We start from the raw sequence: 57,671 nt of genomic DNA on the forward strand, positions 1-57,671 counted from the left end.
TTATTTTCGTAAAAACCTCTTAATGCTCTAATAATAACTGCATTTTTAGAGATACTTTCCTCTTTTGCATTCTCATTTACAAGATCATATAAATCTAACGGTAAAGAGATAGAGAAAGTTTTTGTTTCTACTTTACGTTTTTTGTTGATCATTGAAGTGATTCCACTAAGAAGTTCAATGATTTTTTTAGTATCAATTGGTTTTTGAATAAAACTATTTACACCAACTTCGATAGACTCAGATATTTTTTCAATATCGTTACTTGCAGATATTACGATAATGATTTGTCCTGGGTTTTGTTCACGAATTTTTCTTGCAAGCTCAATTCCATCCATACCAGGCATAACAATATCAACGAAAATTATGTCCGGATTAACTTTACCAAATGCATCTAGAGCTTCTTCAGCATTAAAGCATGAAGTAACATTTGAAAAAAAGTTTTTAAAAGTTGAACTTAATAGTTCATTTGTAACTTTCTCATCCTCTACAACCATAGCTGTAAGTTTTTTTGTCTGTTGTGTTAATTGTACTAAATCAATATTTGCCATAACGATTCCTAATTAAAATTTTCAAAGTATTATACACAAAAAATGTTAATAAACAAATATTATATTAACTGTTAATAACAGAAAATTAACAATCTTTATATTTTTTGAATTTTTCTAGCCATTCTATATCTAGTTCTTTAGCATCTTCTTTTTGTGTTAATAAGGTATCTATAATACTTATAAGTGTTTTTTCATCCATAAACTCAAGAAGAGCAGGGTTAATTGATGTTGAATTAATGTCATCGTAATTGTTTAATAGGTTTTGAATATCTAATATCAGTTCCTCTTTTCTACTACTCATTATTCTTCTCCTTCACTCATTGTACGTTTTTTAAAGCCGGTATTTAATCTAAATTTTAAGCCGATATAATAGCTTTTTGTGATTAATTTCTTTAAATAATATGCTAAATACCCTTTAACTTTAATATATGAAAATAGTTCACCTACTGCATATTTTCCTCCAAGTGCCACGAAAATACCGTCTACATTTGCTGAGAAAGGTTGAATCTCTTTGTTTTGTATAAGCTTTTCTATTGAACTAGCTGCATACTCTGCACTTTTTTCAGCGATTTGTGCAGTAGGGGGAAGTATATTTTGCTTTTTGTCTTTAATCTCACAACAGTCGCCAATTACAAATATGTTTTTTTCAATGCGTAGGGTAGTATCGCATATATATTGGTTTGTTCTGTTTAATGAAGGATTTATATCACATTCTATTGTATTTGCTAATATTCCGCCCGTAAATATCATAAAGGTATAATCAAGTTTCCTACCGTCTTTAAAATATACTGTATCAAGATCTACACGTTCAATAAATGACTTTGTCATTATGTTTATACCTAGATCATTAAGTCTATTTTTCGTATTTTCTATAATATATGGACTCATACCAGGCAGTATTGTTTCACTTGCATCAATAAGGTAAACCTTAATCTCTTTTGCAGACTCACCAATACTTTTAGTGTGTCTTTTTATAACATCACTCATCTCTGCAGCTATCTCTACACCGCTTAGTCCTGCACCACCAATTGCAAGGTTGATGGTTTGACCCTGTATAGATGGATTTTCAAGCTTTTCATAAAGTAGGTGTTCAAAAGATGTACGAAAACTATGACTTCTAAAAAGCTTTTTAACTCCGTAACCGTATTTATCCATGCCATCTATAAAACTAAAAAAGTTCGTACGTGCACCAGTAGCAATTATTAGATAATCATAATCGTAAGTGGAAGAGGCTGTTTGAATAGAACGCTTTGAAGAGTTAATATATTCAACTTTTTCTTTTATAAACGTAATAGGGTACTTGAATCCATGGCACCAGTTGTTTAAATCAAGTGCTACATCGTGCAGATCAAATCTACCTGCAATATAACCGTAAGCTTCTGTTTGTAGATAGTGATATGAATTTTCATCAAATAGATATAATGAAACTTGTTCGTTACCAACCAAATGTTCTATTGCTCTTAAACCACCGTAACCGGCACCAACTACTGCTACTTTAATCATCGTTATTTAATTACCTTGTATAAATGTTTTGGAATTATAGTATATTTTCAAATGTAGCAGAGTATGTATGTATTGAGTTACAGGCTTTGTCATATATATGTCTTGGTTAACATAATTTATCTAAACTCATTTTTTGTCAATTAAATATTTTTAGCTGTAAAATATAACTTAATTACACATAATAGAAATAAATAAACATAAATCAACTATTTTGCACTATGTGATTGTGATAATTGATACACTTACGCATTAAATAATATAATTTCTTAAAAAATATTTTTTGCAAGGCGCACAATGAATAATGATAAACTTTTGAAAATTTTGAAATATTGGTACTCACAAGAACTTCTTCTCCCACAAACTATAGAAAATCCTTCCAAAATTAATAACTTTAACCAAAAGGCATTCAGAGGTACACTTAGTGAAGCTTCAAATTTTATTCAAAATACAAAACATCATGTTAAACCAGGATATGGATGGGAATATATTCTTTATGGTGGCATATATAAGATTGAAAAAATTAAACAAACTCTGATCAATGTATTAAATGTGTCAGATGATTTTGAAGAACGAACACAATATGGAAATGCAGCCTTATATGCAATTAATATTGATCAAAACTTATTACCAAAAAAAGATGGTCTTCAAATTTCCACTGCTCCTTGGGCATTAAATTCAATATGTGTAAATAAAAACACATCGAAATTAGATTATAGTGATTTTGAAAATATATCTAACTATTTAACCGATTGGTTAAATAATGAGGAGTTTGAAACAAATTTTACAAACGTATTTAATATTATAGATGAAAAAATAGTTAATGATATTGGTGCTAATTTTTTATTTGAAAAAGACCTTTATCAGGTTTTAGCAACACAAAAAAAGCTTGAAAACATTAAAGAAGACACAATTGAAACAGATATATTAAACAGCTTTTATACCCAAGATTTAAAAAAAACAATTGATAGTGTAAGTTTAAATAAAAACATAGATTTAATACGCACATACTTAGAAATGGATGAATCATCTGTCGTAAAAAAAAGAATAGATATTGTGAAAAATATTGATTATGTATATGATGTTTTGTCTCCTGAAAATATACCAATTGCTTGCTGGCCATCAGAGAATGGTTATCCACTTGCATATAGTCAGCAATTTGCTATAAATTCAATATTAAATAGACTATCAAGAAACACAGGGCTTTATTCAGTAAATGGACCTCCCGGTACAGGTAAAACAACAATGTTACGTGATCTTATTGCTATGATAATAACTGAACGTGCGCAAAAAATAGCAACACTTGATAAGCCTAGCGATTTATTTAAATCCGCTAAACAAAGTGAAGCATGGAAAACTGATGATTATCAGAGATGGTTTTCACCACTAAAAGAGATTTTTTTAGGTGATGAAATTGTAGTTGCCTCAAGCAATAATGGTGCAGTTGAGAATGTAACATTAGAAATCCCGGCTTCAGAATCTATTGATAAAAAATGGTTAGATAAAATAGATTTTTTTAAAACTACTGGAGACAGGCTAATATCAGGAGAATCATGGGGGAGTGGGGCAGCATGCTTAGGAAACTCAAAAAATAAGAGTAGGTTTATATCCAACTTTTGGTATGACGATCAACAAAAACATTTAGAAGGTTTTCAAAGTTATTTAAAAAAGGCTAAAGATATCCCAGAGGAAACTAGTATTAAGAAATGGGAAAAGGCTAAAAAAGAATTTTTGTCATCTGTTGAAAAAGTTAAAACAATGAAAGAGTTTAGGCTTAAAATTAAAAAACTACCTGAACAAATACAAGTGGCTATCAATTCTAAACAAATTGAATTGGATAACGAATCAAGCAAATTACAGACACTAATACAAACTTTACAGCATTACCAAGAAAAAGTTAAAGAACTTACTAATCAGCAAGAACCAATACAGCTTATTATAAATAATCTAGATAAGGTTATCAGCCAAGATATTACTAAATCCCAATCCTGTAATAAAGAGATCTTAGATATACAAAAACAAATTGAATTACATTTTGATAAGAAGCTGTCTTTTTTTGAAGTTATTATAGACTGGTTGGCATTTAAAGGTAAAAGAAATAAATCATGGAATGAAAAGGCAATTTTTCTTGAAGAGAAAGAAGTAGAACTTCAAAAGAGTCAAAAATCTTTAAAAGAAAATATAAAAAGTAAACAAAAAAAACTAAAAAAAGAACAGCTTGCTTTAGCAGAGATAACTATAAGTTTGGTCGAAACAAGATCTCTAGTATCTACTACAGAAGAAAATATTCATAGTAAAGAAAATGATATAAATAATTTAAGAAACTCTATGAAAAACTTAAAATCAAAGCTAGATTCAGCATTTCAAAACAGAAATAAATATGAAAAAAGAGAAAACGATGTTAATTCTAGAGAGTTGTCAAGTCCTTGGATGGATAATGAATTTCATCTGGCTAGAGCAGATGTGTTTTGTAAAGCACTTAATTTGCATAAAGCTCTCATTGATTCAAATGCTAATCGATTAAGAAACAATCTTTTTTGTCTTATAGATATTTTGGAAAATAAAGTAAAAGCTAATACCAAGTTTTCAAATACTGTTGAACATGCATGGGCTACACTATTTTTCTTTGTTCCAGTTGTATCAACAACTTTTGCATCTTTTGGTAGGTTGTTTGAACATTTATGGGGCAAGAAGATTGGATGGGTATTAATAGATGAAGCTGGTCAAGCATCAGCTCAGGCTGCTGTAGGGGCTATTATGAGAGCAAAACGTGTTGTAACTGTTGGGGATCCATTACAGCTAGAACCAATAATAGGACTTCCTTCTTCTATACAAGATATGCTTAGAAAGGAGGCAGGAGCTCATGAAAACTCTCTTTCTGAATACACATCTGTACAAAAAAGAGCTGATTTCTCTGAAATCCATGGTACATACTTATCATCTGATGAAGAAAATAATACTTGGGTAGGATCACCATTAAGGGTTCATAGAAGATGCTGCTCACCTATGTTTGAAATTTCTAATGTTACTACTTATAATGGACTAATGGTTCATGGGAAGAAAAAGGTAAATGAAAGACTTGATAAAAGTCAATGGATTGATGTTAATTCTTCTATAAACAGTGGTCATTGGATTGAAGAAGAAGGTGTTGTAACAGGAAAGATTATTAAATATCTTAGTGGAAACGATGTTGAATCAAAAGACATATATATAATTAGTCCATTCAAAGACGTAGTTAAAGGTTTAAAAGACCATTTTAGAAGTTTAGACACAATAAAAAGAGAGAATATTGGCACTATTCATACTGTTCAAGGAAAAGAGGCTAGAGTAGTAATACTTGTTCTTGGCAGTGATCCACAAAATGAAGGGGCTAGAATGTGGGCATCTAAAAAGCCAAACTTGGTAAATGTGGCTGCCACTCGTGCAAAAAATAGATTTTATGTAGTAGGTAATAAACAAAAATGGGAAAACAAACGTTATTTTAAAGATATAGTTGCTTTATTAAATTGAAATTGTTTCATTAGAATTTTCAAAAGGATTTTTTATATGAGAGGTACAGGCTTTGTCATATATAGTTTGGTTAACATAATGTATATTCTATTGAAAATATTTTATTGCTTCAGTTTGAGGTACACTACACTTAATGCAGGTAAAGTAACTTCTAGCTTGTGGTTTCTACCATGATGTTTAACTTGCTTAGATTTTATAGGTTTGTCATTTTTAGCACTCCAGCCATTAAACTCAGAATCCTGAGAATTAAAAATCTCAACATATTCACCTTTTTTTGAAATACCTATAGGATATGACTCACGTGTATGATCAGAGAAATTACACACAACTATAATATCATCCTCTTGTTTTTCAGCTTTTCTTATAAAAGCTATAACATTCGCCTGATAATCTCTTTCATCAATCCATTCAAAACCATTGGTTTCATTGTCGTTTTGGTGCAGGGCTGGTTCATATCTATATAACTGGTTTAGTGTGCTTACAATCTTATTAACACCCCTATTTTCTGCGTTCTCAAGTAGATGCCAATCAAGGCTTTGCTCATAATTCCATTCGGCAAATTGAGCTAGTTCTCCACCCATAAACAGTAGTTTTTTCCCAGGATGAGCCATCATGAAACCATACATTGCACGAAGATTTGCAAACTTCTGATTATTATCTCCAGGCATTTTATTGATCAAAGAGCCCTTCATATGTACCACTTCATCGTGACTAAGCGGCAGTATATAATTTTCATTATACATATATATAAAGCTAAATGTAAGTTGCCCGTGGTGATGTTGTCTGTAAACAGGGTCGTTTTTAAAATATTTCAGAGTGTCGTGCATCCAGCCCATGTTCCATTTAAATCCAAAACCAAGCCCCCCGCTCTCAACAGGACGGCTAACCATAGGATATGCCGTAGATTCTTCTGCAAAGGTCATTATGTCGTTAAACTCTTTATACAATGATGTATTTAACTGTTTTAAAAATGTAATGGCTCCAAGATTCTCGTTTCCTCCAAACTCATTTGGAATCCACTCACCCTCTTCCCTTCCAAAGTCTAAAAACAGCATTGAAGAAACAGCATCTACACGTATGCCATCAATATGGTATTTCTCAAGCCAAAACATAGCTGATGAGATCAAAAATGCGCGTACTTCGTTGCGATCATAATTAAATATTGCACTGCCCCAATCCGGATGATAGCCTTTTCTAGGGTCTTTATGCTCATATAAACAGGTACCGTCAAAGTTCATAAGCCCATGCCCGTCAGTAACAAAGTGTGAAGGAACCCAGTCTAAGATCACCCCTATTCCGTTACAATGCATAATGTCAACAAACCTCATAAACTCTTCAGGTGTCCCAAAACGTGATGTCGGTGCGAAATAACCGCTTACCTGATAACCCCATGAACCTTTAAACGGAAACTCTGTAATTGGTAAAAGCTCTACATGGGTAAAGTTCATCTCTTTTATATATGCAGCTAATTCCTGTGCAGCCTCAACATAGTTAAGATAGCGGTTGTCCTCTTCAACTTTTCTTCTCCAAGAACCTAGATGAACTTCATAGATAGATATAGGAGCTTTGTGTGAGTTTTTTTTAGCTCTTGTAGACATCCACTCCTTATCATTCCATTTATAGTCTTCTATATTCCATATTTTAGATGCAGAATGCGGAGCTACTTCAGCATAAAAAGCATACGGATCAGCCTTGTCAGGATTAGCATTATGTTCACCTGTAGATATATGATACTTATATGTAGAGCCTTTACTTACACCCTCTATAAAAACTTCCCAAATACCTGACTCATCATCTCTTTTTTTCATCTGGTGAGAGTGGATGTCGTAGTTATTAAAATCACCTCTTATAGACACACCTAATGCATTTGGAGCCCACAGTGCAAAGTAAGTTCCGTTTTGTTCCTCTCTTTGCATAAGGTGTGAGCCTAGTTTTTGATAAAGTTTAGTATGAGTTCCCTCTTTAAACAGATATATATCAAGCTCTTCGAAACGGCTTATATCATAGTAACACGGGTATTGCATACAAACTCCTTATTGTAGTTTAGAAACTCTTCTTTTAGCTATAGCGTAACGATAAACATCTTCATAAGATGAAGCCGCATCATCCCAGCCAAAGTGCATTCTCATTGCATTTTGCTGTAGTTTTTTATAAGCATCACGATCATTCCAGTAAACTTCAGCCGCCCAGATTACCGTATGGTAAAGACCATCATGTGTAGGCATATAAAATTTAAAACCGTTGCCGCTTTTGTGTTCTTCACTATAATTCTCAATAGTATCGTCAAGTCCACCTACTGCACGCACAATTGGGAGTGTTCCATATCGCAGGCTATAGATTTGGTTAAGCCCGCACGGTTCAAAAAGTGATGGCATTAAAAAGAAGTCACACCCTGCTTCTATCTGGTGGGCAAGCTCATCGGAATAACCGACATGCAGACCAAATCTGCCAAAGTGACGAGAAGCTACTTCACTAAAGTAGTGCTCAGCCCATTTTTCACCAGTTCCTAGCATTACAACTTGGATATTTCTATCTAAAAGAGAGTCTATTACTCCTGCTATAAGCTCTATACCTTTTTGTTTTGCAAAACGTCCTACAAAACCAATTAGCGGTTTATTATCATCAATCTCAAGAGAGAAGTGTTCTTGTAAGGCTCTCTTGCAAACAGCTTTGCCTTTCATATCATCAACATCAAAGTTTTTAGCTATATATTTATCAACTGAAGGATTCCATTCATCATAATCAACACCGTTTAAAATGCCAAATAATTTTGATGAGTGAGCTTTTATATGAGAATCCAACCCAAAACCAAAGTCTGGGATCTGCATCTCTTTAGCATAACGTTTAGAGACAGTAGTTACTGCATCTGCGTATGCTATACCGCCCTTTAGAAGATTAAGTCTGTCCATACTCTCATAAGCTTGCGGATTAAAGTGCTCCCAGCCACTCTCCATAACATCTATTGCACCTTTAAAAAAATCACCTTGGTGTTCAAGATTATGAATAGTAAGTATTGTAGGAATACTGCCAAAATCATGCTGATAATGAGTCTGAGTAATGAGCGGCAGAGCTGCCGTATGCCAGTCGTTTGCATGTATAACATCCGGTACAAAATTTAGCATTTTGCAAAGTTCAAGTGCTGCTTTAGATAAGAATATAAAACGGTTGTCATTGTCCTGATATGGTTCGTTATCACTATGATAAAGCCCTTTTCTACCAAAAAACTGTTCATGATCTATAAAATATACCTCTGCATCACTCCCTGGAAGTTTTGCTTTATACACAGCACCATACAGTTCACCCATAGGTCCCATGTTTACACCAAGTACACCTTCAATATGAGTTAAAGAACCTTTGTCTATTTGATAGTATCTTGGCATTACAACTATTACATTGTGTCCCATTGCACCTAGAGCTTTTGGCAGTGCACCTGAAACATCCGCAAGCCCACCTGTTTTGGCAAATGGAACAACTTCAGATGCTACAAATAAGATATTCAACTCTTTCTTAACCATTATAGTCCTTTAGTAATAGTGCGCCCTGCAAAGGGGCATCTTCAAGATCACTTATGCAGATTTTTAGATCTTTAAGTGCTTGAGGTAATGCATAATTTTCAATTTGATTTATTATTATATCTTTTAAATAATGATTTTGTGTTATAACACTTCCGCCAAGCACTAAAATTTCAGGATTGAACAGTGTAACAGCTACTCCTACAGCATGTTTTAATGCTTCTTCAAACTCGTTTAGTAGCTCTTTATTTGACTTTTTTAAATTCTCTAGTGTTACATCGCAATTCAGATCTAGATGTTTTATCCATTTTTTAAGCCCTGAACCTGATGCGTAAAGTTCTATACAGTTATCACGTCCACAACCACATTCTAAAGGGCTTTTTTTATAAGGTATATGCCCTATTTCAGCTGCAATATTATGTTTACCGCGAAGAATTTTGCCAGATTCTATTACACCAAGTCCAAGTCCTGTTCCTACATATAAGGCACAAATATTTTCACTTTTATGTGCATTTGATTCAGCCAATACAGCACATGTAAGATCATTTTCTATTTTTAATGAAAGATCAAATTCGGACTCTATTGCCTGCTTTATTTCATGTTTATCAATTTCAATATTTGGTGCTGAGATTATTTTTCCATCTTCAACCTGCCCTGCATAAGCTATACCTACTGTTTTTATATCTGTAAACTCATTTAAAATAGATACAATCCATGTATAAAGACCTGTTTCAGAACTTTTTGCACTTAATGATTTTACGACTTTGTCTTTATTCCAGATCTGTGCACGTAAATTTGTACCGCCAGCATCGATAGCCAAATTCATCCGAGCACCTTCTTATATAATTTACTATATAGTAATGCACTTTTTTCAAACGAGAAATTACATCCCATATTAAAAGATATAGTATTTGCCATTTTTGTTTTATCTAAATAAAGTTTTAGAGCTTTTTCTACTGCACAAATAAGAGAATCTTTAGTTGGTTCTGTAAATACTATTCCTTGAGCACAACTTTTATTATCTTCATGTACGGTATCTTTTAATCCCCCAACACTGTTAACTATAGGTATTGTTCCATAACGCATAGCGATCATTTGATTAAGTCCGCATGGCTCAAATAGTGACGGCATAAGTAAAAAGTCACCGCTAGCATAGACTTTGTGTGAGAAATCTTCATCGTATCCAAAGTTTAGATGAAAATTATCATATTTTTCTGCAAAATGCTCAAGTTTATGCTTGAAAACACCCTCACCTTCAGCCAGTATTATTAAGTTTAGCTTTTTATTTAATATATCATCTAATGAATCTAAAAGAAGTCCAAAACCCTTTTGTTCAACAAGTCTGCTGACCATCACAAAAGTTGGTATTTGTGTGTCTTTGAATTCTAATTTACTTAAAAGAGCTTGTTTATTTGCATTTTTTAGTTCTATACTGTTTTCATCAAACCTTGATTCTATAGCATTATCTGTTTTTGGATTAAATATATCATAATCAATACCGTTTAATATACCTGATAATTTTTTAGAATGGTGACTTAAAAAACTGTGTAAACCGCATCCGAACTGTTCTGTAAGTATCTCTTTGGCATACTGTTCACTAACAGTTGTAACTGCGTCGCTGTAAGCGATACCTGCTTTTATGAAACTTACTTTATCGTAAAACTCAAGATCATCCATATTAAAGTAAGAACCGTCAATTCCAAGCTGCTCTAATACATTTTTATCAAATATACCTTGATAAGCGAGATTATGAATAGTAAAAACAGTTTTAATGTGTGGTGCTTTTTCTTTTATAAAGAGTGCAGCTAAAGCACAATGCCAGTCATTTAGATGAAGCAAATCTGCCTTTACATGTTTGGCAAGTTCTACTATAGCTGCACTAAAAACACCAAAGTTTGGGTTGTCGTTTGAGTATGAACCGCTTTTGGTGGTATAAAACTCTTTATTTCTACTAAAAATGTCTGAATCTATAAAGTATGTAGTAATATCTTTATGTATGTCACTATATATAGTTATATTGTAAGTATTTTGACCAAGCTTTAGTTCAAAAAAGAGATCTTCTTTTTTAAATGATGTCTTGTCTAAAAAACCATATAAAGGCATAACACGAATGATATCTGCATATTTGCTTAATGATCTAGGTAATGCCTGTGCAACATCGCCCAAACCTCCGCTTTTTGCGTATGGAAAGATCTCACTTGCTGCAAAAAGTATTTTCACATAGACTCTCTTGAATTAAAAAGAGATACACATTCCTCAGGCGAAACAGGGTTTATAGCCATACCTGTTGATAATTCAAATCCGCCAAGACGATATATTCTTGGGATAATACGAAGTGTAAAACGGTAATTTTTATGCAAATAAGCCATATAAGCTTCATTTTCAAAGTTTGTATTGAGAGGTGCTAACCTAAAGTATAGGTTATAATCAAATTCACCCAACTGATGGTTAAGCTTTTGAAATACATCTTTTATAATAAGTGATAGATCGCTTAGATCCCTTCGTGAACACTGTTCAAGGGACATAAAATTTTCTTTTGGAACTATCATTACTTCAAAAGGATATGCACTTGCATACGGACAAAAGGCTGCGAAGTTTCCAAACTCCGATACTATACGTTTTTTGTCAGACAACTCATTTTGAAGTATATCTTCCATTATTCCGCGACCATGCCTATGATAATACTTCATGTTTCTCTCAAGAAAAACAAGTTCATCCTGTGGCATTATAGGCAGAGCAAGTATTTGAGTATGTGGATGTTCTTGTGTAGCTCCTGCCTTGTAGCCAAAGTTTTTAAAAATATTCAAGTGTATAAAACGTTTATCTCTTTTTAGATCTTCTATACGAACTATCATTGTTCTTAACCAGTTCTCAATAGTTTGTGAATCGACTTGTTCAACATTACAATTATGACAAGTGGAGTCTATTAATACTTCATGAGCCCCTACCCCTGGGATCGATTCAAACATACTCTCTCTTTTTGATTTATCTTCGAGTTCAATTTGAACAGCTTTATACAGGTTAGGAACTACACGTGTTTTCCAGCCTGGTGTATTTGGCATATTATCACGTATAGCATAAACTTCAGGCGGTGTTAAAGATTCGTTTCCTTCACAAAAAGGACAACGGTGCCCAGATAGTTCAGTATTGCTTTTCTCTTGGTTTAAATCAGGTCTATGTAACCTCTCAGGTGCTATAAGAACATATTGATTATGTATACGGTCAAGGCGTATTTCAGACATTAGACACTCCGACATCTATTTGTAAATTTAGTTTTGATTCAAAAGGCAGACTAAAAAGAAAAGATATCTGCTGAGCTACTTTATCAAATCCGCTCTCACTTAATGAGACTGTATTAAGTATATAAGCATATATATTACATTTCTGACTAAATTTTAATTCTATTTTCTTTTGTGTAAAACTATCTATAATATGAAGCGAATCTACATCCTCAAGAGTAAGTCCGCTTTGTACTTTTTGATTATTAATTATAACATTATATGGGTGGGCAAAATGAAAATTACACTCGCTTGCATAGAAAAGTTTTTCTTTATAGTCTGTAGTACAGTTAAAGTTTAGAGTAAATCCGTTGTTTATAAAATCATAGTTCTTTGTAACTTCACATCTATAAGGTTCATCAAGGTATATTCCACCACGGCGTGTAAAAGTGTTTGTGTTTTTATCAAGATCAAAGTGGTTATTGGCAAAATCGCCAACTTCTCTAAATGTGAGTTTTTTAAAGCTATCAAGTTCAAAAGTATTTTGTGAGAAATGATCTATAAAAGAGTGTTTAGGATGCCAGTCGTAAACCAGTTCCTCTTTTAGATCTTCCTCTATTACATCATTAGTATTATGAATTGTCTCTATACCGTCATCGTTTTGATCAGCTTCTAACTCAACTTCTTCTTTTGGATTTAGAATTTTTTCATGGTAGGCTTCTTTACGACGCATAAGCGTGTTTTGCCAGTTAAAAAGACTATCTAATGTGCTAAATTCTATCATTTGACCGCCCCAGCGGCTAGAAAATATACTACACAGTGATTTACTTAGTACTTTAAGTTCACTATATCCATCTTTATTGATATCTTCAAAATTATATAAAATGCTATCTTTTGATAAAGATTTTTCAATCTCGAGTATATATTTGTATGCATTATCACGAAGATTTGGAAGATAAAGACCTCCAAATACACCGTGCCAATATACATCGTTTGTTTGTGCTTTATATAAACTTTCGATAAAGTCAGGTTCTAAAAGCTCCTGTTTAAGACTTAAAGAGAGCATCCTTTTATGCAGATAGTTGCTTTCATGATACTTGATAAAGAAATTTTTCCAAGTACCACCTTTTACCAGAGCTATTCCTACTTTCTCAAAATATTCATCACCAAGATTTTGCTTTAACTCTTCAAGAGCAAGTGTCTGCTCAGATCTTAAACTCCACTCTCCCATCTCAAAATAAGATGTGTTATTTAGGTATGCAAGACCTTTTGATCTATTGTTTTTTAAATACTCGCTATAGTGCTGTGTTTGAATAAATTTATTCTCTAAAACAGCCTCTATAAATTTTTTTAACCACTCTTGCTCATATACCCATTTGTGAGTTTTTGGCCATAATCCAAACTTTTCTGCATCATCAAATATAATAGCAGCCGAATCATCCTCTTTTGAAAATTCAAGTATGGTGTCAATAGCCCGATCAACAGTATAAAAAGGAAGAGCATAGCGAAGTTTTTTAGATATAGGAAAAAGAGCAAGTTCGTAACCGCCCTCTTCTGTTTTATAATACCCATCCATATTGGAATGCTCAAAACCACTACTTAAAAAGTGATAATCATCTACCATTGCATAATCAATTGAGATCTTGTTTAGATCAGGTACAATTGCAGACTCCCAAACCCTCTCTGTAAGCCATAATCCTTTTGGAGTTGTATTGAAGTGCTCCTTAATATAGTTACTTAGTTTAGTGATCTGAGTTTGTCTGTCACGTGAAGGAATTGAGCTTAGAACAGGTTCATAAAAGCCTGCACTCACCCATTCTATAGAACCTTGTTCACTTAGTTTTTTCATGTTTTGAAAAACTTTTGGATGTTTTGTTCTGATCTGCTCTAGCAACCAGCCACTAGAGTGAACTGCAAATTTAAACTTTGGATACTTGATCATGGTTTCAAAAAACGGTTCATAGCATAATTCTACTGCTTCGTTAACAGCTTCATCAAAATTATCTACAGGTTGATGCATATGGATACCAAAAAGTAAGGATACTTTTTTCATTTTAATTCCTTAAAACAATTGTTAAACAAACCAGTTTTCACTATAGTCGGTTTGTAAATTAATCTCTAGCTCACCAAACCCAGGTAATGTTTGAATAACCACGTTATCTTGAAGAAGCTCAAAACGCATCTGTACTTGTTCTATACCGATATGTTTTTTTTCTATCCTTATTTCAAGCCAGTTTTTTGCTATGATCTCTACAGATATATCACCGAATTTTTCTTTGTGATTTAAATCTTTTACTGATTCAAATGATATTTTTTCATTAAACTCTATCGGATCAATGATTACATTTATTGTGTCACATTTACATGCCTGGTCGGTGTTGTAATCAAAAGCAAAGTACATATACTCATCATCCTGTCCGTATAGAATTTTCCTAATAGGACCTCTAACCCTATCCATAGTTGAAAAGAGTTTACTCTCATCAATTACACCACACCCTATCCATTCAAAAAAAGAATCGTGAACACCATTTACCATAGGTGATATATGTGACTGTGGTTTAAGCCAGAAGTTTTTAGAACTGCGATCTTTTATAATTGATTCAAACAAGTCAGACGGTGGAGTTATATTCATAATGTCATATACAGATATTAAGTGTGAGCGAAACAGGACATCAAATTCGCTTCCAAAATCTGTAAAATGATCATCTCCGTACCACCAGAACCAGTCTGAACACTCAGCAGCTAAAAAATGTTCCGTTATCTTAGCAATAGTTTCATCATTCAAAGATGCTTTATGGTGTTCAAAATCACGCTTAGTCATATATATAAGTTCCCATCCGCGTGTTTTTTCACGATGTCCTATCCATGTATTAAACTCACCGTGAATCCAGCTTCCTGGAGAGAGACTATCTAGCGATACAGATGGAAGTTTAACTACATCTTCCATATGTATCGTATTACACCATTTGTTCTCTTTTAGCTTAGAATAGAGTGAATCAAAAAAATCAAAACCGTTGTTTTGAAAAAATTCCCAAGCATTCTCACCATCTAGTATTATAAATACTGTAGCATCATGATTTGACTCGTTAATTTTGGCAAGTGAAGATATAAAATGATCGCTTGCTTTATCTGCTTCCCAATATCTGTAAGTGAAACCAATATTATCACTGAGTGAATGATCACGAAAACCTATACACATATCGTTATAGTTATACGGAGTGTAGAGATTGTTTCTGTCTGAATTTTTAAGTGATTTGAAAAGTATAGCCTCATCTGTAGCAATCCATTTTATGCCGCATTCTTTTAGTAATGCTACACTTTTTTCATCAACTGCACCCTCTGCTGGCCAAAAACCATTGGGTGTAAATCCAAATGTATCTTTAAACAGTGATATTGCACGTTTTACCTGTTCTCTAGCATCTTCTTCTAAGGGAATATGCTTTTTTGGAATCACTGTTGTAGGATTTGCTTTGATGGCATTTTGCATATCCAGTAAAAGTGGTAATATTGGATGGTTTAAAGGTGTTGTAGATATTGATATTACATCATTTTCGTGCAGTTCTTTATAATAATCAAAAATAGTTGACACAAAATTAGATAGTTCGTTTAGTAATAATTGCTTATCTTCTTGATTATAGTTTCTTTCTTTTTTGATCAAAGTCTTTACAAGGTTGTTGTGTGTACGCAGATAAATCCCACACCAAGATAACACAAACAAGACCTGCATGTCAAAAAGCTCTCGATCGCTAAAATGCTCTTTTTGATATAACTCTTCATAAGATGTAAAAGGTACTACCATAGTTTCATACGGTGTGCTTTTACATATTTTGATTATCCATTTTCTATCATCTTCATTAAGATGAATGAGGTCTTTGATCCATAGATTTAAAAAACGATCATTGTCTTGCGGATCTTTAAAATAAAGTTTCAGCTGAGATATAAGGGGAGGCGTTATGTTAAACGTAGCTTTTAGAGAACTATGTCTACTTAACATCCAAGGCATATCGTAATAGTCTTTTATGGCATGTAAAAACACCCATGGCATCTGAATTATCCCTGATGAATCACGATAATCAGGTTGATGCATATGCCATATAAAACTAAGATTCATAGATGTCCTTTTATTCTTGTGACCATTGAGCTATTTTATCTTTATAGCTGTTATAAATAACTTCCCCGGAAGCTTTGTCTTTAGCTTGAATGTAAAGGTTGATATGATCTGTATACTGATCCGGAATCATTAATATCCAGTCTGTATTATTTTCCCATATCTTAACACCATCTATAGATGATGATTTTTTCCCTTTTGCACTCTCTAAAAATTTACGCATCATCTTACCTTTAAGTGCTTGTGTACACTCAACTTTGATCATCCTATAATCAAATTTTTCAATACATTTTGACACATCTGAGAGTTTTACACCGTTGCAGGTTACAAGCTCCATTATTTTAATAGATGCATACATAGCATCACGTGTAGCACCAAACTCCGTAAACGTATAGTTTCCATCTACCGTAGCGATCAATTCATACTCTTTTAATTTTTTAGCATCATAATCTGCGTATTTTCCACGCTCAATCTCTAGGTTTTCAAATTCAACTATATCAGGAGCCCATGTAGGAAGGAGGACTTTTTTTGTTTTTCCCTCATCTGTCATATTTATCAAATGCAGTACGGCTAAAAGACCTCTTATCTTATCTAACACCTCACCTTCATCAGTAACAAGTCTTATGTACTGTTCATTTGGATATATTATTACACCCATATTACATCCCAGACTTTTTACAATTGAAGAGATATTTGATTTTGAGTTTTTCTTTAATCCATCAATATTAAAAAGTTTTTTCTCATCGTGATAAGTATTTAAAACGATATTTTCAATTCCAAGATCATTTAAAATACCAGGTAAAATATCTGCAGTGGAGCTATGCATCATATCAACTGCTACACTGAAAGTATCACACTTAGACAGACTGCTTCTAATACTGTCTTCAAATGCCACCTTATAGCTTTGACACTCTTTATGATGCAGAGTTTCATGAATCTCTCCAACTAAAGAGTAATCCACACGACGAAATTTTTCTGTAAAAAATGCTTTTTCTATATCTTTTGATATATTTGTTCCTATGCGAAGTCCTTCGTGATTAAAAAGAGTAATTTGTGAACTTGTAGGATCCTCCATTGCCTGTTTAAAATGAGCTCCGCCAACTATTGTATCATCATGAGAAATCGTATATCTTAATACTGCACGTGCTGTATTTTTAAGATCAAGTACATCAACACCTCCTGAAAGCAGACCTCCTAAAAATGCACGTTTTAACATACGAGAATTTTTATCGTAATCACGTCCAACGGCAACTTTAGAACCTATTGGTAGTTGCGCAGCAAATGCTTCAGCTAGTTTTGTTGCCATTTCACATGAAAGTTCAATATTACTTTTTCCGGTAACTGTACCGTCTTGAAAAATTGAATTTTTATAACGACTTCCCCATACAAGGTTATGACTTACAATTGAAGCTGATTCGATGCTTTTTTCAGGCCATATAGTAACATCTTGCTCAAAGCGGCTAAGTTCTCCGATTTCACAACCTTCTGCAAGAATTAAACCGACTTTCGCGCTAACATTTTTACCTATTGTATTATCATTACAGATAACACAGTTGTTTAACTTTGTATTGTGGCCTATAACTACATCATTCCATAAAACTGAATTACTAATCTTAGAGTCACTGTCAATTGTAACGTTATCACCTATAACTACGTTGTTTAGTTTGACATTCTTTTTAATTATTACATTTTTACCTATAACAACATTTCCTATAATATCGATGCTTTTGTCAAACTGATAAGGTGTGTCACTATATAAAGTTCCATCAGGATACACTTCTGATTTACCTGGAATTTTAAAATTTACACGCCCAGTCAATATATCATCATATACGTCTCTATAACTCTCAGGATTACCTACATCGCGCCAATATCCTTCAAGATTATAACCCATAAGTGGTATATTGCTTTGCATAAGTAAAGGAAAAAGATCTTTAGCGAAGTCAAAATTTTTATTTTCAGGAATATAGTTAAGAATCTCTGGCTCTATAATATATATACCAGTATTTATTGTGTCACTAAACACTTCACCCCAACTTGGTTTTTCTAAAAACTTCTCTATTACGTTTTCTTCGTTTGCAATAACAACACCAAACTGTAAAGGATTCTCAACAGATGTTAATACTATGGACAGCTGAGATTCTTTGCTTTCATGGAAATCTAAAATCTTTTTAAAATCAAAGTCCGTTACAAGGTCACCGCTTATTATGATGAAGTTTTCATCTCCTATAAGCTCTTGAGCAAGTTTTACAGCCCCTGCTGTTCCATAATCATCATCTGGAAGCACATAAGATATTTTAATCCCAAATTCACTGCCATCTTTAAAATAGTCTTTAATAATATCTGGTTTAAAATAAAGTAAAACTATAAACTCTGTAATACCAATATCTTTTAATGTCATCATTGTATGTTCCATCATAGGACGGTTTACAATAGGTAACATAGGTTTAGGTCTAGAATTTGTAAGTGGTTGAATCCTACTTCCAAATCCACCTGCCATCACGACAGCCTTCATACATTCTCCCTCGTTTAAATTCTATAAATTAAATTTTTAAAAGCGCATTCATAGAACCAAACGGTGATGGTACTGAATCTAACTCACTATCATGGTGCCATTGTTCATCGTTTATACGATATCCAAACTGGAACTCGTTATCAACAGGTAAAACCTTTGTAATATAAAACTCACCACTCTTTTTTACTTTCATCGGCTCATCTTGCCAATCATTCCACTCACCACAAACACTAACACTTTCAACACCATCAGGTACAATACTAAATGTAACCCAAGCCTTTTGACCTTTTTTTGTAATTTTAACCATAATATTATCCTTAATATCAATTAATCTAAATTTAACTTTAGTAAGTCACTCATACATCAGCCCTTATATTATTAGTCGCTAGGTGCTTGCCTCCTTTTGAATCTGGTTTTATTATTTTTAGTTTTTATTCTACTTTATAGTCATACATATAAAGATAATATTCTGCTGCCATACGACCTGAATTAAAATCAAATTCTACATCTGTCATAGCATTTTTCATTATCTCAACCCATTTTTTAGGTTCGTTATAATATGTAGGTATTACTTTGTTTTCTAAAATATCCATCATATTTTTATTGTCAATACGATCTTGTTCTTCTATAGGAAGAGTATGATCTACTGGAGGTATGGTAAAAGAGTTGGCACCATCACGTGCGAATTCTGGATGCCAGCCATCGTCCATTGATACATGGATAGAACCATTCATGCTTGCTGTCATACCACTTGTACCACTTGCTTCACGAGTTATACGAGGTGTATTTAACCACACATCACTTCCCTCTTTTAAAAGACGAGATAACTCAAGCTCATACCCTGTTAAAACAGCTATGTTTGCATAATGATCACTAATATGAATAAGTTCATTAAATATCTCAACTGCACCTTGATCTGTAGGATAAGGTTTGCCTGCCCAGATAATCTGTACCGGCATCTCTGTACGTTTGATCAGTTGGACAAAACGCTCAAGGTCATATTTTAAAAGACCAGGACGCTTATACTCGGCAAAACGACGTGCCCATACAATAGTCAGTATCTCTGGATCAAACATTTTCCCGGTTTGGTCTGCTACGATAGCAAAAAGTAATTTTTTAAGGTGCATCTTACGAGCAATAAGCTCATAGTCTTCATGCTCATCTAATGCTCTAATAAGTGTTTTATCTGTCCAAAACTTTTTGTTTTGAGCATTTGTAATAGATATGATATCGCAACGTTTTTCTACTTTAGACCACATATTATTAGCTACTTCACCGTGAATCTTTGAAACAGCGTTTGCAATCTTTGCAGCACGGAGTGCTCCAACCGTTATACTAAAGTTATTATCAGCATTTGTACAACTTATTTCTCTGACTTGCTCAAGTGATAATCCCGAAAAGAATCCCATCTCATATAAGAAATTTATATCGTGTTCTTCGTTACCTGCTTTTTCAGGTGTATGTGTTGTAAAAACTACACGTTTCTTTACTTCTTCCATATCTTTATATTTGTTGTATAGTTGATAAACTAAAGGCAGAGAATGTCCTTCGTTCATATGGTATATATCTACTGATTGGTTAAGTGCTTCTAGAATCTTGACACCACCAATACCCAGTACAATCTCTTGAGCTACACGTGTACGCTCATTACCATCATATAGTTTGTGTGTGATAGTTCTTGATAGATAGTCGTTTTCCTCTGTATCTGTAGAAAGAAGAATTATTGGAGCTGTACCAAAAATATCAGGATGAAGTAAATATGCTTTTACAACCACATCTTCATTATGAATCTTAACCTTAACAGATACTGCCAACTCTTCTAAAAAGTAGTAATTTTTACGTGTGTATTGTACTCTTAAAGTACGATCTTCATTGCGGGCTTGATCGTAATAACCGTAACTCCAAAGTAGACCCACGCCTATTACGCTCTGTTTTAAATCGTACACACTTCTCATATGTGAACCTGATAAAAAACCAAGTCCCCCTGAATAAATCTTTAACGATTGATCAATAGCAAATTCCATTGAGAAATAAGCACACCTAGTATTGTATTTTTCATTAATATGATATGAAAACAAATTCATAACAACTCCTTAGCCTCACTTATTACCAATAAATACACACATATCTACAAGTCTACTGCTGTATCCCCATTCATTATCGTACCAAGCTAGTACTTTAACCGTTTTACCATCTACTACACTTGTCATATCCGGTATGTAAGTAGAGCTATATGTAGAGCCTATAAAATCACTTGAAACACGCTTTTGATTATCTATCTCTATTAAATCTGAAAACTCACCTTTAGATGCTAATTCCATGGCATAATTTACATCATCAACACTAACCTCTTTTTTAAGATTAACCGTCAGATCTACAACTGAAACATCAGGAGTAGGAACACGCATAGCATAACCGTTAAGTTTTCCATGTAAATGAGGCATAACTTTACCAATGGCCTTTGCAGCACCTGTTGTTGTAGGAATCATATTAATAGCGGCAGCACGTGCACGACGCATATCTTTAGAGTGTTTAACATCAAGTATGTTTTGATCGTTAGTATAAGAATGTATAGTAGTCATCAGACCGTTTTCAATACCAAAAGAGTCATCTAGAACTTTACATATAGGTGCAAGAGCGTTTGTAGTACAGCTAGCATTGGAAATTATAGCTTCTCCATTATACTGATCTGTATTTATATTAAGTACGTAAGTTGGTGTATCATCTTTGGCCGGTGCTGACATAACTACTTTTTTGACGCCATTTTTTAAATAACCTTGTGCTTTTTCGGAAGTTAAAAAAACACCAGTACATTCAATAACAAGCTCAGCTCCACGTGAGCCAAAGTCAAGCTCATTAATATTACGAGTAAAAGATAAAGAAACATTTTTTCCATATATATTGATTGTATTATCATTTACAAGTTTAGCATCAATGCCATTATGAACGCTGTCATAATTGAATAAATATTCCAACATTTCAGGTTTTGTAGTTGTATTTATTGCTACAAGCTCAATATCATCACGTCTTGCAATGATTTTTGCTACTATAATTCCTATACGTCCTGTTCCATTAATTGCTACTTTAAGTGCCATGGTCAATCCTTAAATTAAGTAACTATACAAACTAAGCATTATGCTAAACAAATAAACTTTATGTGGTGAAACTACCAAGAATAACTAATTATAAAAATATTAACTTAAAAATAACTATATAAATACAATTAATAACGAATATAATACAGAAAATACATAATATGTGACCATTATGATACTTTATTAGCATTAAGTAGAGAAAATATGAACAACAATCTTTGATATATAAGAGTTGCAAAAAGAAGAAAAAATGATTAATATTAAATAATATGCAGATAGTATTTATATAAAAGAAGGTGTAATATAAGCCGAGTTTTGTTCTGATAGCATTAATCTACTACACTTTTTACAAAGTGTCTCTAGCGAAACAAAAGCATTAGTGTTATAAAAACACCATATAAGAGGCTAACCACTTGTTTCTTGCTGCCGTGTTGGGTTTACAAGCTCTCTATGTTACCATAAAGACTGGTGGTCTCTTACACCACCTTTTCACCATCACCAAAAAGGCTGTAATATTTCTGTTGCACTTTCCCTCGACTTACGCCGGTCATCAGTTAGATGAAACACTCTCTTATAGCAGCTCGGACTTTCCTATTGGTACAAACCAATTAACTATCTATTACACCTATAAAATTTTACATTTTTTTTCCTTTTAAGTGCCTTTTTTATTACATGAACGATTGTTCATTGCGTACTTATATTATATGAACACTTGTTCTTGTTAATATAAGGTTTAATTAACACTTGTTCATATATAATTACAAAGTAAAGAACATATGTTCATATATCAAAAATCCCCTATTTTATGGAGTTTTATTAATCATGACAACAAAAGAAAAAATATTAAAAAGTTCTACAAAACTATTTTGTGAGTTTGGATACAAAGCTACAAGTGTACGCAAAATTGCAGCGGAGGTAGGTATAAAACAGAGTGCACTATATAATCACTTTAAAAATAAAGAAGAGATCTTTTTGGATGTATCTAAAAATATATTTAGTACACCCTTTTCTCTAAACGATGAAGATATAAAAGATAGTGCATTAAAAGGAAAAGCTTTTTTGACAAAGTATACTATGCAATATAAACTACTTACGTTTGATAAAAACAACGAGAATATGTTTAGACTCTTAATGATAGAGCTTTTTTCAAATAAAGAGCTTAGAGAGCAGTTTATGAGTGAATTTAACGATAAAAACATAAAAGTGCTCTCAGAGGGCTTTTTTATAATGATGCAGAACTCTTTAATAAAAGCATCTGATCCAATGCTTATGGCTCATGAGTTTCTCTCCACCCTATTCTATATAAGACTACAAGTTACGATGTTAAGATTTGATTCTAAAGCTACTGATGGATTATCAACACAGTTTGAAAAACATGTGGATTTTTTCTGGGAAAATATAAAAGCATAAGCATAATACTATTTCATATTGTTTAATATGAATAGTGTATATAAAAAAAGCAACCCCGCAAGGTTGCTATATATTAAGTATGAAAGAGCTTTATTAAGCTAAAGCTTCTAATGCATATTTTTCACCAAGCTCGTAAGCTTTTTTATTAGCTTCATGTACTTTTGGTGGTACTTTTGAAAGCATAATGTTAATTAGGTGATCTTTTTCAATTGCTTTCATCATAGTGTTAGCAATTGCTAATGCAACAACAGATTGAGTAATAACATTACCAACCTCTTCTTTTGCAATAGTAATAATTGGAATCTCATAAATATTCCAGTTTTTTCTATCTTCTTCAGTTGGAGTAATAAGGTTTGGATCAATTACGATTGTTCCACCTTTTGATACACCGTTTTTAAATAGATCAAAAGAAACTTGTGCAACTGAAAGCATAAAGTCAATTTCACCATCATTTGCATATGGGTAGTAGATCTCTTCATCATCTAAAGTAATATCAACAACTGTCGGACCACCACGAACTTGTGATGTATATGTAGCTGTCTTAAGTCCGTGACCACCAGCTTTGATTTTTGCAGCTGCAAAAATCTCACCTGCAAGAAGAACACCCTGTCCACCAACACCTGTAAATCTCATTAAAGTTCTAGCCATTGTGTTTCTCCTTATATTTTCTTAACAAAGTCATTTTGAGTAATTAAACCACGCTTACCTTGCTGTGCAGCTTTAATATCTTCATACATATCACAGTATTCACGTGCTTCTGTATCTTCTTTTAATACACCAGTAGGAAGTAAGTTTAATTGCTCTTCTTCACTTAAAGCATCATATTTTTTCTTAGCCATAGTAATAGAGTCAATCCACTCTAAGTTTTCCATAGCATTTTTCATTTGGTTTTTACGACCAAGGTTAATATGACAGTTAGAAAGTACTTCTAAGAAAGAGAAACCTTTATGCTCTAAAGCTTTAATCATAACTTTCTCTAATTTCTTAGGATCTAGCATAGTCTCACGAGCAACAAAAGATGCACCAGAAGCTATAGCTAAATTAGAAGCATCAAAAGTTGGATCGATATTACCAGCTTTTTGAGAAACTGTCCACATACCTTGAGGAGTAGTTGGAGAAGTTTGAGAATTTGTTAAACCATAGATAAAGTTATTAATAACGATTAAAGTCATATCTATATTTCTTCTACAACCGTGAATTGTATGGTTACCACCAATTGCAAGTGCATCACCATCACCAGCTACACAAACAACTAATTTGTCTGGATTAGCAAGTTTTACACCTGTTGCGAATGCTACAGTACGACCGTGAGTTGTGTGAACTGTATTGAAGTCTACATAAGAAGAGAATCTTCCTGAACAACCGATACCAGATACAACACAAACGTCATCTTGGCTTACACCAATTTTATCAACTGCACGGATGAATGCTTTTAATATAACACCATCACCACAACCCCAACACCATAGTGTCGGCATTTTTTCAAGTCTTAAATATTTATCGTAATTAAATGCCATATTAGAATACCTCTTTTACTTTATTTACAATTTCGTATGGAGAAAGTGCTCTACCGTTAACTTTATAAAGACCTTCAATATCAAGTCTTTGAGAAACTCTCTCTACCTCTTCAGTATATTGTCTAATGTTTAACTCAACACATAAAACATTTTTAACTTTGTCTGTAAAATGCTTGATTCTCTCAGCAGGTGATGGCCATAAAGTGATTGGTCTAAATAAACCAGCTTTAATACCATCAGCTCTTAAGTGACGAATCGCCTCTTTAGCTGCAAGTGAAACTGAACCGTAAGCGATGATTAATACATCGTTTTCTTCTAGATCATCACACATAAACTCTTCGTTAAGCTCTAACTCATCAGTATGAGCCATAACTTTATCTTCAAGTCTTTGAATAAGTTTTCTACAAGTCTCAATTTCCTCAGTTGGGAAACCTTTTGCATCATGGTGAAGACCAGTAAAGTGGTATCTATAACCTTTAAACATAGGGTTAAGTACAGCTGCTTCAGTTGGACCACACTCATATGGACGGTAATCTTCAGGAGCACCATCAAAAGTTTTACGAGGTACAATTCCAGCTTTTACATCTTCAGGAGTTGGTAACATTGCTTTACCATGCATGTGACCTAAAGTCTCATCAGTTAAAACAAAAACAGGTTGCATAAAACGATCTGCTAAGTTAAATGCACGTACAACTTCAGTGTAACACTCAGCTAAAGTACCTGCACATAAAGTGATTGAACGGTAGTCACCGTGAGACGGGTTTTTAGCTTGACGAACGTCACCTTGAGATACACGAGTCGGTAAACCAGTTGATGGACCACCACGCATAACGTTTACAACTACTAAAGGAACCTCTGCCATTTGAGCAAGACCTAAGTTTTCAGCTTTTAGTGAAATACCAGGACCTGAAGTTGCAGTCATAGTACGAACACCACTCATACCAGCACCGATAGCTGCTGCTACACCAGCAATCTCATCTTCCATCTGAATCGCAGCACCACCGTTCTTTGGTAAAAGATCAGAGATAGTGTGCATTACCTCAGATGATGGAGTAATTGGATACCCACCAAAAAATTCACAACCAGCATCTACAGCTGCAATAGCAGCTAAATCATTACCAGTAGATATTACTTCTCTTAATTCTGCCATTATTTCGCTCCTTGCTCAAGTGACATATAGTTGTTTGCAACAATTTTTGCCTGACGCTCTTTAGCTTCATCAGTAAGTTTTGCAAAGCTATAGCCAGCTTCTTTAAATTCTTTTTTGTCTGCTACATATATAGCGAAGTCTGGACATGTAAGTTCACACTCCATACAACCTATACATGCTTCTGGATGATCAACAGAGATCATTGCACCTAAAGTTGATGTTGATTCATATTTCATTCCAAGTACACCTGAAGGACATACTGATACACAGATGTCACACGCTTTACAGTTGTCTGTATTTACCCATACCGGTTGATCACCTGGATTTACCATCGGACTTGCTGCCATATTTTCTCCTAATTTTTAATATTAAGTCTAGTTACTAATATTTATAATTATTGACTTAACTTTGTTATCCCCAAAAGAATAACCTAATTTTTATTAAACTAACTCTATTTGTGCTACTGACGCTTCAATGTGTAACCTAAAGTTACACATAAAAGCTCACACTGTTACCTTTAGTTACTTCTTTAAAACCTCTGCTACAGCTTTTCCAATCTCAGCAGGAGAAACTACAACTTTAACACCAGCTGCTTCAAGAGCTGCCATCTTCTCTGCTGCAGTTCCAGCACCACCAGATACGATAGCACCAGCGTGACCCATACGTTTACCTTTAGGTGCTGTTTGACCAGCAATAAAAGCAACAACAGGCTTAGTAATATTTTCTTTAATAAAAGCTGCCGCTTGAATCTCAAGATCTCCACCGATTTCACCGATCATAACGATTGCTTCAGTTTCTGGATCAGCTTCAAACATTGGTAACAGTTGCTTGTATGAAAGACCGATAATTGGATCTCCACCGATACCTACAGCTGTTGTAATACCAAAACCTTCTTTACATACTTGGTTTGCACCTTCATATGTTAATGTACCAGACTTTGAAATAAGCCCTACATTACCTTTTTTGAAAATCATACCAGGCATGATTCCAATTTTACACTCTTCAGCAGTGATGATACCAGGACAGTTTGGCCCAATTGTTTTCATACCGTGTTTATTAGCATAAGCTTTTGCAGCTTGCATATCACGAACAGGAGCACCTTCTGTAATAATTACAGCTAGTTCAATTCCTGCTTCAGCAGCTTCCATTACAGCATCTGCAACAAAAACAGGCGGAACAAATATCATAGATACAGTAGCACCTGTATTTTTTACAGCATCACTTACTGTATTGAAAACCGGTTTACCTAGGTGTTCTTGACCACCTTTATTTGGTGTAACACCACCAACGATGTTAGTACCGTATGCTATACATTGCTCAGCATGGAAAGTACCCTCTTTACCTGTAAAACCTTGAACTATTACTTTTGTATCTTTGTTTACTAAAATACTCATTTAAATTATTCTCCCTTCGCTGCAGCTACTGCTTTTGCAGCACCATCAGCTAAATCAGTTGCAGCTATTACATTTGAAATATTTGCATTTTTAAGAATCTCTGCAGCTTCAGGTGCATTAGTTCCATCAAGACGAACAACAACAGGTACACGTACATCTACCATTTTAGTTGCTTCTAAAATACCATTTGCAATACGATCACATCTAACAATTCCACCAAAAATGTTTACGAAGATTGCTTTAACATTTTGGTTTTTAAGAATGATTTCAAAACCTTTAGCAACAGTCTCTGCATTAGCTTTACCACCAACATCAAGGAAGTTAGCAGGTGTACCACCCATATGGTTAATTGTATCCATAGTACCCATTGCAAGACCTGCACCGTTTACCATACAACCAATTTCACCATCAAGTGATACATATGAAAGTCCATATTGACTTGCTTCACGCTCGTCAGGATCTTCCTCTGTGATATCTCTCATATCTTCGATATCTGGGTGACGTCCAAGAGCTGAATCATCAAATCCCATCTTACCATCAAGTGCCAAGAAATCTCCTGCACCAGTTTTGATTAGAGGGTTAATTTCGATCATCTCTGCATCGTTTTCCATATATACATTATATAAAGCTGCAGCAAACTTGATAAATTTACCTTGTTCCTCTTTTGGAAGACCTAGACCAAATGCTAACTCACGACCGTGGAAACCTTGAAAACCTATAGCTGGATCAACAGCTACTTTTACGATTTTCTCAGGAGTTTCTTCAGCTACTTTTTCAATCTCCATACCACCTTCAGTAGAAGCCATAATAACAGGCATCTCTTTAGCACGATCAAGAACTACACCAAGGTAGAATTCATCTTTAATGTCAGCACCCTCTTCTATGTATACTTTATGTACCTCTTTACCTTCAGGACCTGTTTGGTGAGTTACAAGTTGCATGTGAAGAATTTCACCAGCTAACTGCTCAACTTCAGAAATAGACTTAGCAAGTTTAACACCACCGCCAAGACCACGTCCACCTGCATGGATTTGAGCTTTAACAACCCAAACTTTTCCACCTAACTCGTGTGCAGCAGCAACAGCTTGCGCTGGTGTGTTAGCAACAATTCCTCTTGGTGTTGGTACACCATATTTAGCAAAAATTTGTTTTGCTTGATATTCATGTATATTCATTCAATCTCCTTGTTTTGAAATGTGTTTTTATTTAACTTCGTATTGTTCACGACCCATTTGATAAAGGTCGTTTCCGTATGTATCGTTTACTACTGTAACCGGAAAGTCTTTTACTGTTAATTTTCTAACAGCTTCTGGACCAAGTTCAGGATACGCAATTACTTCGGCACTTGTAATTTGTTTTCCAAGTAAAGCACCTGCTCCACCTGTTGCACCAAAGTAAATTCCTCCGTATTCCTTACAAGCATCTTTTACTTCTTGATTTCTTTTACCCTTACCAATCATACCTTTTGAGCCATGCTTAAGCATTGTCGGAGAGTATGAATCCATACGATAAGATGTAGTAGGGCCTGCACTTCCTATTGGATCACCAGGTTTAGGAGGTGTTGGTCCAACGAAGTAAATAACACTTCCTTCTAAATCAAATGGAAGTTCTTCACCTGCTTCAATTAAGTCAACAAGTTTTTTATGAGCCGCATCACGAGCCGTATATATAGTTCCGCTTAAATATACAATATCACCTGCTTTAAGGCTTCTTGTAGTTTCTTCAGTAAGTGGTGTAGTTAAATTATATGTTTTACTCATCCCTTACCCCTTATATTGTAATATGTGTGTGACGTGAAGAGTGACACTGTACATTTACTGAAACCGGCAGAGAAGCAATATGGCAAGGGTTAGATTCAATATGTACAGCTAAAGCTGTTTGTGTACCACCCATACCCATAGAACCAATTCCAAGATTATTAATCTCTTTCATCATTCTTTCTTCAAGTTCAGCCATCTCAGGATCTTCGTTTTTAGTACCAAGATCACGGAAAAGTGCGTGTTTAGAACTAATTGCAGCTTTTTCAAATGTACCACCTATTCCAACACCTACAGTGATTGGAGGACATGGGTTTGGTCCAGCATCGCTAATACACTCTTTTACAAACTCAACTACACCATCTTTACCAGCAGCAGGTGGGAATACACGAGCACGTGACACATTCTCACTACCTCCGCCTTTTGCAGCGTATTCAATCTCTATTTTATCACCTTCAACTATGTCAAAGTGGATAATTGCAGGAAGGTTATAACCAACTGTATCTTTTAAGTTTGCACGAGAAAAAGGCTCACATGTAGAAGCTCTTAAATAACCTTCAGTATAACCTTTTTCAGTACCTTCATTGATAGCATCTTTTAATAATCCGCCTACAACTTTAACATCAGCGCCAACTTTTACAAAAAATACAGCTAAACCTGTATCTTGGCATAGAGGACGAGCCTCGCTACTTGCAATATCAGCATTTTCAAGTAGCTGTTTTAAAACCTCTTTACTTACAGGGCTTTTTTCATTTTCATAAGCTGCTTTCATGGCATTTAAAGCATCTTCTGGCAAGTTAGAGGCAGAATAAACTATAATGTCTCTAACATTTTTTACGATCTCTTCGTATGCAATTTCACGCATTATTTAGTTTCCTCAAAAAATTTATGTTTATTTAGTGAATCAATTAATTCTTGAACAGAATCACAAGAATTTTTAAACATCTCTTTCTCTTTTTCATCTAGTGTTACTTCAATGATCTTCTCAGCTCCATTTGCACCAAGCATTACAGGAACACCTGAAACAACATCACTGTATCCATACTCACCTTCTAGACAAACTGCACAAGGATGAATTTGCTTAGTATCTTTTAAAATAGCTTCAACCATAATAGCTGTAGATTTAGCAGGTGCATAATATGCTGAACCTGTTTTTAAATAACCAACTATCTCTGCACCACCATGACGTGTACGATTTACAATCTCGTTTATCTCATCACTAGTTAAAACATCTGAAAGAGGTACACCAGCTACTGTTGAGTAACGAGGTAATGGAACCATGTCATCACCATGACCACCCATAACAGATGCACGAATCTGACCCCCACCGTATCCAAGTTTTTCCTGAATAAATGCTGCCATACGAGAACTATCTAAAATACCAGCCATACCAATAACGCGACTTCTATCAAAACCACTCTCTTTTAATGCAACATAAGTCATTGCATCAAGTGGATTTGAAACCATAATAATTATCGCATTTGGAGAGTATTTTGCTATTCCGCCAATAACATCTCTAGTAATGTTTGCATTTGTCATAAGTAAATCATCACGACTCATCCCAGGTAAACGAGGACTACCAGCTGTTACAACAACAACATCACAATCAGTAAGTTGAGACATGTCTTCTGCAACTGTAACAACAGTGTGACTTCTTACTGCAGCAGCAGCTTGAGACATATCAAGGGCTTTACCTTTAGCTACTTCGATTTTGTTGTCACGTAAAATAATTTCATGACAAGAACCAAGCATAGCTAACGAGTATGCAACTGTAGCACCAACATTTCCGGCACCTACTATTCCTACTCTTTTTCCTTTACTCATACATACTCCTTTAAAAATTTTGCTTCTATTATAAAACTAATAACTAGTTTCATAAAAAAAGCAAAATGAGGGATATTCCCTCATAATTGCTATGATACTATATAGAGTCTATAATAGCGTTTAATGTAGCAGATGGACGCATAGCTTTTTCAGCTTTTGCATCATCTGGGTGGAAATAACCACCGATATCTTGTGCTTTACCTTCAACAGCTAAAAGCTCAGACATAATTTGATCTTCTTTCTCAGTTAACTCTTTAGCAACAGGAGCAAATTTAGCAGCTAATTCTGCATTATCACACTCAGCTAAAGCTTTTGCCCAATATTGAGCTACGAAAAAGTGAGAAGCTTTGTTGTCTGGCTCACCACATTTTCTACCTGGAGCTTTATTGTTACCAAGGTAACCGTCATTAGCAACATCAAGTGCAGCTGTTACAGCAGCTAACTTGTCAGAGTTGTGTTTTTGAGCGATAAATCTTAAAGACTCAGCAAGTGCTAAGAACTCACCAAGTGAATCCCAACGTAAGTGACCCTCTTCTAAAAATTGGTCAACGTGTTTAGGAGCAGATCCACCAGCACCAGTTTCATATAAACCACCACCAGCAATTAATGGTACGATTGAAAGCATTTTTGCAGATGTTCCAAGCTCTAAAATTGGGTACATATCAGTTAAGTGGTCACGTAAAACGTTACCAGTTACAGCGATAGTATTTTCACCTCTACGAATACGCTCATTTGTAAAACGTGTAGCATCAGTTACATTCATGATTTGGATATCTAAACCATCAGTATCTAATTCTGCAAGGTATTTATTTACTTTTTTGATCATTTCAGCATCGTGCGCACGGTTTTCATCTAACCAGAATACTGCCGGATAACCTTCAATACGAGTTCTCTCAACTGTTAAACGAACCCAGTCTTTGATTGGAATATCTTTAGCACGAGACATACGCCAGATATCACCAGCTTCACAGTCAAAACTCATAAGCTCAGTTCCATCTTCAGCAGTTACAGTTACTTTACCTGCTTCTTTAAGTTCGAAAGTTGTTGGATGAGAACCATACTCTTCAGCTTTTTGAGCCATAAGACCGATATTTTGCATTGTACCCATAGTAGTTACATCGTATTGACCGTTTTTAACACAATCAGCTACCATCTCAGCATGGAACATACCATAAGTAGAATCTGGAATAACAGCTAAAGTTTCTAGTGCCGCGCCTGTTCTATCCCATTGTTTACCACCTTCACGAACAACAACTGGCATAGAAGCATCAATAATTACATCGTTTGAAGCATTGAAGTTAGTTGTACCTTTATCAGAATCAACCATTGCAATTTTTGGAGCATCAGCTTCTACAACTGCTTGGAATGCAGCTTTAATTTCAGCTTCTTGAGCGTGACCAGCTATCTTTTTTTCTAGATCTGACATACCAAGGTTAGGATTTACACCTAATTCTTTAAATGTATCAGCATATTTAGCAAATACATCTTCGAAGAAGATTTCAAAACCGTGACCAAACATGATTGGATCAGAGATTTTCATCATAGTAGCTTTTAAGTGTACAGACCAGATAAGACCTTCAGCTTTTGCTTCTTCGATAGTTTTTTTGTAAAATGCACGTAAAGCAGCTACAGACATAAATGTACCATCTAAAATCTCACCAGCTAAAGCATCAACAGTTTTAAGCTCTTTTCCATTTAAAGCGATTGTAACTTTTTGATCTTTATCCATAGTAACAGATTTTTCATTACCATAGAAATCACCGTTTCCAGCCATGTGTGCTACACGAGCTTTAGAGTTTTCAGAATAAGCTTTTAGTCTATGTGGATTGTTTTGAGCAAATTTCTTAACCGCTTTAGCAGCACGACGATCAGAGTTACCTTCACGAAGAACAGGGTTAACAGCAGAACCTAAACATACACTATATTTAGCTTGAATCTCTTCTTCTTCAGCATTTGCAGGGTTTTCAGGGTAGTTAGGAATATCATAACCTTGACCTTGAAGTTCAGCAATACAATCTTTTAACTGACCAACTGAAGCAGAAACGTTTGGAAGCTTGATAATATTAGCATCTTCTTGAAGTACTAGTTCACCAAGTTTTGATAATTCATCTTCTGCAAGACCCATTGCAGAAAGAACACGTCCAGCTAGTGAGATATCTGAAGTAACAACTTCAACACCAGCTTCTTTAGTAAACGCATTTACTATAGGTAATAACGAATAAGTTGCTAAAGCCGGAGCTTCATCAATCTTTGACCAAATAATTTTTGACATACTAGTTCCTTAGTAAGGTAATTTTTTTCCAAAAGTTAATGTAACTTTGTGGATATGTAACACAAATCATACTAGGTTTAATCTAATATTAGTCATCAAAACTCAGAAAGTTGAATATATTTATACAAGTTGTTTCACTTAGTAACACGCTTTATGTTGCGTAAATGTGTAGAATAGTTACACGAGAAATCATGAGTACCGCTCTTTGATTTCATGAAATAGAGGTAATCTGTTTGTGCTGGAAACACTGCTGCCCTTATAGCATCAAAGCCTACATTACATACTGGAATACTCGGTATACCTTTGTGTTTATAGGTATTATATATAGTATTGTCATTTCTAATACGTTTTGGTGAAACCTTCATATGAGAATATTCTCCATAGTTCAAAGTACCATCCATTTGAAGCTTCATACCTTTTTTTATTCTGTTATAAATAACAGATGAAACAAGAGGCATCTCTTCATTATTTGCAGATTCTTTTTGAATTACAGATGCAACTGCTACAAAATGAAACCATTTTTTTTCATTAAAGGAACCAAAAAGTTTATTTGATAGCTTAATCATCTGCTTTTTCGATTCATTTAAAAGAAGTTTTACAAGCATCTCTTCATTAATGCCTATGGGTATTTTATAAGTATCAGGAACAAATGCACCCTCTTCTATAGGAGTGTATTTATCATACATTATTTGTAGTTTATTTCTGTCAAGGTTTAAATTAGAAGCTAATTGGTTTAAAAATATATACGTGGTTTCACCGGGAATAAGTGTAATGTTTCTAAGAGCTGCTTTTGCACTAGTTAATTTATATAAAAAATCAGCCCTTCGAAGTTTCTCATCTTTAATATCAATCCATCCGCTTTGAGGGGAGCCAATAACTCTAAGTAACAAAGAGTCAAGTTTAGACATATCGTAATTATTTTGTGACAAATGTGTTATAATCTTATTTATTGAACCATTTGGAATATAAACAACTTTTTTTGAATAAACAGGCTGACTTAGGTAATAAATGAAAGACACACTTATAATTAATAGTATTTCTAAAATATATTTTAGTATTGTTAGCTTTTTTATCTTCATCTTATTGACACTTTCCGTAACATATTTCTTTTTAAACTCTGGGATTAGTTTTCAAAATATTAGTTTTAATTCTGTAAGAATAGACAAATTATACATAAAATGGGATGAAAAATTAAATATTTATATAAAAGAGCTTAATATTTCAGATGACGATTCCCCTTCTGCTTTTAAGATTAAACCTATAAGTATTGTCGAATACCTAAATAAAACAATATATATACCAATGCTTACTAAATCATTCATAGTTGAAAAACTTAACTATAAGGATATGAGTGGTAGTTTCAAGTTTAAAGATAAAGATGGAGGTAACTTTAAATTAACATCTGAGAATATGGTTATTGATGCAGATATACATTCAAACCAAAACTATTTGAATATAGAGTTAAAACAGTTTGAAAATAAAGATATTAACTTAAGTATAAGCGGTAACTTTTTAGTTGATGATCAAAACAAGATGTTATATCTGAACTCCAATATATCTTTAAAAAATGATCTTTCATTAAATATAAGTGCTAAATCAAGCGCAGAAAGATTAGTCTATGCTATTAATTCAAATAAAAGTATCCCAAGTACGAGCAACATAGTTTCTTTATTTGATATAGATTTTAAATATTGGGTAGATACTGCTATAGATATGAAAAACCTTGATATTAAACAGGCTTACGGTTTTATAGAGTATAAAGAAATAGATAATGCTTATAAAAACTTTTATGCTTACATGGTTGCGAACGAATTAAACTATACATATGATCAAAACCTTGATTCCATAAAAACAGAGTATACAGACTTAGTCTTTAAAGACGGTACCTTATATATATTGCCATATGAGTCAAAAACATATAGTTTTGGTCTCGATGCAAGCTGGTTAAATATAGATTTTACTAAGCCAAACACTATGCTAATGCTTCATCTTTTGTTTGACGGCTCTGTTGATACAGACTTAAAAAATCTATTAGAGCATTACAAAATCAAACTTCCTTTCATCCAAAACAGCGGTTACATGGACACCAACCTGATCTTAAATATAAACCTGGCAAATTCGGAAGTTGATGCAAAAGGTGAGTTTTTTACCAATGAGGCAAATTTTAATTACCTTGGACTTGATCTTGATCTAACTGACACATTTGTAAAACTGGATAATTTTGACGTAGAGATTCCAAGAATGAAAGCCAAGTATAAAGATATTGCCCAGAGCAGGCTTTATGGAAAATTAGATTTAAAAAACTCCAAAGGATATTTAAGTTTTGATTTTTCAAAAATATATTTTTCTGACGAATTTTATCTGGATTCTCAGGAAAAACATCTAAAAGCAAGATATATTATAGGCTCTAAAAAAGATGAAATAAATATAGATAGTTCAGACTGGTTTGTATTAAATAAAAAATCTAAGCTTCAAAAGCTAGAGATCCCTTTTAATTTGGATTCATTAACTGCAAAAATACCTACAACGGAACTTTCTTCAGAGGATATTCATGCCTATATTTCAGGTGAAGCAGACTTTAATAAATCTATATATAACCTAGACTTGGATTTAACTAAATTCAATTACTCAGATATAGAGCTTGATCAGTCGGTTGTAGACCTTAAATTAAGATACCGTGACAATGAATTAAATATATCATCAAGTGATTCAATAAGCCTCTACCACAAAAAACAAAAGATCAAACTTGAAAACCCAAGTATTCTTTACAAAGATAGTTCAATACGTATAGATAAAACGAATATGGAGTTTGACAATTTTTTTACCTCTAATTTTGATTTTATATACTTTTTTGATTCAGAAGAGGGTTTTTTCAGCCTGAACAAATTTAAATTTACAAATAACGATCTTCAAAAAATGTTTAACATAGATAAAAAAATAGATTTCAAAATCAAAAAAGCAAATGATCAGTATATGGCAAATGCTTCTAGTTTAAATATGTCTGCTTTCTCTTCAGATAAAGAGTGGGTAATAGCTTTTAACTCACTTGATAAACTAAAACAGTTCTCACCTCTATTAAATAAATATAACGTAGACAAAGGAACTTTTTCTATATATAAGCGAACAGGTGAGGACAATATTAGGTTCTTAGCAAAACTTGATTATAAATACAAAATATTGTCTGAGTACAACAAACCTGTTACAAAGTATGTAATAAACGGTATATCGCATAAAGACAATAAAACATATATATCAATCAACGATAAAATAAATATAGATATTCAAAACTCTAATGTATCTATAAAAGGTTCCAACGTAGGGATAGATATAAATGAGGTTATAAAACTGGTTAACGATATAGATTCTAAAACAAAAAAAGGTTCTTCAAACTACAGTTTATCTGCACATTTTGATAAATCATATATATATTTAAGTGATACAAGAAGAGTTATATCCGATACAATAAACCTTCAGTATCTAAATAAGATCACGACTGCACAATTAAAATACGCTAACGGTGAAGCAGGTTTTAAATATAAAAATAAAAAGTTTCATCTCTACGGCACAGGGTTTAATGATAAATTCATGGAGAATTTGTTTTCTATGTCTAAATTTAACGGTGGAAATTTAGACTTTTCCGTAAATGGAGATACAGATGATTTCTCAGGTGTAGTTTTTGTAAAAGATACGAAAATTAAAGAGTTCAAACTTTTAAACAATGTTTTAGCCTTTGTAAACACTATACCATCGTTGGTTACATTTTCACTTCCGTCATACAACTCTAAAGGTCTTCATGCTAAAACAGCATATATGATGTTTACACATAAAAACCATATATATAATGTAAGTGATGTTTATTTGGAGTCTGACGAATTAGATATATTGGGTCATGGTGCGCTAAGCATAAAAGACAACTTTATAGACATGGAACTAAATCTAAAAACAGATCTGGGCAGCGCTGCTTCTAAAATACCTGTAGTTGGATATATTTTATTTAATAAAGACTCTATCTCTACAACTGTAAAAGTAGATGGAAAACTAGATGATCCAAATATAGATTCAATGCTTGCAAAAGAGATCATAGTAGCGCCAGTTAATATAATTAAAAGAACGCTGCTATTGCCGTTTAGTATATTTTCGGATGATTAATATAAGTTCTATTCGTTTCTAAGAACTGTTAGTATATCTACTTCACTTGCTTTTTTAGCTGGATAATAAGATGACGCTATCACAATTACAAATGCGCCAGTTATAATCATAAAAAAGTCTTTAGGACTTAGATCAAGTGGTAAAGTCGTTGTAGGGTAAACATCTTTTGGTAGTGAAACAATATCAAAAGTTGAGAGTATCCATAAACCGCTAAAACCAAATACTACCCCTGCTAAAATTCCGCTTATTCCAATAACAATGCCAAGGTATAAAAATATCTTCTTGATCTCACCCCTTGTAGTTCCCAAGGACATAAGAAGTGCTATATCGCTTCTTCTATTCATTACAGTCATCAGAAGTGAAGATATAATATTAATAGCTGCAATAAGGATGATAAGCATCAACACAATGAACAAAGAAACTTTTTCAAGCTCCAGAGCTGCAAAAAAGTTCACATTATCCTGCCACCACCCTTTTACAGATGCATTAGGTGGTAAAACTTCCTGTATTCTTTTAATATCTTCGTGAGGATTTGATGAAAATATATGTATACCGTCGTACTGATTTGATGGTATTCTTAAAAGTTTTTGCATTGACTCCAAGCTTGTGTAGCTATACGCTTTATCATAGGCTGTTAGTCCTGAATCAAATACCCCTTTAACATCAAAACGTTTTATTCTTGGTGTTACAGTAAGTCCACCAGGTTCGGCATTTGTAAAAATGTACATAAGTTTATCATTTATATAAAGATCAAATTCATCTTTTAAACTTTTACCTACAAGTACATCAAATTTGCCTATATTTGCACTCTCAATAGCTTTTGCAACTATATTATTAACTTTAGCTTCATCCTCAAAGTTTACACCGAATATATATCCGCCTTCAAGTTTAGAACCGCTTCTTGCCATTACAGCTGATTGAACATATGGGCTAAATTTTAAATCAGGAAACTTTGCTTGCAGTTCTGTAAGAAGGTCTTCATTCGTAGCACCGTAAAATTTAGGTAATACGGTTAATGGATAATTCATAATAGTAAGTTTCTTTTTAAACTCACCGTCAAACCCATTCATAAGTGCCATAGCTATGATTAAAACCATTACACCGAGTGATATTCCTAAAAATGCAAGCATTGCAGATAAAAAGATAAATGGCTGATCTTTATCAAACCTAAGAAATCTTTTTACCAAGTAAGGTATTAGTTTATTTTTCAAGAAGCAAATACACCTTTTTTAGGTCCACTTTTGCCACAGCATTGTTTATACTTTTTACCGCTTCCACAAGGACAAGGCTCATTTCTAGCAGGTTTTTTAGCTGAAATTTCTGGCTCATCTTCTTGAGTGCTTAATTGTCTGGCAGCTTCATTTGCTTTTCTTTCAAGCTCAAGCTGCTGTGCCATTCTTTTTGCTTCATCTTCAGCAGATTCTACTCTAAATTGAATTATTTGAAGAGTTTTAATAGTATTGAACTTAATATCGTTAATTAATTCACTGAAAAGATTATAACTCTCTTTTTTATACTCAACTAACGGATCTTTTTGGTTGTACGCACGTAAACGGATACCTGTTTTCATATTATCCATAGCATATAAGTGTTCACGCCATGCAGAATCTAACTCTTTTAAATAAAGCTCGCGTGCAACTTCACTTTGGATATCAGCTTCTAGTACACCCATTTTATCATCGTATGATTTTTTAATATCTGTATTTACTTTTTCTAACAGATCTTCATAATCAAGGTCTGCTAATGATTCCATACTAAGATCCATATTGATCTCTTCTTTTATGTGTTTAGTCAGTTTTTCCAGATTAAAATCTTCTCTTGCAGAACCTTCAAATATATCTGCTTGGTAGAATAGATTTTGAACATACTCATATCTAAGCTCATTGATTTTTGCAAATATATCAAATTCAGGATCAAGAAGTTGATTTCTAAACTTGTAAACAATTTTTCTCTGCTCATTTGCAACATCATCGTATTCAACAATTTGTTTACGACCTTCGTAGTGCATGTTTTCAACTTTTTTCTGAGCTTTCTCAACAGCACGTGTAACCATTTTAGACTCTATATATTCACCGTCTTCAACACCAAGTCTTTCCATAATAGTCTTAATCTTGTCACTTCCAAATATGCGAAGGAGATTATCTTCAAGTGAAAGGTAAAACTGTGTAGTACCTGCATCACCCTGACGACCTGAACGTCCACGAAGCTGATTATCAATACGACGGTTTTCATGTCTCTCTGTACCTATTATGTATAGACCTCCAAGAGCTTTTACTTCATCACTTACTTTAATATCAACACCACGACCGGCCATATTAGTAGCAATAGTTACAGCACCCTTAGCACCTGCATTTTTAATGATCTCACCCTCTTGTTCGTGGTTTTTAGCATTTAAAACAGTATGAGCAATCTTCTCTTTTTTAAGTACTTCGTGTAAAACTTCTGATTTTTCAATCGATGCAGTACCAATTAAAACAGGTTGTCCTGTTTTTTGAAGCTCTTTAACCTTTTTAATTACGGCTGAGAACTTTTCCCCTTCAGTTTTGTAAATCAAATCATTCAAATCTTGACGTGAAATAGGAATATTTGTAGGAATCGAAACAACATCAAGTTTATAAATTTGCGCGAACTCTGTAGCTTCTGTCTCTGCAGTACCTGTCATACCTGCTAACTTATCATACATTCTAAAGTAGTTTTGGAAAGTAATATCTGCTAAAGTCTGAGTTTCCTCTTTTACTTCAACACCCTCTTTTGCCTCTAGTGCCTGATGTAACCCCTCAGAGAAACGGCGCCCTTCACTTAAACGACCTGTAAACTCATCAACAATTACAACTTCACCGTCATTAACAACATAGTCTACATCTTTTTCAAACAGGTAGTTTGCTTTAAGTGCTTGATCAAGTGCATGAGGAAGTGATGAATTTTCTGGAGAGTAAAGGTTTTCAACTTCAAACAGCTCTTCAGCCTTTGTAATACCCTCTTCCGTAATTAGAACAACTTTATCTTTTTCATCAACAGTAAAATGCTCATCTTTTGTCATTTTATTTGCAATGTTGTTAGCTATGTGGTAATCATCCATAGATTTATTTACAGGACCTGAGATAATTAAAGGTGTTCTAGCTTCATCAATTAAAATAGAGTCAACTTCATCAACTATAACAAAGTTATGTCCTTTCTTTTGAACCATTTGATCTTTTGAGTAGCTCATATTATCACGAAGATAATCAAAACCAAACTCATTATTTGTACCATATGTAATATCTGCTTCGTATGCTTTGCTTTTTACTTCTGGATCATACATATCTTCTAAAAGGATTCCTACGCTGAAACCTAAGAATTCATATAAAGCACTCATTTGTGTACCATCACGCTTAGCAAGGTAATCATTAACTGTAACTAGATGTACACCTTTTCCACTGATTGCGTTTAATACAATAGCCAGAGTTGCAACAAGTGTCTTACCCTCACCTGTTTTCATCTCAGCGATTCTACCCTCATGTAGAACCATACCACCTATTAGCTGAACATCAAAATGACGCATGCCTAAAGTTCTAACACCGGCTTCTCTTGTAATAGCAAAAGAATCTACTAATACATCATCTAAAGTTTTTTCACCACTTTGAACGCTTTGCTTAAGCTCATTAAAACTGTTTTTTAACTCTTCATCGCTTAATTGTTTATACTTTTCTTCTAGGGAGTTTATTAATTTTACTCTTTTGTTATATTTTTTTAATTCACGATCATTGGAAGTTCCAAAAATCTTACCCATAAATGCTTGTAGCATCTTCAACCTTATGAAAAGCTACTATATAGTAAATTATATAGTGCTAAGAAATTGGGATTATTTTATCATAGTAAAAATAATAAAAGGCATAAATTAATAACAATAAGCATATATGTTTAATATTAATTAATATGTAAATAGCTACTTGTGTATAATTTTGCAAAAAAGAGGTTTTATGAGATTATTATTTATTTTTGCACTAATTCTAAACTATGCCAATGCTTCACTACTTGATATAAGTTCATTTGAAGCAGATTTTACACAAACTATTACAGACGAAAAAAATAAAGTTTTAAAGTATAAAGGGCATATATTAGCCTCTAAACCAGACAATGCATCATGGAACTATGTATCCCCTATTGAAAAACAAGTTTTTATAAGTAAATATGAGGCTACAATCGTTGAACCAGAGATTGAACAGGTTATTATAAGAAGAATAAGCAGTGAATTTGATTTCTTTCATTTAGTACAAACTGCAAAAGAGATTTCTAAAGATAATTACGTCACTGTATATAACAATACAAAATACAGTATAAAAACAAATAATGGGCTTGTTGAATCTATATATTTTTTAGATCAGTTTGAAAACAAAGTTAAAATTGTTTTTTCTGCTCAGAGACAAAACCACAAGATAGATAAAGATAGATTTATCCCTAAGTATCCTATCGATTTTGATATTATAAGAGATTAGGATTTAACTTTAACAGATTTTTCCTCTGCGATAATTTCACGAAGGCTTTTGTCTGTAAAAAATGTTCCAAACGGTATAAAAGAAGCTATAAATATTTTAGCACCTTCATTTTGAGAGATACGCTGTTCAAAAAAAGTTTGAAGTAATAATCCAAACAGCGCTATAAAAAATATACCGTGTGTCATACCAACAATTTTTACATATGTAGGATCTCCCCATACATACTTAAGAGGCATAGCTATAAAAAGAAGTACCAACCATGATGCACCCTCAGCTAAAGCCGAATATCTTAAAAATTCTAATTTAGACAAAACATTTTCCTTTTAATCAAGTATTTGATTCGTTTTTAATTTTTATTATGGGGAATTATATTATAAAGAGGTTAACAACGCAAAATGCGCTGTTAAAATGGTTTTATTTAACCATTGCAGACAGTTCTTCTTGAGAAACTGTATTGAAGTTTAGGTATTTATAAACTGAATCAGTCATATCTGGAGTAATTTTTCCAGCAACTATTTCTAAATACTCAGCAGGAGTCGGTAACTCACCTTTAAGTGCAACAACTGCAGCAAGCTCAGCAGAACCAAGGTAAACCTGGCTTCCTTTACCAAGACGGTTATCAAAGTTACGAGTTGATGTAGAGAATACGTATGCACCTTGACCAACTTGAGCTTGGTTACCCATACATAGTGAACAACCAGGGATCTCTGTACGAGCTCCAGCCATACCAAATACAGAGTAATAACCCTCTTCAGTAAGTTGTTTCTCATCCATTTTAGTAGGAGGACAGATCCATAGTTTATTTTTAACTACACCCTCACCTTTTAAGATCTCACCAAGTGCACGGAAAAGACCTATATTAGTCATACATGAACCAACGAATACTTCATCGATCTTAGTATGTAAACCAGCTTCACGAATCTCTGTTAAAGTTTTAACATCATCCGGATCGTTTGGACAAGCAAGAATTGGCTCTTTGATTTGATCCATATCGATCTCGATAACAGCTGCATATTCTGCATCTTTATCAGCTTCTAGAAGCTCTGGATTAGCGATCCAGTCTTTCATTTTGTCACGTCTACGAGCTAGTGTAGCTGCATCTTCGTAACCTTGCTCGATTAACTCATCGATTAGAGCGATGTTTGAGCTTAGGTATTCAATGATAGGTTCTTTGTTTAACTTAACAGTACAAGCTGCAGCTGAACGCTCAGCAGATGCATCAGAAAGCTCAAACGCTTGCTCACATTTAAGGTCTTCTAAACCTTCGATCTCTAAAACACGACCAGCAAAGATATTTTTCTTACCAGCTTTTTCAACAGTTAATAAACCGTCTTTAATAGCTTGGTGAGGAATAGCATTAACCATATCACGTAAAGTAATACCCGGTTGCATTTTACCTTTAAATCTTACAAGAACAGACTCTGGCATAGTAAGCGGCATCATACCAGTTACACCAGCGAATGCTACAAGACCAGATCCTGCAGGGAAAGATATACCGATTGGGAAACGAGTATGTGAATCTCCACCTGTACCTACAGTATCAGGAAGACAAAGTCTGTTTAACCATGAGTGGATAACACCATCACCTGGGCGAAGGATGAAACCTTTTCTTGAAGTCCAGAACTCTGGTAAAGTGTGCTGTAATTTAATATCAGCTGGTTTTGGATATGCAGCTGTGTGACAGAACGATTGCATAGTCATATCAGCACCAAAGCTAAGTGCTGCAAGCTCTTTAATCTCATCACGAGTCATTGGACCAGTTGTATCTTGAGAACCAACTGTAGTAGCTACAGGCTCACAGTAAACACCAGGCTTAACACCTTCAATACCACATGCTTTACCAACCATTTTTTGAGCTAATGTATAACCTTTACCGTTATCAGCAGGTTGTGCAGGAGCCATAAATAGATCAGTTGGAGCCATACCAAGAGCTTCTCTAGCTTTAGTAGTTAAACCTTTACCGATAATTAGTGGAATACGACCACCTGCTCTCATCTCATCAGGAAGAGTGTTAGGAGAAATCTCAAATGTAGAAACTACAGAACCGTCTTTAACGATCTCACCATCAAAAGGTTTAACAGTAATAACATCACCAGTCTCTAATGCATCAACTGGAGCTTGAATTGGTAAACATCCTGAATCTTCTGCAGTGTTGAAGAAAATTGGAGCGATAATTGAACCAATTACTACACCGCCAGTTCTTTTGTTAGGAATACCAGGAATATCTTGACCCATGTGCCATTGAACAGAGTTAATACCTGATTTTCTAGATGAACCAGTACCTACAACATCACCAACGTATGCTAAAGGATGACCTTTTTCTTTTAAACTAGCCATAGTTTCTAATGGGTTCTCCATACGAGCACCAAGCATAGAGTTAGCATGTAAAGGGATATCAGCACGTGTAAACGCTTCTGAAGCAGGTGAAAGATCATCAGTATTAGTTTCACCAGGAATTTTGTAAACTGTTACAGTGATCTCTTTTTCTAGTTCAGGTTTATTTGTAAACCACTCACCGTTAGCCCAAGATTCTACAACCTCTTTAGCTTTAGCATTTCCAGCATCCATTAATGCTTTTACATCATTAAATGCATCATATACTAGGATTGTATTTTTTAACTGCTCTGCTGCAGTATTCGCAACATCACCATCTATTTTAAGTGCTTCAACAAGTGGAGTTACATTAAATCCACCAAGCATTTTTCCTAAAATTTCACATGCTTTTACAGCATCGATAGCATCACATTTAGTGTTACCTTGTACTACATCATTTAAAAATGCAGCTTTTACATAGGCAGCGTCATCAACACCTGCAGGAATTTTATTTTCAAAAATATCCATTGCATAGTCTTGTTCTACAATTGGTGAGGCTTTTAATAGTTCAACAAGTTCAGCTGTTTGCTCAGCTGTTAGCGCTAATGGTGGTACACCAAGAGCAGCTCTCTCTTCTGTATGTGCTTTATAGTCATTTAAAAATGCCATAGTTAACCCTTAAGTTTAAATTTGAAAAATTATAACCTAATAAAATCTCCGTTTAACACTCACGTTACTAAAAGTTACATAATTAATGCATAATTTTTCAATAATGTTTACTTAGGTAACACTATTTGCCGCCTTTTAAGCTTATGGAGCTTTTTACCTGTAATAATTTCTCTTCAAACCATTTAGTTTTGTCTATATTTGGAAACACTTCTAGCATAATTTGAAGCGGTGTATCGTTCCAAGAGTTACTATCTGAAGAAAATGTCCACCCAAGTTCACTTATAACGTATGAAAAAATCTGATCAACAACTTTATACGAAGACTCTATGGCTTCTTTGTCGTTATCTTTTTCATTCTTTATCACTGATTTAACCAGTTGCTTTCTTATATCTCTGCTGTAAGTATCTTTAATTGTTTTTATAATCTCTTCATTTTTCATCTAACTTCCTAAAAAATATTAATAACGAATTATACATAATTACATTCTTGTAAAACCTTCAACTTGACTTTAACTATCTATCTTAGTATGATTGTCTTTTATTAAGTTTTTTAATATTTATATACATAGGTGGACGAATATGTTACGTTTACTCTTATTTTTACTTCTAATAACCATACCTCTCTTTAGTAATACCCCTGTAATAATGAAATTTAGTATTGACGGAGCAATAGGCCCTGCTAGCAGCAACTACGTAAAAGAGGTAATGGCTTCTGCAAAAAAACAAAATGCAAATATAATACTTTTAGAGCTAAATACACCAGGTGGATTATCTACATCTATGAGAGAGATAATACAAGAGATTCTTAGTTCTAATATCCCTGTCGTAACTTATGTATATCCAAAAGGATCACGTGCTGCAAGTGCTGGTACTTATATACTTTATGCTTCACATGTTGCAGCAATGTCTCCAGGAACAAACCTTGGTGCAGCTACGCCTGTTAATATGATGCCCTCTTCTGAGCAAGCTGATTCAAATGCGTCTAAAACATCTACACTGGAGAAAAAAGCTATTAATGACTCTATGGCATATATAAAAAGTCTAGCTCAAATAAACGATCGTAATGTTTCTTGGGCACTAGAAGCTGTAAAAGAGTCCAAGAGTCTCTCCGCTAAAGATGCACTAAAAAACAATGTTATAGACCTAATAGCTGAGGATACGGATGATTTAATTCATAAACTTAATGGCATGAGCGTTAAAGTATCAGATAAAAATATAACACTAAAAACAGACAATGCGACCATTATAACTTTTGAAGCAGATTTTAAAACGCGTTTTCTATCAATAGTAAGTGATCCGAATATGGCGTATATGTTTCTTTTAATTGCCATATACGGTATATTTTTTGAGTTAATGAATCCTGGAGCGATAGTTCCAGGCGTTGTTGGTGCTATATCTGCAGTAATAGCACTATATTCACTAAATATACTTCCTTTTAACTACGCAGGTCTTCTTTTAATACTGCTTGGCATAAGCTTTATGATTGCAGAAGTGCTTGTTGCAGGATTTGGAGTGCTGGGTATTGGCGGTGTTATATCTTTTGCTTTTGGTTCGGTTCTGTTGTTTGATGCTCAAACACTTGGAAGCAGTGTATCTATACCCCTAGTAATATCTTTCACATTGGTCAGCTTAGCTTTTTTTATATTTGTTATGAAACTATTTATAGGTTCAAGGTCTGCAAAAATTGTAAGCGGTATAGAGGAGATGATTGGCAGTATGGCAGAAGTGACAGATGTCAAAGGAGATAAATACTACGTTCATTGTCACGGTGAAACATGGAGTGCAAAAAGCCAAAGTAAATTAAGTGTTGGGCAAATGGTTGAGATTTTAAATATCTCAGACCTTATACTTGAAGTTAAACCAATTAAGGAGTAAAAGATGTATTTTGATGTACCTGCAACAGGGATGTATATAACTGTTTTTATTATCATATTATTAGCGATGTCTATTCGTATACTAAGAGAGTATGAAAGAGGCGTCGTTTTTACACTTGGGCGTTTTACAGGCATAAAAGGTCCCGGATTAATAATTTTGATCCCTTATGTTCAACAAATGGTTAGAGTTGATCTACGTACTATAGTTTTGGATGTACCTACACAAGATGTTATCTCACATGATAATGTTTCCGTTCATGTAAATGCCGTAGTATATTTTCGTGTAATTGACGCCGAGAAGGCCATTATTCAAGTGGAAGATTTTTATTCAGCGACAAGCCAGCTTGCCCAAACAACTTTGCGTTCTGTTTTAGGTGGACATGAGCTAGATGAGATGTTGGCAGAGCGTGAAAAGCTAAATGCAGATATACAAGAGATCTTAGATAAACAAACAGATGCATGGGGGATTAAGATATCTAATGTTGAGATCAAACATATAGACCTTGATGAGAGCATGATACGCGCTATTGCAAAACAAGCTGAAGCTGAGCGTCAACGTCGTGCAAAAGTGATCAATTCAAAAGGTGAGCTAGAAGCTAGTAAAAATCTTCTTGAGGCTTCAGAGATACTATCTAAAAACGACTTGGGTATACAGCTTAGATATCTTCAGACAATGAGTGATATATCAAGTGATAAAACTAATACAATAGTTTTCCCTTTTCCTGCAGAGTTTAGCAAGTTTTTTAAAGCGCCTTAGAGTTTGCGTCTGGATATCTCTGCTAAAAAGATATCTTTCTGCTCGCCGTGATAATTATTTTTTAGCCATAAAAGATAAGAATCAGGCAGATCAGACACAGGCATACCTTTATACTGTCCAAAACCAACCCTAGCTACTTCTTTAAATTGTTTTCTGTTTTCTTCGCATGTAGCTTCTATTTTTAATTCGTTTATCAATTTAAAAAAGTCATCATATTCAAGAGTTTTTTGGATAGTAAAACTGTAATTATTAAAATCAAACATACCATTTCTAAAAGATACGAAATGTTGCAGCTCTTTTATCTGCTCCACGCTTAGCTCTTCAAGATTTGGTATATCAACTTTATATGAGTTTTTATATCTGGTAAAAACAAGCTGAGCTTTAGGCATTAAAGGATCTCTCTCATACCTTTTGTATTTGGAGCTGAAAGAATACCCTCTCCTTCAAGCTGTTCTATAATTCTAGCTGAGCGGTTATAACCAACCTGCAGCTTTCTTTGAAGATAAGATATAGATGTCTTTCTATCAGTAAGAACTACGCGCTTCGCTTCTTCAAACAACTCATCTAACTCTTCATAACTATCACTAGCAGAGCCAGATGCACCCTCTTCTTCCTCTATTAAAAAGCTTTTGTCGTAGTTAGGCTCTCTTTGAGCTTTTATAAACTCTACGATCTCTTCGATCTCATCTTCTGTAGCCCAAGGTGCATGTAAACGTACAAGCGCAGGTGCACCAGGAGGAGTGAAAAGCATATCACCACGACCTAAAAGTGATTCTGCACCCATCTGATCTAAAATGATCTTAGAATCAACCTTCTGCCCTACTCTATATGATATACGAGAAGGTAGATTGGCTTTGATAAGCCCAGTTACAACATCAACACTCGGTCTTTGAGTAGCTACGATCAAGTGTATACCACAGGCACGTGATTTTTGCGCTAAACGTGCAATAGAGATTTCAACATCTTTACCGCTTGTCATCATAAGATCAGCAAGCTCATCAATAACCACAACAATAAAAGGAAAAGGCTCTCCGCCTGTCTTTTTCATCTTTTCATTGTAGTTCTCTATGTTTTTAGTACGAGTATCAGCCATAAGCTCATAACGTCTCTCCATCTCGTTAACCATATTGTTAAGAGCAACTATTGCCTGTTTTGGCTTAGTTATAACCGGTGTAAGAAGATGCGGAATATCGTTATATGTTGAAAATTCAAGCATTTTAGGATCGATCATTAAAAGTCTTAGCTGATCAGGTGAGTTCTTATATAAAAGTGAAAGGATCATAGCATTTATACCTACACTTTTACCACTACCAGTAGTACCAGCTATAAGCAAGTGTGGAAGCTTTTTAAGATCAGTCACAAAAGGTTTCCCTACGATATCTTTTCCAAGTGCGATCGTAAGAGATGATTTTGACTCTTTAAACAACTTATCATCTAAAATTTCACGTAAGTAAATTGTCTCGACAGTATCATTTGGTATCTCAATACCAACTACGTCTTTACCAGGGATTGGAGCTTGAATACGAATAGTCTCAGCTGATAACGCCATTGCCAAGTCATCTTGTAAATTTAATATCTTACTTACTTTTACGTTTGCTGCAGGTTTAAACTCAAAAGTTGAAACAACAGGTCCTGCATATGTACGAACTACATCACCCTCAATTTTAAAGTGTGCTAGTTTTTCTATTAGGTATTGGATCTTTTCATCAAGTTCACTCTCGTCAATACTCTTAGATTTTGTTTGAGGCTTTTGTAAAAAGTCTATTTTTGGAAGTTTAAAATTAGTAGGTTTTTCACTTGTACCTTTTTCTATCGTCTCTAACAGCTTTGTATTTTCTTCTAATTCATCTACAATTAGAGAATGCTTCTGTTCTTTGACTTTTGAAGCAAGTTCTACAATATTATGTGGTTTTTCAAAGCTCTCTTCTACTTTTATCTCATCTTTTTTTACAGTTTCTGGCTCATTTTTCTTAATAAGTCTGATTTTTGAGCTACTGTCTTCATCATTTTCGTCTTGTCTCATATAAGTTGGAGTCTCTATATCCCAAGGTGCTTCATCGTCCTCTACCAACTCATCATATAGTTCATCATACCTGTCTTCAATATATGAATCTTCAAGATCTTCTTTCACTTCATTAACTTGTTTTTCTATCTTTTTTTCTTGTTTTTTAGACTTGATAAAATCAGTAAATACATCTACTATCTCATGCATACCTTTATCTATAATGATTATTGTTGAAACAAGAAGGATAATCGCCCAAAATACCCATAAACCAAACAACCCTATGTAAGGTCTTAAAAAGTCTACAAAATCACCTGCAAATACACCTCTAAACTCTCCATCAATCACAATAGCCTGGAAAAGTAAAAAAGAGAAAAACATTAAAAAAGAAGAGATAACTATTTCTAGTTTTCTAAGATCAAGTGTTGTATCTTTGTAAAATTTATATAGAGGGATTAAAAAAACGAACAGATAAACATAAGATAAGTAACCGAAATATTTATGATTTAATGCGGCAAAAAAAGTTCCGTATTTCCCCATTAGGGAAACATCTCCTAAAATAGTGGCAAAACCTAGGTATATAAGTATTCCAAAAACAAGTATAAAAAGAGTTTCTTTCAAATAAACGACCTTTAAATATATTAAATAATTAAAGGAAGTATAGCCAAAAATGTTCCACTTTTATAGATAGTTAACTAGATTTAGCTTAGAAACTTTTCCTACTGTTGAGAGCATTGACTCATAGTTTATTGATAGCTGAGTTAGCATTAACGATGCTTCTGCCAAATCCGTATCAATTGTTTTAGAACGTAGTGTCATAGCACTTATTTCAAGTATTTCAGTACGCTCTAGTGAACTAGTTAAAGCATTAACTTGAGAACCAACCTTAGCGTGTGAACGTAATACATGATCTTGTAAGTCGTCTATCATTGCTATGGCGTCTTCAATACCAACACTTCTTGTAGTACCTATAGATGCATCTGCGTATAGCTTATGATCTTCGACAGCCGTTATCATCGTGTCTAGTACTTTAAAAAAGTCAGTTTTTGGATCTCTTACCTCTACTGCGTTATTTGAATTAAAAGACATAACTGATGAGTCAGCACCTACAGAGAAATCTCCACTGTTACTGTCAAAAAGTGAAATCTCAGTTAAAGTATTTGAAACGTTAAGCTGTTGGTACGAAATTTTTCCATCATAATCCATATGTATACTACTTACAAGATTTGATGATTCTATTGCTGTATCATAATCAGTATCTACATTAGTTGTAGCAGGAATCTGCCCTGATGTAACCATGTTTATAACATCAAGTAGTTGCTGATATGTCATTTCATCTGCAGGAACTGCTTTTCTACCTGCAGGGTCCATATCAAAAATATCGTAGTTTGTTATACCACCATCTAATGAAAATGTAGAACCTGCAGTATTTAGATCAATTTGAACATTTAGTGCTGCACCGTTTACGTCTACTCCAACCATTGAAAGCTGTGTACCATCTAATGTACCTGCTGTACCTTGAGTTAGATCTGCAACTTCAGATAGTTTAGTTGATTCTGTAGCAAAACCATTTCCATCACGAATAATTTGAGGAATTGTACCTTTTATATTTGCAGCATCTTTTTCAAAATAAGTTCTGTCATATGCTAATGCACTCACATTTAGTCCAGATACAGTGTTGTAATCAGACTTAACAAACTCTTTTACAAACAGTCCAGGAGGTGTCGCACCGATAACAAAGTTATTAAAAATAGTTTCTCCACCATCAAGGTTGTCTATTTGACCAACATTTGCACCATAAGCAGCAGCATCGTTAATATCTGCAAAGTCAGGTCCTGCTTCATCGAAGTCTGTTGCACCAACCATGTGAAACTCTAGTTTACTTGAACCCTGTCTTTTGTCTTCTATAACAATCTGACCATTAAGATTCATACTAATATCAACTACTGTAAGAGCATTTGTATTTCCGTATGCATTACCGATTTGATCCATTAGGTCTTGAACCGTATCTGTATCTGACATAAGTATCTCTTTATTAAAAGCTGTACCGTCACTTTTTACACCGCGAATATAAAAGTGGTGTTTAAGGTTAGCATTTGCTCCATCAGTATCACCCATTAGCTGTCTAATAGAATTGTCTGGAGTTATGTGAGTACCTTCAGTTACTTCAGTGTTACCTGGAGGGAAGCTTTGAACTAAGTTTTCATTTATTACATTAGTTGTTACACGTCTTCTTACTAAAGCTTTCTCACCTAAGAATAACTCTTCACCTGATATGTTGTACTGTTGCTCTGTTTTAGAACCCGTAAAAGAAGCCATAGAGCCACCGTTACCCATATATGTTCCATCGGGTGAAATTGGTCTAACGTCAACTGCTGATCCTGAAAACAGATACTGACCGTTAATAGATGTATTTGCTAGATTTTTAAAGTGTTCCTCAACAACTCTTAATTCATCTGCAATTGCATCCAGTGAACCGTCACTATGTATACCGTTAGCAGCGTTTATCATAAGGACACGCATACGATCCATAGTAGTTGTGAATTCATTTAAAACTTGGTCAGTCTGGTTAGCCATTTTAAAGCCACTCTCAGTACTTTGGATGATCTGTCCAAGACCTTCGATCTCATTATCAAGTCTCATTGTTTCTGCAAATTTTCTTACATCATTATGTGCATACTGAATGCTAAGACCACTTGCAATTTGTTTGTTTACATCAAAAAGTTTATTCTGAAGATTTGAATTATTCTTAGAATACAAACTTTTATAATACATACTTGATGAAATACGCATAACGCACCTCCGTGTTGCTGTTATTGTTCACTTATATATTTATTATTTAAAAAAATATAGCAATTCTAGTTCCATATCGGCAAAAATTTGTAAAATAATTAGTAATTAAGCTATAAACTAATATTATTTCGTCTCCAAGCCAGCGTGGTGGAACGGTAGACACGACGGATTCAAAATCCGTTGCCTTCGGGTGTGGGGGTTCAAATCCCCCCGCTGGTACCACTAAACATTCCTATCATATAATACTTTTACATTTAAAATTACAAAAATCCTAAGAATTTGTTGGTATTTCTATTTTTTCTTCTTTGAACAATACGGAAATACAGAAAACTATCAATAACCACAATGTTCCAAAACATAGAATATTTGATGATAACTTTAATATGAGTTTTATTGTTTAATGATATTATTTTTAATTCTGATAGGATAAAAAAATGAAAAATTCAAATGACTATTTTTTTAAGAATAAAGAAGACATAAAACAACATCGTAACTCACTTGGAGAAAGTATATTATACATAGTATTATTTATTTTATTTCTGTATATATCCTTTCCTATTTTAATGCTACTTATAAATTTCACATTACTTTACCTAGATAAAGAACAAAAATATGATAAAACTTTTCATACATATTATGGAGAGCGAGTATATAACGACTTGAGAATAGATTTTTATAAAAGTGAACTTGAAAAATCTTCTAAAAAATTTGTTTATGCTCAAAGTCCTGCTGATATATTTAAATCTGATGTTCAAATCAGAATAGCTAGGGAATGTATTGTTTATTTTATTCAAGAACATAAAAAAAACACAAGCATGATTAAAGAAGGATATGGTATTGAAAGAAATGCTAGAAATAAGTTTGCCATTACAGAAGAACTTATTGAAAAGACAAAAGAAAATGAAAAACATATTGATGTAAATGCCAACCTTTATGATTATGGTTTAGTAAATGAATTAATAGATGATTTAACTAATATGTGGCATAAAGAAAACAAGAAAAGTTATTGTGATAAGAACTCAAGCGTTGAAAAAATGTATAGTTTGTTTAAAGTAAACTATATAAATAAATTCACTCAAGAATACAAATTAAGAAAAGATAATACATCTTTTCTTTCTGAGAATTTAAGACAAGAAATAAATGATAAAAAAGAAAAATGGATCAAACTAATTAATCAAAACTAGTATACATAAAACAATAAACGGTATTAACAATTTTATATAACTAGTTTAATTTACTCAAATCCAATCCATATTACTACTTATACTTCAAAACAATCAATTTTTATTTAGACTATTCTTCGTCTTTAGATAAACCCATATTGTGAGACTTGTCATAATCTTTTACAGACTCATCTATGCTCTCTGCTATCTGACTCTTTAGATTAGCACTAGAGTAACCTGTTTCGTGAGAAAAAACTATATAAGCCCCAACAGCTAAAACCACCAACATCATTATCATACTTTTATTTCTATAAAATATAAACGCCAAAGCCGCTACTATAACTAGTGACGCAGGGTAAATCATATCATCCATCTTTTTTCCTTTAAAATTATGAAATCAATATCTCTTGTACAGCAATTATATACAAAATTATAAAAAACAAAAAGAGAAATTAACTTTATATACTGTAAAATAAGACAAAATTATATCGATTAAGGATTTGTCAATGAGAGAGTATTCATTAGTATTAAGAGTATGGCACTGGTTATTTGCTTTTACACTGTTTGGAATGGCAGCGACGGTTATATTAAGAAAAACCTTTTTGAGCTGGCGTACAAACTCACAGGTGATCATCGACAAGCTAAACGAATTTGGTATAGAGATCGCAGCAGATCAAGCAGCAACCATTGCAAAAGCTATACGTGCACCAATGTGGGAATGGCATATAATCTTAGGGTATGTTCTTGTTTTTCTTCTACTTGTTAGAATTGCTATGGTATTGAAAAAAGGTTTTGAGTACCCTACAGACACTGATCTACACAAAAAACTTGTATATATAGGCTACAAAGTTGTTTATGCAATGCTTATAATGATCGCTATAGCAGGTGTTGTTTTAAATCAAAAGGATCTTTTTGAATTTTCTAAAGATACCCTGCACTCTATAAAAGAGTTTCATGAAATTTTATCATTTATATTTTTAGGCTTCATACCTCTTCATATAATTGGTGTTGTAGTTGCAGAGATCAAAAAAGATAAGGGGATCATCTCAAGTATGATATCTGGGAACTAAAACCAAGTTCCCTCTTTATGTTAAAATTCTAAAAAAATATTAGAAAAGTTGCTTTATGGTTTTAAAAACAGTTTTATTTTTACTTTTATCGCTTAACATTTATGCACTCGAATACATAAAGCAAACTTACTATATAGATTCTCATGACATAAACTCTTCGCTTTTTTTCAAAAATCAAAAAAACATCAAACTTTACGAGATTCCAAACCATAAATACTCACTTAGAATAAAACGTTCACAACTGAAAAAACTATTTATAGACAACGGTTTTAAAAACTTTAGTATTGAATCAAACTATATCTACTTTGAGTTAAACAGCCCTATTGACACGTCAAAAATAGAAACTTTCCTAATTAATCACTATAAAACAAAATACCAACATATAAACATCAAAAAAGTAAGTGTAAACCCAAGATCTTACATGCCGTATCTTCCAGACACTTACACTGTAGATATTAGAGATAGAAACCACCTCTCAAATGAGGGAGTCCTTAGCATAGAGGACAATCAAAACAAAAAATATTTTTTCAACTACACTATAGATGCAGATCTAAACGTTTTAAAAGCTAAAAAAAACATCTCAAGAGATGAAGAGCTATCAATGTTTAATTGTAAAACTCAGCTTGTAAAATTAGAAAAATTTCGTGCAATGCCACTACAAAAACTGCAACAATCAAAGTTTCAAGCAAAATACAGACTAAAGGCTGATACACACATCACTAGAAGAGATGTAAAAAAACTAAATTTGGTAAAAAGAGATACTCAAGTCACCGTATTTGTTAATAACTCTGGAATGAGTATATCTTTTGCAGCAAAAGCATTACAAAGTGGTAAGTTAAATGATATAATAACGGTTCAAAAAAGCGACGGAAAGAGATTAAAAGCTAGAGTTGTTGCAAAACAAAGGGTTGAGATAAAATGAGTAAACGCAAAATAGTCGTGGCAACAAGTGGAGCAAGCGGTGTAAACTTAGGGTTAAAAACGCTTAAACTACTGCCAGATACTATAGAAAAACATTTTATCTTTACGAAAAACTCATTAACTGTACAAGAAAAAGAACTTGGTGCTATTTTACATGACAATGAAGATATATCGGCAAGTATATCTTCTGGTTCATTCGGTGTAGATGCTATGATAATTGCACCGTGCAGTATGAACACTTTGGCAAAAATAGCATGCGGCATAAGTGACAACCTAGTTACAAGATGTGCAAGCGTTATGATTAAAGAGCAAAAAAAACTTATCTTAGCTCCACGTGAAATGCCTTTTTCAGCCATAGCACTGGAAAACATGCAAAAACTAGCCACTTTGGGTGTAGTTATAGCACCGCCTGTTATAGCTTACTATTCAGAGCAGCAAACCTTAGATGATATGGAAAATTTTATAATTGGAAAATGGTTTGATCTCTTAGGAATAGAAAACAACCTGTACAAAAGATGGCAAGAGGATTTATAAAATATGAGAAATAGAAAAATAGCATTATATCCGGGGACTTTTGATCCTATCACAAACGGGCATTTTGATATTATCGAGCGTGCACTTAACTTGTTTGATGAAGTTATTGTAGCCGTAGCACTATCGACAGATAAAAAACCTATGTTTACGCTAGATGAACGTATAAAGATGACTGAAGCTGCCGTAAAAGATCTAAAAAACGTTAAAGTTGTAGGTTTTGACAATCTTACTGTTGAGTTATCAAAAGAACATGATGCAGGGATACTGATCCGTGGTTTACGTGCCGTTAGTGACTTTGAATACGAACTACAACTAGGCTATTTAAACAACTCTTTAGATGATCAGATAGAAACTGTTTATTTGATGCCAAAACTAAAACACGCATTTATCAGCTCATCTATAGTAAGAGGACTTCTATCGTTTGAAGGTAAAACATCTCACCTACTGCCAAAAGAGGTTCAGGAGATAATAGGAAGTATGGATTCATGTACATTGCAATAGAGGGAATTGACACTGCCGGTAAAAGCACTCAGATAAGTGAGTTAAAAAAGAACTACCCTGATGCTGTAATTACAAAAGAACCTGGTGCTACAGAGATCGGTAAAGAGATTAGAGAGATCGTTTTAAGTGCTCGCGCACAAAGCAAAAAAGCAGAATTTTTACTTTTTTTAGCTGATCGTGCCGAACATCTAAAAGAGGTAATAGAACCAAATCTTGATAAGATGATCATATCTGATCGCAGTGCAGTAAGCGGTGTAGCGTATGCTCTTATTCAAGGTGAGATTTCAAAAGAGGATCTAGTAAGTCTAAACAACTTTGCCACAAACAATACTTACCCAGAGAAGGTGTTCTTACTTCGTCTTACTAAAGAGGAATTAGAGTATAGATTATCTCAAAAAGAACTCGATGGAATTGAATTACGCGGTAGTGAGTACCTTTTAAATATACAAGATGCCATCATAGAAGCTGCAAAGCTCCTAAACCTGGAACTTGTAGAGATTGATGCTACTAAAAAAATTGATGAAATAACTAAAGAAATATTAAATAATATGAAGGATATAAATGATTAAATCACTAAGAGGGATGAACGATATTCTAAGTGAGGATTATGAACGTTATACGTACTTTATAAAAACAGCTACGACTATAGCTCAAAACTACGGTTTTCACTTTGTAGAGACTCCTCTGTTAGAAGAGACTGCTCTATTTAAAAGAAGTGTCGGTGAATCTAGTGATATTGTCGGAAAAGAGATGTATCAGTTTATTGATAAAGGTGAAAATGATGTATGTCTTCGTCCTGAAGGTACTGCAGGTGTTGTTCGTGCGTTTATAGAAAAGAAACTAGATCGTGCGGGTGGTAATCACCGTTATTTTTACCACGGTCCTATGTTTAGATACGAGCGTCCTCAAAAAGGTCGTCTAAGACAATTCCACCAGTTCGGTGTTGAGAGTTTTGGACAAGAGAGCGTTTATGAAGATGCAAATATGATCATGATGGTTTCAGATATCCTAAAAAAACTAGGTATCGGTTACAGACTACAATTAAATTCTCTTGGATGTAAAGAGTGTATGCCTACATATCGCGATAATCTTGTAAGATTTGTAAAAGAGTGTGAAGACGG

47 protein-coding genes, 1 tRNA gene and 1 other RNA gene (2 of these 49 running past the window's edge) are annotated in these 57,671 nt (G+C 33.8%); 14 read left to right on the forward strand and 35 right to left on the reverse strand.

The features are described 5' to 3' along the window. The 3 genes from ABZA65_RS04315 to ABZA65_RS04325 form a co-directional block, all read right to left on the reverse strand. On the reverse strand, nucleotides 1-548 hold the 5' portion of the coding sequence (locus ABZA65_RS04315) for a response regulator (RefSeq protein ID WP_373070974.1). 4 nt of this gene lie to the left of the window's left edge; the window shows 548 of its 552 coding nt (coding positions 1-548); its start codon is at nucleotides 546-548; its stop codon lies beyond the left edge, outside the window. A gap of 85 nt (nucleotides 549-633) precedes the next feature. Continuing rightward, nucleotides 634-849, reverse strand: a complete 216-nt coding sequence (locus ABZA65_RS04320; protein ID WP_373070976.1) for a hypothetical protein — start codon at nucleotides 847-849, stop codon at nucleotides 634-636. Continuing rightward, nucleotides 849-2,051, reverse strand: coding sequence for an NAD(P)/FAD-dependent oxidoreductase (locus tag ABZA65_RS04325; RefSeq protein WP_373070978.1), 1,203 nt, complete (start codon nucleotides 2,049-2,051; stop codon nucleotides 849-851). Before ABZA65_RS04325 ends, ABZA65_RS04320 begins: the two co-directional genes overlap by 1 nt. Before the next feature lie 294 nt (nucleotides 2,052-2,345). Between ABZA65_RS04325 and ABZA65_RS04330 the strand changes: the two genes are divergently transcribed. Then, nucleotides 2,346-5,558, forward strand: a complete 3,213-nt coding sequence (locus tag ABZA65_RS04330) for an AAA domain-containing protein (RefSeq protein WP_373070980.1) — start codon at nucleotides 2,346-2,348, stop codon at nucleotides 5,556-5,558. 101 nt (nucleotides 5,559-5,659) lie between these two features. Here ABZA65_RS04330 and glgB read toward each other — a convergent pair whose 3' ends face one another. The 12 genes from glgB to rnpB form a co-directional block, all read right to left on the reverse strand. Then, the gene (gene glgB / locus ABZA65_RS04335; RefSeq protein WP_373070982.1) at nucleotides 5,660-7,582 is read right to left on the reverse strand and encodes a 1,4-alpha-glucan branching protein GlgB; all 1,923 of its coding nucleotides are present in this window, start codon (nucleotides 7,580-7,582) and stop codon (nucleotides 5,660-5,662) included. A 9-nt stretch (nucleotides 7,583-7,591) separates the two neighbouring features. Next, the gene (glgA, locus tag ABZA65_RS04340) at nucleotides 7,592-9,073 is read right to left on the reverse strand and encodes a glycogen synthase GlgA (protein ID WP_373070984.1); all 1,482 of its coding nucleotides are present in this window, start codon (nucleotides 9,071-9,073) and stop codon (nucleotides 7,592-7,594) included. After that, nucleotides 9,066-9,896: an ROK family protein gene (locus tag ABZA65_RS04345; protein ID WP_373070986.1), complete on the reverse strand. Its 831-nt coding sequence runs from the start codon at nucleotides 9,894-9,896 to the stop codon at nucleotides 9,066-9,068. Before ABZA65_RS04345 ends, glgA begins: the two co-directional genes overlap by 8 nt. Then, on the reverse strand, nucleotides 9,893-11,290 hold the full coding sequence (locus ABZA65_RS04350; protein ID WP_373070988.1) for a glycogen synthase: 1,398 nt from the start codon (nucleotides 11,288-11,290) through the stop codon (nucleotides 9,893-9,895). Before ABZA65_RS04350 ends, ABZA65_RS04345 begins: the two co-directional genes overlap by 4 nt. Then, on the reverse strand, nucleotides 11,287-12,312 hold the full coding sequence (gene galT, locus ABZA65_RS04355) for a galactose-1-phosphate uridylyltransferase (protein ID WP_373070990.1): 1,026 nt from the start codon (nucleotides 12,310-12,312) through the stop codon (nucleotides 11,287-11,289). The genes ABZA65_RS04350 and galT overlap by 4 nt, the downstream gene beginning before the upstream one ends. After that, nucleotides 12,305-14,341 (reverse strand): alpha-amylase/4-alpha-glucanotransferase domain-containing protein, encoded by a 2,037-nt coding sequence (locus ABZA65_RS04360; RefSeq protein ID WP_373070992.1) that lies wholly within the window; start codon nucleotides 14,339-14,341, stop codon nucleotides 12,305-12,307. Before ABZA65_RS04360 ends, galT begins: the two co-directional genes overlap by 8 nt. Nucleotides 14,342-14,362: 21 nt before the next feature. After that, the gene (locus ABZA65_RS04365; RefSeq protein WP_373070994.1) at nucleotides 14,363-16,399 is read right to left on the reverse strand and encodes a glycoside hydrolase; all 2,037 of its coding nucleotides are present in this window, start codon (nucleotides 16,397-16,399) and stop codon (nucleotides 14,363-14,365) included. A 10-nt stretch (nucleotides 16,400-16,409) separates the two neighbouring features. Further along, nucleotides 16,410-18,911 (reverse strand): sugar phosphate nucleotidyltransferase, encoded by a 2,502-nt coding sequence (locus ABZA65_RS04370; protein WP_373070996.1) that lies wholly within the window; start codon nucleotides 18,909-18,911, stop codon nucleotides 16,410-16,412. A 28-nt stretch (nucleotides 18,912-18,939) separates the two neighbouring features. Beyond that, nucleotides 18,940-19,218 carry an isoamylase early set domain-containing protein gene (locus tag ABZA65_RS04375; protein WP_373070998.1) on the reverse strand — a complete coding sequence of 93 codons (279 nt, stop codon included), beginning with the start codon at nucleotides 19,216-19,218 and terminating at the stop codon, nucleotides 18,940-18,942. 124 nt (nucleotides 19,219-19,342) lie between these two features. Next, on the reverse strand, nucleotides 19,343-20,995 hold the full coding sequence (gene glgP, locus ABZA65_RS04380; protein ID WP_373071000.1) for an alpha-glucan family phosphorylase: 1,653 nt from the start codon (nucleotides 20,993-20,995) through the stop codon (nucleotides 19,343-19,345). Nucleotides 20,996-21,010: 15 nt separating this feature from the next. Continuing rightward, nucleotides 21,011-22,006 (reverse strand): type I glyceraldehyde-3-phosphate dehydrogenase, encoded by a 996-nt coding sequence (gene gap, locus ABZA65_RS04385; protein ID WP_373071002.1) that lies wholly within the window; start codon nucleotides 22,004-22,006, stop codon nucleotides 21,011-21,013. A gap of 289 nt (nucleotides 22,007-22,295) precedes the next feature. Then, an RNA gene (rnpB, locus tag ABZA65_RS04390) (RNase P RNA component class A) lies at nucleotides 22,296-22,634 on the reverse strand. A 194-nt stretch (nucleotides 22,635-22,828) separates the two neighbouring features. Here rnpB and ABZA65_RS04395 point away from each other — a divergent pair. Then, nucleotides 22,829-23,416, forward strand: coding sequence for a TetR/AcrR family transcriptional regulator (locus tag ABZA65_RS04395; protein ID WP_373071004.1), 588 nt, complete (start codon nucleotides 22,829-22,831; stop codon nucleotides 23,414-23,416). Between the two features lie 93 nt (nucleotides 23,417-23,509). Here ABZA65_RS04395 and ABZA65_RS04400 read toward each other — a convergent pair whose 3' ends face one another. The 11 genes from ABZA65_RS04400 to mltG all read right to left on the reverse strand — a co-directional run bounded on the left by ABZA65_RS04400 (nucleotide 23,510) and on the right by mltG (nucleotide 34,409). Beyond that, nucleotides 23,510-24,064: a 2-oxoacid:acceptor oxidoreductase family protein gene (locus ABZA65_RS04400; protein WP_373071006.1), complete on the reverse strand. Its 555-nt coding sequence runs from the start codon at nucleotides 24,062-24,064 to the stop codon at nucleotides 23,510-23,512. Nucleotides 24,065-24,075: 11 nt separating this feature from the next. Further along, the gene (locus ABZA65_RS04405) at nucleotides 24,076-24,933 is read right to left on the reverse strand and encodes a 2-oxoglutarate ferredoxin oxidoreductase subunit beta (protein ID WP_373071008.1); all 858 of its coding nucleotides are present in this window, start codon (nucleotides 24,931-24,933) and stop codon (nucleotides 24,076-24,078) included. Nucleotide 24,934: 1 nt separating this feature from the next. After that, nucleotides 24,935-26,083, reverse strand: coding sequence for a 2-oxoglutarate synthase subunit alpha (locus ABZA65_RS04410; RefSeq protein WP_373071010.1), 1,149 nt, complete (start codon nucleotides 26,081-26,083; stop codon nucleotides 24,935-24,937). After that, nucleotides 26,083-26,430, reverse strand: a complete 348-nt coding sequence (locus ABZA65_RS04415; protein ID WP_373071012.1) for a 4Fe-4S dicluster domain-containing protein — start codon at nucleotides 26,428-26,430, stop codon at nucleotides 26,083-26,085. Before ABZA65_RS04415 ends, ABZA65_RS04410 begins: the two co-directional genes overlap by 1 nt. Before the next feature lie 174 nt (nucleotides 26,431-26,604). Beyond that, the gene (gene sucD / locus ABZA65_RS04420; RefSeq protein ID WP_373071014.1) at nucleotides 26,605-27,477 is read right to left on the reverse strand and encodes a succinate--CoA ligase subunit alpha; all 873 of its coding nucleotides are present in this window, start codon (nucleotides 27,475-27,477) and stop codon (nucleotides 26,605-26,607) included. A 5-nt stretch (nucleotides 27,478-27,482) separates the two neighbouring features. Further along, nucleotides 27,483-28,652 (reverse strand): ADP-forming succinate--CoA ligase subunit beta, encoded by a 1,170-nt coding sequence (gene sucC / locus ABZA65_RS04425; protein ID WP_373071016.1) that lies wholly within the window; start codon nucleotides 28,650-28,652, stop codon nucleotides 27,483-27,485. A gap of 27 nt (nucleotides 28,653-28,679) precedes the next feature. Further along, nucleotides 28,680-29,237 carry a Fe-S-containing hydro-lyase gene (locus tag ABZA65_RS04430; RefSeq protein ID WP_373071018.1) on the reverse strand — a complete coding sequence of 186 codons (558 nt, stop codon included), beginning with the start codon at nucleotides 29,235-29,237 and terminating at the stop codon, nucleotides 28,680-28,682. Nucleotides 29,238-29,247: 10 nt separating this feature from the next. Beyond that, complete coding sequence (locus ABZA65_RS04435) at nucleotides 29,248-30,099, reverse strand: fumarate hydratase (protein ID WP_373071020.1); 852 nt, start codon at nucleotides 30,097-30,099, stop codon at nucleotides 29,248-29,250. Then, on the reverse strand, nucleotides 30,099-31,058 hold the full coding sequence (gene mdh, locus ABZA65_RS04440) for a malate dehydrogenase (RefSeq protein ID WP_373071022.1): 960 nt from the start codon (nucleotides 31,056-31,058) through the stop codon (nucleotides 30,099-30,101). The genes ABZA65_RS04435 and mdh overlap by 1 nt, the downstream gene beginning before the upstream one ends. Before the next feature lie 97 nt (nucleotides 31,059-31,155). Beyond that, nucleotides 31,156-33,330: an NADP-dependent isocitrate dehydrogenase gene (locus ABZA65_RS04445; RefSeq protein ID WP_373071024.1), complete on the reverse strand. Its 2,175-nt coding sequence runs from the start codon at nucleotides 33,328-33,330 to the stop codon at nucleotides 31,156-31,158. Between the two features lie 134 nt (nucleotides 33,331-33,464). Next, on the reverse strand, nucleotides 33,465-34,409 hold the full coding sequence (mltG, locus tag ABZA65_RS04450; RefSeq protein WP_373071026.1) for an endolytic transglycosylase MltG: 945 nt from the start codon (nucleotides 34,407-34,409) through the stop codon (nucleotides 33,465-33,467). Here mltG and ABZA65_RS04455 point away from each other — a divergent pair. Continuing rightward, nucleotides 34,339-37,479: an AsmA-like C-terminal domain-containing protein gene (locus ABZA65_RS04455; protein ID WP_373071028.1), complete on the forward strand. Its 3,141-nt coding sequence runs from the start codon at nucleotides 34,339-34,341 to the stop codon at nucleotides 37,477-37,479. The two genes, mltG and ABZA65_RS04455, sit on opposite strands and share 71 nt — an antisense overlap. Nucleotides 37,480-37,487: 8 nt before the next feature. Here the strand turns inward: ABZA65_RS04455 and ABZA65_RS04460 are convergent, their stop codons facing one another. Next, nucleotides 37,488-38,690 carry an FtsX-like permease family protein gene (locus ABZA65_RS04460; RefSeq protein ID WP_373071030.1) on the reverse strand — a complete coding sequence of 401 codons (1,203 nt, stop codon included), beginning with the start codon at nucleotides 38,688-38,690 and terminating at the stop codon, nucleotides 37,488-37,490. Continuing rightward, nucleotides 38,687-41,263, reverse strand: coding sequence for a preprotein translocase subunit SecA (gene secA, locus ABZA65_RS04465; RefSeq protein WP_373071032.1), 2,577 nt, complete (start codon nucleotides 41,261-41,263; stop codon nucleotides 38,687-38,689). The genes ABZA65_RS04460 and secA overlap by 4 nt, the downstream gene beginning before the upstream one ends. A 175-nt stretch (nucleotides 41,264-41,438) precedes the next feature. Between secA and lolA the strand changes: the two genes are divergently transcribed. Then, nucleotides 41,439-41,954, forward strand: a complete 516-nt coding sequence (lolA, locus tag ABZA65_RS04470; RefSeq protein WP_373071034.1) for a LolA-like outer membrane lipoprotein chaperone — start codon at nucleotides 41,439-41,441, stop codon at nucleotides 41,952-41,954. On the opposite strand, the gene ABZA65_RS04475 is transcribed toward lolA, so the two are convergent. From ABZA65_RS04475 to ABZA65_RS04485, 3 genes are all read right to left on the reverse strand, one after another. Next, on the reverse strand, nucleotides 41,951-42,265 hold the full coding sequence (locus tag ABZA65_RS04475) for a DUF3817 domain-containing protein (protein WP_373071036.1): 315 nt from the start codon (nucleotides 42,263-42,265) through the stop codon (nucleotides 41,951-41,953). The genes lolA and ABZA65_RS04475 overlap by 4 nt on opposite strands. A 103-nt stretch (nucleotides 42,266-42,368) precedes the next feature. Continuing rightward, nucleotides 42,369-44,936 (reverse strand): bifunctional aconitate hydratase 2/2-methylisocitrate dehydratase, encoded by a 2,568-nt coding sequence (locus ABZA65_RS04480; RefSeq protein WP_373071038.1) that lies wholly within the window; start codon nucleotides 44,934-44,936, stop codon nucleotides 42,369-42,371. Nucleotides 44,937-45,057: 121 nt separating this feature from the next. Next, complete coding sequence (locus ABZA65_RS04485) at nucleotides 45,058-45,375, reverse strand: hypothetical protein (protein ID WP_373071040.1); 318 nt, start codon at nucleotides 45,373-45,375, stop codon at nucleotides 45,058-45,060. 205 nt (nucleotides 45,376-45,580) lie between these two features. On the opposite strand from ABZA65_RS04485, the gene ABZA65_RS04490 reads away from it, so the two are divergent. Beyond that, complete coding sequence (locus ABZA65_RS04490) at nucleotides 45,581-46,810, forward strand: nodulation protein NfeD (protein ID WP_373071042.1); 1,230 nt, start codon at nucleotides 45,581-45,583, stop codon at nucleotides 46,808-46,810. Nucleotides 46,811-46,813: 3 nt separating this feature from the next. Further along, on the forward strand, nucleotides 46,814-47,566 hold the full coding sequence (locus tag ABZA65_RS04495) for a slipin family protein (RefSeq protein WP_373071044.1): 753 nt from the start codon (nucleotides 46,814-46,816) through the stop codon (nucleotides 47,564-47,566). Here the strand turns inward: ABZA65_RS04495 and ABZA65_RS04500 are convergent. From ABZA65_RS04500 to ABZA65_RS04510, 3 genes are read right to left on the reverse strand one after another with little or no spacing between them, the layout of a single operon-like run. Continuing rightward, a complete protein-coding gene (locus tag ABZA65_RS04500) occupies nucleotides 47,563-47,955 on the reverse strand; it encodes a putative quorum-sensing-regulated virulence factor (RefSeq protein WP_373071046.1) in 393 nt (130 codons plus the stop codon). The genes ABZA65_RS04495 and ABZA65_RS04500 overlap by 4 nt on opposite strands. Continuing rightward, nucleotides 47,955-50,189 carry a DNA translocase FtsK gene (locus ABZA65_RS04505; protein WP_373071048.1) on the reverse strand — a complete coding sequence of 745 codons (2,235 nt, stop codon included), beginning with the start codon at nucleotides 50,187-50,189 and terminating at the stop codon, nucleotides 47,955-47,957. Before ABZA65_RS04505 ends, ABZA65_RS04500 begins: the two co-directional genes overlap by 1 nt. A gap of 60 nt (nucleotides 50,190-50,249) precedes the next feature. Then, the gene (locus ABZA65_RS04510) at nucleotides 50,250-52,361 is read right to left on the reverse strand and encodes a flagellar biosynthesis protein FlgL (RefSeq protein WP_373071050.1); all 2,112 of its coding nucleotides are present in this window, start codon (nucleotides 52,359-52,361) and stop codon (nucleotides 50,250-50,252) included. A gap of 138 nt (nucleotides 52,362-52,499) precedes the next feature. Here ABZA65_RS04510 and ABZA65_RS04515 point away from each other — a divergent pair. Both ABZA65_RS04515 and ABZA65_RS04520 read left to right on the forward strand, forming a co-directional pair. After that, a tRNA-Leu gene (locus ABZA65_RS04515) sits at nucleotides 52,500-52,583 on the forward strand. Nucleotides 52,584-52,795: 212 nt separating this feature from the next. Then, nucleotides 52,796-53,545, forward strand: a complete 750-nt coding sequence (locus ABZA65_RS04520) for a hypothetical protein (RefSeq protein ID WP_373071052.1) — start codon at nucleotides 52,796-52,798, stop codon at nucleotides 53,543-53,545. 109 nt (nucleotides 53,546-53,654) lie between these two features. Here the strand turns inward: ABZA65_RS04520 and ABZA65_RS04525 are convergent, their stop codons facing one another. Then, nucleotides 53,655-53,897, reverse strand: coding sequence for a hypothetical protein (locus ABZA65_RS04525; protein WP_373071054.1), 243 nt, complete (start codon nucleotides 53,895-53,897; stop codon nucleotides 53,655-53,657). A 133-nt stretch (nucleotides 53,898-54,030) separates the two neighbouring features. On the opposite strand from ABZA65_RS04525, the gene ABZA65_RS04530 reads away from it, so the two are divergent. The 6 genes in view from ABZA65_RS04530 to hisS are tightly spaced (at most 55 nt apart) and all read left to right on the forward strand, a layout consistent with a single transcriptional unit that may run on beyond the window. After that, nucleotides 54,031-54,594, forward strand: coding sequence for a cytochrome b/b6 domain-containing protein (locus tag ABZA65_RS04530; RefSeq protein ID WP_373071056.1), 564 nt, complete (start codon nucleotides 54,031-54,033; stop codon nucleotides 54,592-54,594). 55 nt (nucleotides 54,595-54,649) lie between these two features. After that, entirely contained in the window at nucleotides 54,650-55,516 is an 867-nt protein-coding gene (gene flgA, locus ABZA65_RS04535) for a flagellar basal body P-ring formation chaperone FlgA (RefSeq protein ID WP_373071058.1), read from the forward strand. Further along, a complete protein-coding gene (locus ABZA65_RS04540) occupies nucleotides 55,513-56,049 on the forward strand; it encodes a UbiX family flavin prenyltransferase (RefSeq protein WP_373071060.1) in 537 nt (178 codons plus the stop codon). Before flgA ends, ABZA65_RS04540 begins: the two co-directional genes overlap by 4 nt. 3 nt (nucleotides 56,050-56,052) lie before the next feature. Further along, nucleotides 56,053-56,550, forward strand: coding sequence for a pantetheine-phosphate adenylyltransferase (gene coaD, locus ABZA65_RS04545; protein WP_373071062.1), 498 nt, complete (start codon nucleotides 56,053-56,055; stop codon nucleotides 56,548-56,550). After that, a complete protein-coding gene (tmk, locus tag ABZA65_RS04550) occupies nucleotides 56,535-57,119 on the forward strand; it encodes a dTMP kinase (RefSeq protein ID WP_373071064.1) in 585 nt (194 codons plus the stop codon). Before coaD ends, tmk begins: the two co-directional genes overlap by 16 nt. After that, nucleotides 57,112-57,671, forward strand: partial view of a histidine--tRNA ligase gene (gene hisS / locus ABZA65_RS04555; RefSeq protein ID WP_373071066.1) — the beginning only. The gene runs 652 nt beyond the window's last position; the window shows 560 of its 1,212 coding nt (coding positions 1-560); the start codon lies at nucleotides 57,112-57,114; its stop codon lies off the right edge, out of view. The genes tmk and hisS overlap by 8 nt, the downstream gene beginning before the upstream one ends.

The organism is Sulfurimonas sp., assembly GCF_041583195.1.
Lineage (GTDB): Bacteria > Campylobacterota > Campylobacteria > Campylobacterales > Sulfurimonadaceae > Sulfurimonas.

Excerpts from the sequence above, each read along its gene's own strand:
- flgA (WP_373071058.1), top strand. The coding sequence starts at position 54,650 with ATGGTTTTAAAAACAGTTTTATTTTTACTTTTATCGCTTAACATTTAT.
- ABZA65_RS04495 (WP_373071044.1), top strand. The coding sequence starts at position 46,814 with ATGTATTTTGATGTACCTGCAACAGGGATGTATATAACTGTTTTTATT.
- ABZA65_RS04320 (WP_373070976.1), bottom strand. The coding sequence starts at position 849 with ATGAGTAGTAGAAAAGAGGAACTGATATTAGATATTCAAAACCTATTA.
- ABZA65_RS04490 (WP_373071042.1), top strand. The coding sequence starts at position 45,581 with ATGAAATTTAGTATTGACGGAGCAATAGGCCCTGCTAGCAGCAACTAC.
- glgB (WP_373070982.1), bottom strand. The coding sequence starts at position 7,582 with ATGCAATACCCGTGTTACTATGATATAAGCCGTTTCGAAGAGCTTGAT.
- ABZA65_RS04345 (WP_373070986.1), bottom strand. The coding sequence starts at position 9,896 with ATGAATTTGGCTATCGATGCTGGCGGTACAAATTTACGTGCACAGATC.
- ABZA65_RS04455 (WP_373071028.1), top strand. The coding sequence starts at position 34,339 with ATGAAAGACACACTTATAATTAATAGTATTTCTAAAATATATTTTAGT.
- coaD (WP_373071062.1), top strand. The coding sequence starts at position 56,053 with ATGAGAAATAGAAAAATAGCATTATATCCGGGGACTTTTGATCCTATC.
- sucD (WP_373071014.1), bottom strand. The coding sequence starts at position 27,477 with ATGAGTATTTTAGTAAACAAAGATACAAAAGTAATAGTTCAAGGTTTT.
- ABZA65_RS04435 (WP_373071020.1), bottom strand. The coding sequence starts at position 30,099 with ATGCGTGAAATTGCATACGAAGAGATCGTAAAAAATGTTAGAGACATT.
- gap (WP_373071002.1), bottom strand. The coding sequence starts at position 22,006 with ATGGCACTTAAAGTAGCAATTAATGGAACAGGACGTATAGGAATTATA.
- ABZA65_RS04520 (WP_373071052.1), top strand. The coding sequence starts at position 52,796 with ATGAAAAATTCAAATGACTATTTTTTTAAGAATAAAGAAGACATAAAA.
- ABZA65_RS04370 (WP_373070996.1), bottom strand. The coding sequence starts at position 18,911 with ATGAAGGCTGTCGTGATGGCAGGTGGATTTGGAAGTAGGATTCAACCA.
- sucC (WP_373071016.1), bottom strand. The coding sequence starts at position 28,652 with ATGAATATACATGAATATCAAGCAAAACAAATTTTTGCTAAATATGGT.
- ABZA65_RS04530 (WP_373071056.1), top strand. The coding sequence starts at position 54,031 with ATGAGAGAGTATTCATTAGTATTAAGAGTATGGCACTGGTTATTTGCT.
- ABZA65_RS04510 (WP_373071050.1), bottom strand. The coding sequence starts at position 52,361 with ATGCGTATTTCATCAAGTATGTATTATAAAAGTTTGTATTCTAAGAAT.
- lolA (WP_373071034.1), top strand. The coding sequence starts at position 41,439 with ATGAGATTATTATTTATTTTTGCACTAATTCTAAACTATGCCAATGCT.
- ABZA65_RS04410 (WP_373071010.1), bottom strand. The coding sequence starts at position 26,083 with ATGGCAGAATTAAGAGAAGTAATATCTACTGGTAATGATTTAGCTGCT.
- mdh (WP_373071022.1), bottom strand. The coding sequence starts at position 31,058 with ATGAGTAAAGGAAAAAGAGTAGGAATAGTAGGTGCCGGAAATGTTGGT.
- ABZA65_RS04500 (WP_373071046.1), bottom strand. The coding sequence starts at position 47,955 with ATGCCTAAAGCTCAGCTTGTTTTTACCAGATATAAAAACTCATATAAA.
- ABZA65_RS04430 (WP_373071018.1), bottom strand. The coding sequence starts at position 29,237 with ATGAGTAAAACATATAATTTAACTACACCACTTACTGAAGAAACTACA.
- ABZA65_RS04365 (WP_373070994.1), bottom strand. The coding sequence starts at position 16,399 with ATGAATCTTAGTTTTATATGGCATATGCATCAACCTGATTATCGTGAT.
- ABZA65_RS04540 (WP_373071060.1), top strand. The coding sequence starts at position 55,513 with ATGAGTAAACGCAAAATAGTCGTGGCAACAAGTGGAGCAAGCGGTGTA.
- ABZA65_RS04375 (WP_373070998.1), bottom strand. The coding sequence starts at position 19,218 with ATGGTTAAAATTACAAAAAAAGGTCAAAAGGCTTGGGTTACATTTAGT.
- ABZA65_RS04525 (WP_373071054.1), bottom strand. The coding sequence starts at position 53,897 with ATGGATGATATGATTTACCCTGCGTCACTAGTTATAGTAGCGGCTTTG.
- ABZA65_RS04395 (WP_373071004.1), top strand. The coding sequence starts at position 22,829 with ATGACAACAAAAGAAAAAATATTAAAAAGTTCTACAAAACTATTTTGT.
- ABZA65_RS04485 (WP_373071040.1), bottom strand. The coding sequence starts at position 45,375 with ATGAAAAATGAAGAGATTATAAAAACAATTAAAGATACTTACAGCAGA.
- mltG (WP_373071026.1), bottom strand. The coding sequence starts at position 34,409 with ATGAAGATAAAAAAGCTAACAATACTAAAATATATTTTAGAAATACTA.
- galT (WP_373070990.1), bottom strand. The coding sequence starts at position 12,312 with ATGTCTGAAATACGCCTTGACCGTATACATAATCAATATGTTCTTATA.
- ABZA65_RS04330 (WP_373070980.1), top strand. The coding sequence starts at position 2,346 with ATGAATAATGATAAACTTTTGAAAATTTTGAAATATTGGTACTCACAA.
- tmk (WP_373071064.1), top strand. The coding sequence starts at position 56,535 with ATGTACATTGCAATAGAGGGAATTGACACTGCCGGTAAAAGCACTCAG.
- ABZA65_RS04400 (WP_373071006.1), bottom strand. The coding sequence starts at position 24,064 with ATGGCTAGAACTTTAATGAGATTTACAGGTGTTGGTGGACAGGGTGTT.
- glgA (WP_373070984.1), bottom strand. The coding sequence starts at position 9,073 with ATGGTTAAGAAAGAGTTGAATATCTTATTTGTAGCATCTGAAGTTGTT.
- ABZA65_RS04405 (WP_373071008.1), bottom strand. The coding sequence starts at position 24,933 with ATGGCATTTAATTACGATAAATATTTAAGACTTGAAAAAATGCCGACA.
- secA (WP_373071032.1), bottom strand. The coding sequence starts at position 41,263 with ATGCTACAAGCATTTATGGGTAAGATTTTTGGAACTTCCAATGATCGT.
- ABZA65_RS04415 (WP_373071012.1), bottom strand. The coding sequence starts at position 26,430 with ATGGCAGCAAGTCCGATGGTAAATCCAGGTGATCAACCGGTATGGGTA.
- ABZA65_RS04360 (WP_373070992.1), bottom strand. The coding sequence starts at position 14,341 with ATGAAAAAAGTATCCTTACTTTTTGGTATCCATATGCATCAACCTGTA.
- ABZA65_RS04445 (WP_373071024.1), bottom strand. The coding sequence starts at position 33,330 with ATGTCAAAAATTATTTGGTCAAAGATTGATGAAGCTCCGGCTTTAGCA.
- ABZA65_RS04480 (WP_373071038.1), bottom strand. The coding sequence starts at position 44,936 with ATGGCATTTTTAAATGACTATAAAGCACATACAGAAGAGAGAGCTGCT.
- ABZA65_RS04325 (WP_373070978.1), bottom strand. The coding sequence starts at position 2,051 with ATGATTAAAGTAGCAGTAGTTGGTGCCGGTTACGGTGGTTTAAGAGCA.
- glgP (WP_373071000.1), bottom strand. The coding sequence starts at position 20,995 with ATGAATTTGTTTTCATATCATATTAATGAAAAATACAATACTAGGTGT.